General features: G+C 56.4%; 53 protein-coding genes, 1 other RNA gene and 4 pseudogenes (2 of these 58 only partly in view). 50 read left to right on the top strand and 8 right to left on the bottom strand.

What is annotated here, in order from left to right; genetic code table 11:
* On the bottom strand, positions 1-1,960 hold the 5' portion of the coding sequence (locus tag ACMZ6R_RS00970) for a YfjI family protein (RefSeq protein ID WP_416108814.1). Its footprint begins 602 nt before the window's first position; the window shows 1,960 of its 2,562 coding nt (coding positions 1-1,960); the start codon lies at positions 1,958-1,960; the stop codon falls past the left edge of the window.
* Positions 1,961-2,038: 78 nt separating this feature from the next.
* The gene (locus tag ACMZ6R_RS00975) at positions 2,039-2,761 is read right to left on the bottom strand and encodes a transcriptional regulator domain-containing protein (RefSeq protein ID WP_416108815.1); all 723 of its coding nucleotides are present in this window, start codon (positions 2,759-2,761) and stop codon (positions 2,039-2,041) included.
* Positions 2,762-3,832: 1,071 nt separating this feature from the next.
* Between ACMZ6R_RS00975 and ACMZ6R_RS00980 the strand changes: the two genes are divergently transcribed.
* Genes ACMZ6R_RS00980 through ACMZ6R_RS00995 form a run of 4 tightly spaced genes read left to right on the top strand, consistent with a single transcriptional unit; the run spans position 3,833 to position 7,769 of the window.
* Complete coding sequence (locus ACMZ6R_RS00980; RefSeq protein ID WP_416108816.1) at positions 3,833-4,027, top strand: hypothetical protein; 195 nt, start codon at positions 3,833-3,835, stop codon at positions 4,025-4,027.
* Between the two features lie 51 nt (positions 4,028-4,078).
* Complete coding sequence (locus tag ACMZ6R_RS00985) at positions 4,079-5,197, top strand: DNA cytosine methyltransferase (protein ID WP_416108818.1); 1,119 nt, start codon at positions 4,079-4,081, stop codon at positions 5,195-5,197.
* A 5-nt stretch (positions 5,198-5,202) separates the two neighbouring features.
* Positions 5,203-6,276, top strand: coding sequence for a DNA cytosine methyltransferase (locus ACMZ6R_RS00990; protein WP_416108820.1), 1,074 nt, complete (start codon positions 5,203-5,205; stop codon positions 6,274-6,276).
* Positions 6,273-7,769 (top strand): restriction endonuclease, encoded by a 1,497-nt coding sequence (locus ACMZ6R_RS00995; protein ID WP_416108821.1) that lies wholly within the window; start codon positions 6,273-6,275, stop codon positions 7,767-7,769. The genes ACMZ6R_RS00990 and ACMZ6R_RS00995 overlap by 4 nt, the downstream gene beginning before the upstream one ends.
* Positions 7,770-8,483: 714 nt before the next feature.
* On the opposite strand, the gene ACMZ6R_RS01000 is transcribed toward ACMZ6R_RS00995, so the two are convergent.
* The gene (locus tag ACMZ6R_RS01000) at positions 8,484-9,161 is read right to left on the bottom strand and encodes a recombinase family protein (protein WP_416108822.1); all 678 of its coding nucleotides are present in this window, start codon (positions 9,159-9,161) and stop codon (positions 8,484-8,486) included.
* Positions 9,162-10,017: 856 nt separating this feature from the next.
* Here ACMZ6R_RS01000 and ACMZ6R_RS01005 point away from each other — a divergent pair.
* The 7 genes from ACMZ6R_RS01005 to abc-f all read left to right on the top strand — a co-directional run bounded on the left by ACMZ6R_RS01005 (position 10,018) and on the right by abc-f (position 17,660).
* Positions 10,018-10,386, top strand: coding sequence for a hypothetical protein (locus ACMZ6R_RS01005; RefSeq protein ID WP_416108823.1), 369 nt, complete (start codon positions 10,018-10,020; stop codon positions 10,384-10,386).
* A 150-nt stretch (positions 10,387-10,536) separates the two neighbouring features.
* Entirely contained in the window at positions 10,537-12,675 is a 2,139-nt protein-coding gene (locus ACMZ6R_RS01010) for a tetratricopeptide repeat protein (RefSeq protein ID WP_416108825.1), read from the top strand.
* Between the two features lie 1,039 nt (positions 12,676-13,714).
* Positions 13,715-13,786, top strand: an RNA gene (locus tag ACMZ6R_RS01015) — hammerhead ribozyme type II.
* A gap of 157 nt (positions 13,787-13,943) precedes the next feature.
* Positions 13,944-14,486 carry a hemerythrin domain-containing protein gene (locus ACMZ6R_RS01020; protein WP_416108826.1) on the top strand — a complete coding sequence of 181 codons (543 nt, stop codon included), beginning with the start codon at positions 13,944-13,946 and terminating at the stop codon, positions 14,484-14,486.
* Between the two features lie 35 nt (positions 14,487-14,521).
* On the top strand, positions 14,522-15,715 hold the full coding sequence (locus tag ACMZ6R_RS01025) for an anaerobic nitric oxide reductase flavorubredoxin (protein ID WP_416108828.1): 1,194 nt from the start codon (positions 14,522-14,524) through the stop codon (positions 15,713-15,715).
* Entirely contained in the window at positions 15,705-15,935 is a 231-nt protein-coding gene (locus ACMZ6R_RS01030) for a hypothetical protein (protein ID WP_416108829.1), read from the top strand. Before ACMZ6R_RS01025 ends, ACMZ6R_RS01030 begins: the two co-directional genes overlap by 11 nt.
* Positions 15,936-16,157: 222 nt before the next feature.
* On the top strand, positions 16,158-17,660 hold the full coding sequence (abc-f, locus tag ACMZ6R_RS01035; RefSeq protein WP_416108830.1) for a ribosomal protection-like ABC-F family protein: 1,503 nt from the start codon (positions 16,158-16,160) through the stop codon (positions 17,658-17,660).
* Positions 17,661-17,826: 166 nt separating this feature from the next.
* Here the strand turns inward: abc-f and ACMZ6R_RS01040 are convergent, their stop codons facing one another.
* Positions 17,827-19,293, bottom strand: coding sequence for an ammonia-forming cytochrome c nitrite reductase subunit c552 (locus tag ACMZ6R_RS01040; protein WP_416108831.1), 1,467 nt, complete (start codon positions 19,291-19,293; stop codon positions 17,827-17,829).
* A 36-nt stretch (positions 19,294-19,329) separates the two neighbouring features.
* A complete protein-coding gene (nrfH, locus tag ACMZ6R_RS01045; RefSeq protein WP_416108832.1) occupies positions 19,330-19,776 on the bottom strand; it encodes a cytochrome c nitrite reductase small subunit in 447 nt (148 codons plus the stop codon).
* A 385-nt stretch (positions 19,777-20,161) separates the two neighbouring features.
* Between nrfH and ACMZ6R_RS01050 the strand changes: the two genes are divergently transcribed.
* From ACMZ6R_RS01050 to ACMZ6R_RS01095, 10 genes and pseudogenes are all read left to right on the top strand, one after another.
* Positions 20,162-20,725 carry a cytochrome c3 family protein gene (locus ACMZ6R_RS01050; RefSeq protein ID WP_416108834.1) on the top strand — a complete coding sequence of 188 codons (564 nt, stop codon included), beginning with the start codon at positions 20,162-20,164 and terminating at the stop codon, positions 20,723-20,725.
* Positions 20,726-20,754: 29 nt separating this feature from the next.
* Positions 20,755-21,204, top strand: coding sequence for a hypothetical protein (locus ACMZ6R_RS01055; RefSeq protein WP_416108835.1), 450 nt, complete (start codon positions 20,755-20,757; stop codon positions 21,202-21,204).
* A gap of 24 nt (positions 21,205-21,228) precedes the next feature.
* Complete coding sequence (locus ACMZ6R_RS01060) at positions 21,229-23,487, top strand: molybdopterin oxidoreductase family protein (protein WP_416108836.1); 2,259 nt, start codon at positions 21,229-21,231, stop codon at positions 23,485-23,487.
* Positions 23,488-23,551: 64 nt separating this feature from the next.
* A complete protein-coding gene (locus ACMZ6R_RS01065) occupies positions 23,552-23,833 on the top strand; it encodes a hypothetical protein (protein WP_416108838.1) in 282 nt (93 codons plus the stop codon).
* A 95-nt stretch (positions 23,834-23,928) separates the two neighbouring features.
* Positions 23,929-24,186: a chaperone NapD gene (locus ACMZ6R_RS01070; protein ID WP_416108840.1), complete on the top strand. Its 258-nt coding sequence runs from the start codon at positions 23,929-23,931 to the stop codon at positions 24,184-24,186.
* 9 nt (positions 24,187-24,195) lie between these two features.
* Positions 24,196-24,696, top strand: coding sequence for a 4Fe-4S dicluster domain-containing protein (locus ACMZ6R_RS01075; protein ID WP_416108842.1), 501 nt, complete (start codon positions 24,196-24,198; stop codon positions 24,694-24,696).
* Complete coding sequence (locus tag ACMZ6R_RS01080; protein WP_416108843.1) at positions 24,693-25,559, top strand: 4Fe-4S binding protein; 867 nt, start codon at positions 24,693-24,695, stop codon at positions 25,557-25,559. Before ACMZ6R_RS01075 ends, ACMZ6R_RS01080 begins: the two co-directional genes overlap by 4 nt.
* A 26-nt stretch (positions 25,560-25,585) precedes the next feature.
* The gene (locus tag ACMZ6R_RS01085; protein ID WP_416108844.1) at positions 25,586-27,844 is read left to right on the top strand and encodes an ATP-binding protein; all 2,259 of its coding nucleotides are present in this window, start codon (positions 25,586-25,588) and stop codon (positions 27,842-27,844) included.
* A 3-nt stretch (positions 27,845-27,847) separates the two neighbouring features.
* Complete coding sequence (locus ACMZ6R_RS01090; protein ID WP_416108846.1) at positions 27,848-29,239, top strand: sigma-54-dependent transcriptional regulator; 1,392 nt, start codon at positions 27,848-27,850, stop codon at positions 29,237-29,239.
* Positions 29,240-29,338: 99 nt separating this feature from the next.
* A pseudogene (locus ACMZ6R_RS01095) lies at positions 29,339-29,452 on the top strand (transposase); the annotation flags it as partial.
* Between the two features lies 1 nt (position 29,453).
* Here the strand turns inward: ACMZ6R_RS01095 and ACMZ6R_RS01100 are convergent.
* Positions 29,454-29,588, bottom strand: a pseudogene (locus ACMZ6R_RS01100) (IS3 family transposase); the annotation flags it as partial.
* A gap of 278 nt (positions 29,589-29,866) precedes the next feature.
* Here ACMZ6R_RS01100 and gvpA (ACMZ6R_RS01105) point away from each other — a divergent pair.
* From gvpA (ACMZ6R_RS01105) to ACMZ6R_RS01235, 27 genes and pseudogenes are all read left to right on the top strand, one after another.
* Positions 29,867-30,085: a gas vesicle structural protein GvpA gene (gene gvpA / locus ACMZ6R_RS01105; protein WP_416108847.1), complete on the top strand. Its 219-nt coding sequence runs from the start codon at positions 29,867-29,869 to the stop codon at positions 30,083-30,085.
* A gap of 148 nt (positions 30,086-30,233) precedes the next feature.
* Positions 30,234-30,497 (top strand): hypothetical protein, encoded by a 264-nt coding sequence (locus ACMZ6R_RS01110; RefSeq protein ID WP_416108849.1) that lies wholly within the window; start codon positions 30,234-30,236, stop codon positions 30,495-30,497.
* Between the two features lie 60 nt (positions 30,498-30,557).
* Complete coding sequence (gene gvpA, locus ACMZ6R_RS01115) at positions 30,558-30,776, top strand: gas vesicle structural protein GvpA (protein ID WP_416108851.1); 219 nt, start codon at positions 30,558-30,560, stop codon at positions 30,774-30,776.
* 203 nt (positions 30,777-30,979) lie between these two features.
* Positions 30,980-31,549, top strand: a complete 570-nt coding sequence (locus ACMZ6R_RS01120) for a hypothetical protein (protein WP_416108852.1) — start codon at positions 30,980-30,982, stop codon at positions 31,547-31,549.
* Between the two features lie 138 nt (positions 31,550-31,687).
* Complete coding sequence (gene gvpN, locus ACMZ6R_RS01125) at positions 31,688-32,695, top strand: gas vesicle protein GvpN (protein ID WP_416108854.1); 1,008 nt, start codon at positions 31,688-31,690, stop codon at positions 32,693-32,695.
* Positions 32,696-32,722: 27 nt separating this feature from the next.
* Positions 32,723-32,995 carry a hypothetical protein gene (locus tag ACMZ6R_RS01130; RefSeq protein ID WP_416108855.1) on the top strand — a complete coding sequence of 91 codons (273 nt, stop codon included), beginning with the start codon at positions 32,723-32,725 and terminating at the stop codon, positions 32,993-32,995.
* 76 nt (positions 32,996-33,071) lie between these two features.
* Positions 33,072-33,320 (top strand): hypothetical protein, encoded by a 249-nt coding sequence (locus ACMZ6R_RS01135; RefSeq protein WP_416108856.1) that lies wholly within the window; start codon positions 33,072-33,074, stop codon positions 33,318-33,320.
* Between the two features lie 41 nt (positions 33,321-33,361).
* Entirely contained in the window at positions 33,362-33,553 is a 192-nt protein-coding gene (locus tag ACMZ6R_RS01140; protein WP_416108857.1) for a hypothetical protein, read from the top strand.
* 81 nt (positions 33,554-33,634) lie between these two features.
* Positions 33,635-34,396, top strand: a complete 762-nt coding sequence (locus ACMZ6R_RS01145) for a GvpL/GvpF family gas vesicle protein (RefSeq protein ID WP_416108859.1) — start codon at positions 33,635-33,637, stop codon at positions 34,394-34,396.
* Positions 34,397-34,421: 25 nt separating this feature from the next.
* Positions 34,422-34,694, top strand: a complete 273-nt coding sequence (locus tag ACMZ6R_RS01150) for a gas vesicle protein GvpG (protein ID WP_416108860.1) — start codon at positions 34,422-34,424, stop codon at positions 34,692-34,694.
* A gap of 41 nt (positions 34,695-34,735) precedes the next feature.
* On the top strand, positions 34,736-36,712 hold the full coding sequence (locus tag ACMZ6R_RS01155) for an ArsA family ATPase (RefSeq protein WP_416108862.1): 1,977 nt from the start codon (positions 34,736-34,738) through the stop codon (positions 36,710-36,712).
* Positions 36,696-36,893 carry a gas vesicle protein gene (locus ACMZ6R_RS01160; protein ID WP_416108863.1) on the top strand — a complete coding sequence of 66 codons (198 nt, stop codon included), beginning with the start codon at positions 36,696-36,698 and terminating at the stop codon, positions 36,891-36,893. The genes ACMZ6R_RS01155 and ACMZ6R_RS01160 overlap by 17 nt, the downstream gene beginning before the upstream one ends.
* A gap of 72 nt (positions 36,894-36,965) precedes the next feature.
* A complete protein-coding gene (locus tag ACMZ6R_RS01165; RefSeq protein ID WP_416108864.1) occupies positions 36,966-37,289 on the top strand; it encodes a gas vesicle protein K in 324 nt (107 codons plus the stop codon).
* Between the two features lie 82 nt (positions 37,290-37,371).
* A complete protein-coding gene (locus ACMZ6R_RS01170; protein WP_416108865.1) occupies positions 37,372-37,710 on the top strand; it encodes a gas vesicle protein in 339 nt (112 codons plus the stop codon).
* 678 nt (positions 37,711-38,388) lie between these two features.
* Positions 38,389-39,030, top strand: coding sequence for a hypothetical protein (locus tag ACMZ6R_RS01175; protein ID WP_416108867.1), 642 nt, complete (start codon positions 38,389-38,391; stop codon positions 39,028-39,030).
* A gap of 1 nt (position 39,031) precedes the next feature.
* The gene (locus ACMZ6R_RS01180; protein ID WP_416108869.1) at positions 39,032-40,429 is read left to right on the top strand and encodes a sigma-54-dependent transcriptional regulator; all 1,398 of its coding nucleotides are present in this window, start codon (positions 39,032-39,034) and stop codon (positions 40,427-40,429) included.
* Positions 40,430-40,440: 11 nt separating this feature from the next.
* On the top strand, positions 40,441-40,962 hold the full coding sequence (locus ACMZ6R_RS01185) for an Hsp20/alpha crystallin family protein (RefSeq protein ID WP_416108870.1): 522 nt from the start codon (positions 40,441-40,443) through the stop codon (positions 40,960-40,962).
* 20 nt (positions 40,963-40,982) lie between these two features.
* Positions 40,983-43,121: a CDC48 family AAA ATPase gene (locus ACMZ6R_RS01190; protein WP_416108872.1), complete on the top strand. Its 2,139-nt coding sequence runs from the start codon at positions 40,983-40,985 to the stop codon at positions 43,119-43,121.
* Complete coding sequence (locus ACMZ6R_RS01195) at positions 43,114-43,914, top strand: GvpL/GvpF family gas vesicle protein (protein ID WP_416108874.1); 801 nt, start codon at positions 43,114-43,116, stop codon at positions 43,912-43,914. Before ACMZ6R_RS01190 ends, ACMZ6R_RS01195 begins: the two co-directional genes overlap by 8 nt.
* A complete protein-coding gene (locus tag ACMZ6R_RS01200; protein WP_416108876.1) occupies positions 43,911-44,669 on the top strand; it encodes a GvpL/GvpF family gas vesicle protein in 759 nt (252 codons plus the stop codon). The genes ACMZ6R_RS01195 and ACMZ6R_RS01200 overlap by 4 nt, the downstream gene beginning before the upstream one ends.
* Positions 44,659-46,161 (top strand): PAS domain S-box protein, encoded by a 1,503-nt coding sequence (locus ACMZ6R_RS01205; RefSeq protein WP_416108877.1) that lies wholly within the window; start codon positions 44,659-44,661, stop codon positions 46,159-46,161. Before ACMZ6R_RS01200 ends, ACMZ6R_RS01205 begins: the two co-directional genes overlap by 11 nt.
* Before the next feature lie 20 nt (positions 46,162-46,181).
* Entirely contained in the window at positions 46,182-46,574 is a 393-nt protein-coding gene (locus ACMZ6R_RS01210; RefSeq protein ID WP_416108879.1) for a response regulator, read from the top strand.
* A 70-nt stretch (positions 46,575-46,644) separates the two neighbouring features.
* Positions 46,645-47,571, top strand: a complete 927-nt coding sequence (locus ACMZ6R_RS01215; RefSeq protein ID WP_416108880.1) for a PAS domain S-box protein — start codon at positions 46,645-46,647, stop codon at positions 47,569-47,571.
* Positions 47,572-47,786: 215 nt separating this feature from the next.
* Entirely contained in the window at positions 47,787-48,218 is a 432-nt protein-coding gene (locus ACMZ6R_RS01220; protein WP_416108881.1) for a helix-turn-helix domain-containing protein, read from the top strand.
* A 24-nt stretch (positions 48,219-48,242) separates the two neighbouring features.
* A pseudogene (locus ACMZ6R_RS01225) lies at positions 48,243-48,830 on the top strand (IS630 family transposase); the annotation flags it as partial.
* Between the two features lie 90 nt (positions 48,831-48,920).
* Positions 48,921-49,217 carry a type II toxin-antitoxin system HigB family toxin gene (locus tag ACMZ6R_RS01230; protein ID WP_416108882.1) on the top strand — a complete coding sequence of 99 codons (297 nt, stop codon included), beginning with the start codon at positions 48,921-48,923 and terminating at the stop codon, positions 49,215-49,217.
* The gene (locus ACMZ6R_RS01235; protein WP_416108884.1) at positions 49,214-49,636 is read left to right on the top strand and encodes a helix-turn-helix domain-containing protein; all 423 of its coding nucleotides are present in this window, start codon (positions 49,214-49,216) and stop codon (positions 49,634-49,636) included. Before ACMZ6R_RS01230 ends, ACMZ6R_RS01235 begins: the two co-directional genes overlap by 4 nt.
* 55 nt (positions 49,637-49,691) lie before the next feature.
* Here ACMZ6R_RS01235 and ACMZ6R_RS01240 read toward each other — a convergent pair whose 3' ends face one another.
* Both ACMZ6R_RS01240 and ACMZ6R_RS01245 read right to left on the bottom strand, forming a co-directional pair.
* On the bottom strand, positions 49,692-52,481 hold the full coding sequence (locus ACMZ6R_RS01240; RefSeq protein WP_416108939.1) for a DEAD/DEAH box helicase: 2,790 nt from the start codon (positions 52,479-52,481) through the stop codon (positions 49,692-49,694).
* 156 nt (positions 52,482-52,637) lie between these two features.
* Positions 52,638-52,886 (bottom strand): annotated as a pseudogene (locus ACMZ6R_RS01245) (SWIM zinc finger family protein); the annotation flags it as partial.
* Positions 52,887-53,961: 1,075 nt separating this feature from the next.
* Here ACMZ6R_RS01245 and ACMZ6R_RS01250 point away from each other — a divergent pair.
* Positions 53,962-55,488 carry a B12-binding domain-containing radical SAM protein gene (locus ACMZ6R_RS01250; RefSeq protein WP_416108886.1) on the top strand — a complete coding sequence of 509 codons (1,527 nt, stop codon included), beginning with the start codon at positions 53,962-53,964 and terminating at the stop codon, positions 55,486-55,488.
* Between the two features lie 235 nt (positions 55,489-55,723).
* Positions 55,724-57,152, top strand: partial view of a GH36-type glycosyl hydrolase domain-containing protein gene (locus ACMZ6R_RS01255; RefSeq protein WP_416108887.1) — the start only. Its footprint extends 7,214 nt past the window's final position; 1,429 of the gene's 8,643 nt are visible here — the first part of the coding sequence; it begins with the start codon at positions 55,724-55,726; its stop codon lies beyond the right edge, outside the window.

A 57,152-nucleotide genomic window follows, 5' to 3' on the forward strand; every position in this document is an offset into this window, starting at 1 on the left:
GGCGGAGATTCCGCCGCTTATATTTCCGCGTCCCTATGGTCGATTCGGGGTAGACGATGAGCGCCCGAGACAGGATGCCCTGGTCGAGTAAGGCTCCGTTACCTACAAACCCACTCGCGACCTGCGGCTGGAGCATCAGGTGCATCGTGAGGCGACGGTCAGCAACTCGCACGGTACCGTCAACACCTCGGGCTTTAGTGATTGGCTTGCCGTCCCAAAATTTGCTCAAGTTGGCGGCGGTCTCGATTTGGTGTTCTTTTAACATTGCATAGCCGCCAACGAACTGACCTCCTTCATCCGAAAAAATTCCCAAGCTCGGACGGCTATTTTGGAAGTGCCGCATAAGTCCAGCAGGCGTCGGGTCGGTCACTATGACATTTGGTGCCAGCGGTTCCTTCGGTTCCTCGCCGATTAAATTTAGCGAGGCTTCAATATTCTCTCGCGTGGCCTCTCTTCCGCAATTCTTCAAGGCCAAGTTTTTAGCTTGGCCGTAAGCCGCTACTTGTAGTTGGTATGACGCTATGGCTTCGTTGTAGGCATCCGTCAGGGATTTCTCAAACGCATAGTGTTGGAACAAAGCTTCTGCATCTGTAGAAGACTTCCTCTCGCCTGATCTTGCCACAGTTATGAAGTAATTTGAAATCGGTGAACGTCGCCCATCAGTTTCGACATCGGCAACCCCCTGGACTGCCAACGTCGCGGCGGCAAGGAAGCTTTGTGCAGCGATGGCCAGAGGCACTCCATTTGCTTCACTGGTGGCTTTTGCAGCCGGACCAAGCACAGGCCCCAGGTAGTCCACCGGAAACGGACGGTGGCTCGCTACGGCTCTTTTCAGCGGCAATGGCTGGCGGACCCGCCCCAGGACGACCGGGCTTTTGACTTTGTCCCGGCTAGGGCAGGTCTCGCAGGCTTCCGGGTGGAACTTCTCAATGATGTCTTCGCAGGTTCGCGGACCGCCCTTCTCCAGGGCCTGCCGCAACTTCCGGTCGGTTTCCTCCGCTGAATAACCCGGATAATGGCGGCTCCACTCATGGGCGAAGCGAGCGCCGTCCTGGCAGCGGCCAAGTATCGACATCGCCGCGTACCACTCCGGCTCGGGCAAGGTGGTGGTGGCGTCGCGGCAGTGGCGCATGAAGCCACACCCCTCGGTGATTAGGCCGAGGTCCGCACCGTCGCCGGGAACGTGGGTTGGGTGGTCAGTGGGCATGGACAGGGCAGGTTCAGCTACCCCCTGAGATTTAAGTAAGCCCGCTTCAATCTGCTCAATGGTGTAGCGGCGGGCGTAATCGGTGTATTCTTCGAGGATTCGAACCGGGACGGGGTCGGCCTTGTTGTTCATCGTTCCGGGGAGGCGCAATACCCGTGCAAGATCAGCAGTGTTGTCCAGCTCCCACCCTTTTGCCCTAGCGACGCTCTGGATCGCTTCTTGGAACGCTTTGCTCAACGCTTGAGCCTTCTTGCGCTGCTCTTCGGAACCGAAGCGCCAGGGCTTGTCGAACAAAAACCAGACTTGCAATCCATGGCCGGAGTGAACGACTATCGTCGGCTTAAAAGGAAAATCCTTAAAGATGGACATTGCTTCTTCGACCGTCGCGGGCAGGGCTGTCTGTGCGTGGACCTCGTCAGCAATGTCAAGATCCATCCAAAAGCCGGGGATTGCGATGACATCGTCAGCCTTGCCTCGGCCTGTTGCGGCCGGCTGAGCGTACATGCCGACGCTGTCCCAGACGTCGTGGCTCTGGGAAATGGTGACAGCATCACGGGACATGGCCTCAAAGTCGGACGAAGGGTGCCACTTTGTGGCGTTCCCAGCTTTTGTGAAGAGGCTCAGGAACCCAGAGGGCGGGGTCTCGCCCCAAAGCTGAAACAGGAAGTCTTGGGCCGCTCTTTCTGCGTCATACTGGGCAGCAACAACGGAAGCCGGGATTCTTCGACGGGGGCGTTCGGGCAGCATGTTCATGCCAACCTCCTTCAAATGATTTCAGGAGGCAGCCTAGCGGATAGCCTGAGGCTTGAGATGGGAGAGATAACGGGCGTGCTATTTTTCGGTTTTCTGGGGAGTCCTTATTAGCATGATCACCCTATAGTCCTTTTCAGCAAGACTACGGGCGGTTTTGTGTGCTTTTTTTGCACGATCCCCAGGGTCATCGTTGCCAGGGTAGACAATCTCGCCAATTGCGCTGAAGGAACATCCACAATGGATGCCATCAAGGATGCGCAGGTAGTCTGGCCAATTCTGCTTGTGCTTCTTGATTGATATTGGTCTTGGTCCGAAGTGATGGATTGCTTTCTGCGCATCCTTCAGAATCCTCTTGGCATAGTCGATTTGATCGTTTATATTAAGGCAAAGATCAAATGCGAAGGCCAGTTGACCATCGCGCATCATTATTTTTCTCTCCTTAGGTTCGCTTGAATAGCGCTCAATATTTCCAACATTACCCGAAACTATTCCGGGGCTCAGGTCAAAGAATAGCTGATCCTTGTTCAATTCCATTACCTGAAATCCTGTTGCTGCCGGGCTAATGTAGCCAGATGATAGCCCCCATTTTTCAGCTTCACTATGCCCTTCATTCGGAATCCACCATCCGATCTTTCCTTCTTCGAGCTTGACCAAATTATCCCATTCGCTGCAATAAGCAGTATTTCGGCGCAGAAACTCCCAGGCCCACCCCGTGTTGTTCAGCTTCACAGTGTATAAATAGCAAGATTCATCTTGCCAATTCGGCCGAACAAAAGTTCTATAGTCTTTTTCTTTCTTCATACTCTTTACCATGCAATTGGCAGCGTTGTTGCTTACGCACGCGCGCGCGAGGCGATCAGCCAAGCGCGCATGTATTGTCCTGTCTACGGCATTGTCTGTGACCGTCGGGCCGGCTGCCATTGCCTTCCGTAGTTCAAGCTGGGGTTGTGATCAAAGCGGGCTGGTCCTCGGTCATGTCTGCTGACTGGCCTCAGCCGTTGGTGTCAGTCGTGTCCCCCTGTCGTTTTCCCCTTTCCCGGTCCCTGGTGGCCTGTTCGTCTCCATCAAGTTTGTTCCGGAATCTGGCGGATTGACATATTTTCCGGGAATGGTTTTTGGGTAAAGCATCTTTCCCTGTCGATGGTTTGGTTTTTATGTGATCCTTTTTTTTGTATGCCCGGTCGGTCCCCGTAAAACCGGCTGGCGCGCCGTGATCCTCGGCATAGTTTTGCCGGGCCATTGTTCCCACGAAAACGGCAGAAGAACAATATGTTACATGTGTAATGCTGCTTACCCGTGTGGCAGGGGTTGGCACCGTTAGCTTGCATGTGTCAGACCTTGGCACTGTTAGCTTGCAGCCCTGTCCGTCGCTATGGTCGGTGTCGGCAGGCAAGGCGTCCCGCTGGGGTGCCCGTGGCGCTTTCCGTTGATCGTACGCGATCCCTTGACGGCCGTTTTTGTCCATGCCTGACCTGCGGGCCATGTCCGCGCCCGTGGATAGCCTGGGCTCGTTTTGGCTCGTGGGCAGTTTTGCTCAAGGGCTGCCGGCAAGGGTGGACTTCTTGCCATCGCCTCCCCCGGCTGGTTCATCCCGGCTCGGTGTTGGTGCTTCTGTCGGTGAGCGGGGAAGCGTGCTGAGTGATCCGCCTTGCCCTGGCGGCCCCGGGCTGCGGCCTGCCGCCGTGTCTCAGGCGCGTTCATTTGATTATAGGCGAGCCGTTTCCGGGCGTTTTGGGCTGCAACCGACCTGTGGGTCATGTCCACGACTGCCGCCCCTGTGTGGGTTCGTTTTCACCACCTTCCCTGTGGAGAATTATGGACAAGTGCGCACTTTTAGCTATAATCTCTTCCCCCGTGAAGGAGGAGCCGCCCGTGGCGAAGAAACGTACGCACTCTGTATCGGTGTTGCTCACTGATGAGGAGTTTCGACGCCTGGAATCCTTCTGCGACGGGCGCGGCTACAAAAAGAGCACGCTCATCGCGTGGTTGATCCGCGCGCACCTTGATGTCCGGCAACACGAGATGCAGCCCCCCCTCCCCTTTCCGCAATTACGGACTGATGAGTAATGCTCGCTACGCAACTATTAAAGGAAGTCCTCTTTTTCCCTCGGAGTTCTCATGTATAACCCCCTCAACCTGCCTGTAGTTGACCTGTTTGCTGGAGCCGGAGGCTTCGCCGTCGCAAGTCGTATGGCTGGTTGTGACGTTCGTCTATCGGTAGAGTTCGATAGCAAAGCGTGCGCCACACTTCGGGCGAATAACCTCGGTAAAGATCATGTCATCGAGGAACGTGATGTACGCGACCTTGTCGGCGAAGACATTCGGGTGGCGGCTAAAGTTGGCCGCTCGGACCCGCTGATAGTGGTCGGCGGACCGCCGTGCCAGCCTTTTTCGAAGGCGAGTTACTGGACCGACCCCGGTTTTGACGCACACTACCGCCGCGCTAGGGCGCGAGGAGAAGAGGCTAAGCGGCCCGAGCCTATTTGGGAGGCCAAAGACGACGACAGACGTGACCTGCTCAAGGAGTTCTGGCGGCTGGTCGTGGAATCCCGCGCTGACGCCTTCGTCATGGAGAACGTGCGTAGTCTCATTCATCCCCGCAATCGTGGCGTGCTTCACTCACTTCTCTCCGCATTTCAGTATGCTGGATACAACTGTACGATGGTCGATGCCGACGCCACAGCCTATGGGATTCCGCAGAAGAGGCAGCGCATCTTCGTGATCGGTAGTCGCCGTACCATGCCGATCGCGCCCAAGCAGACGCACTCATCCGACCAGAGCACAGGGCTCCCCACGCTGGTGGGTGTCGGCGAAGTCATCGCGCCGTATGCAGGAAACCAGTTTTTTGAAAAAGGCGAAGTGGTCGAGGGAAAGTGGGCTGATCAACTTCGGGAGATCCCCCCAGGATGGAATTATAAGTATCTAACAGCGTGGGCTAACCACCCAGAACCAGTTTTCGAGGCCGAAACCCGGTTCTGGAACTTCCTACTGAAACTCGCCCCTGATGCGCCCTCCTGGACCATCAATGCCAACCCCGGCCCATGGGTGGGACCGTTCCATTGGACCAGCCGGCGACTTCGGACGCCCGAACTCGCCGCGATTCAGACATTCCCCAATGGTTATACATTCACCGGAAGTCGCCGTGACCGCGTACGACAGATTGGAAACGCGGTGCCGCCGCTACTTGCGTCGAAGATGGTATCAGCGGCAGTGTCCTCGCTCTTCGTTAATGCGTGATCACCATGCCGCGATGCGTAAGCCTTTTTACGGGTGCTGGCGGCCTTGATGTCGGCTTAACTGAGGCCGGCTTTAAAGTGGTGTTCTCCACAGACATTGAACCTCTTTGCAAAGAAACCTATCAACGCCCGCAGAACTTCGGAACAAACGCTGTATTCCATCTGGGTAACATTTCCGACGTCTCTCGTGAACTCATCGAGAGAACTACCAATGAGTCTATGGACGGCTTAGACTTACTGGCCGGAGGGCCTCCCTGTCCTCCTTACTCCAAGTCGAGATTCTATCGAAAGGACAAGCCACGGGGAATCAACGATCCCGTCGGAGACGAGACCCTGCGCGGATACCTACGCCTGCTTGAGGAGTTACAGCCGCGAGCATTTCTTTTTGAGAATGTGGCTGGCTTTGCGTATAAGGTCCATCCCGAGGGCTTCGAATGGCTGTACATGACTGCCGAGCGCCTGGGGTATGAAATCTCATTCAAGGTTCTTAACGCAGCCGACTATGGAGTTCCTCAAATCCGACAACGCTTCATAATGGTAGGCATCAAGGGCCGGAAGTTTGTATTCCCACCGCCTACACATATGGATCCCAGAAAGTTGGACGGCAATCTGTCCGAGGACAATCTGTCGGTGTGGCGAACGGCCGGCGACGTACTCTGTGACCTCGATACGGAGGACAACGCTAGTGACGACGGGCATTTTGCTGGGGGGAAGTATAATGATTTACTAAAGTCTATCCCCCCGGGAGACAACTACCTGTTCTTCACCGCAAAGCGAGGTCATCCGAACCCTGTGTTCAAATGGCGCTCGCGCTACTGGTCATTTCTGCTTAAGCTATCTCCAGAAATGCCGTCGTGGACGATCCAGGCTCGCCGTTCCAACAACATGGGGCCTTTCCACTGGCGAAGCCGCATCCTTCGAATAGAAGAGGTCAAGCGGCTTCAGACCTTTCCTGACGCTTGGTTTCTCGCCGGGACTGTCGAAGAGCAATGGCGACAAGTCGGCAACGCGGTCCCCCCTCGCTTGGCCAAACATCTCGGTCGAGCCATACTGCGGCAAATTGAGGCAGGTCCATCATGAGCGACACGACTCGGAATTTAAGGCTCCCGTCCTTCAATGACTTCTCGCCCGGGATTCTCGGCAAGGATATCAGGCGGCCACTCCGAATTGTGGCGGATGCTCAGGGCGATCGTGACGTGGCTGTTAAGCGTTTCGCATCAGAGTTCTTCAGCGGCAATGCCAACAAAAGGTCTATTACGAATGTCCCGGTGACGCTGATAAACACTGGCCTAGTTGACTCTGGGACCTTTCTGCTCACCGACTTCGGGCTCGATGTAGTGAATGCGTCGTCTCCGCTTCTCGCTGCGCGGGAGTTCGTGAAGCGCATGATCCTTGATCGCAACGGAATTTTGCTCATTGAGGCCATCCGAACGCTATACTACCGTCGCGAGGTGGGGAGCCGAAAGGCGCTATTGAAGCGTGAGTTGGAGAATCTTGGGGTAGAGGGCTTATCGAATGCGACCACCGACCATACGACCCTCGAAAACTGGATGATGGAAGCCGGGGTAGTCGTACAAGATGGCCAGTATCGCCGTCCCGACGACGACGTACTGCGCGACCTGATCGGCGCGGACTCTGACGACCTCTCAGCCATACTTGCAATGGAGCCAGGCCCCCGCCTTTTCCTCGAGATCCTTCGCCGCTGTGCGGAAACAGCAGGACATAGGGAGTATATCCCCCTCAAGCCTGTGTACAGCGAGTGCCTTCGTCGCGCCCGCGCATGGTTCGATGAGGACCAATTGCGGAAGAATGTCGTCGATCCTTTGCTGGCAGCTGGTTGGATTGAGGCTCCCGCTGCGAAAAGTGGCAAAGGAGGGAGTGCGCGCGCAAGTGACCGACTCTTGCGGATGCCACTCGACAAGATCCTCCCGCACATGTTTGGGGCAATTCCAGGGGATCTTCGCGGAAAACTCACGTTGCCTCTACCCGAAGTACGCAATCTACTTTACGACAAAGACAGCAAGAATAATCGTGGAATTGGATTGGAGTTGCTCGCACTGCGGATGCTGCTGGCGTTGGCTCTTGAGCCTCGTGGGTTCCGACAACGAGCCCGGGACACAAGCTTTGCCGAAGTGGATCTGTTGGCCGAGGGACGGGACCTTCTTTTTTCTCGTTGGGTTGTTCAGTGCAAGAACTTGAAAGAGTCCTCAAAGGTTCAACTCTCAGAGGTGGCTAAGGAAGTAGGCATCGCCATCCACCAGAAGGCCCACGTCGTCGTAGTAGTAACCACAACGGATTTCACATCGGAGGCCCGGAAGTACGCCGATGAAATTACGCGCGAGACGCACTTGCAGTTTCTGCTCGTGCCAGGTGACATTGTCAGGGGTTACCTCTCCGGTGGAGAGGCCCGTCTCCTCGAGTTCGTGATGAATAACGCCGCCCATGTTATGGCCATGAAGCGAGGCCAGTTGGATGGTGCCATTCATTGGTCACAGGTGGGCGGCAGTAACGTGGATGGTGAGAATGTCCCCGAGGGTGATGGAGAAGGTGCCGACGGCCCTGAAGATACCTGACCAACGTGGTCTTCGGAGGCTACTCACCGAATCAGCTACCACCGGCATAGCCGGTGGTATGATGATGCCCCCTCGAAGGGGGCTAACGACCTAAGAATAAGAAACTTACGGCATTCTGCCATTACGAGTCACGTGTTGCATTGACTACCAAAGGCCACATTCCCGGAACGGTCGAACCTTTTCGGGTCACACCGCCAGAGGCGGTGGTTTATCTGTTGGAATTATGCCAACGGTCAGAGATCCCTCCATGTCCTGCTCTTTCTAGCCTCGTCCTCGGCGAAGGTCGCACTGTCTGCCAGATAGTAACCAGCAAGGCGGCTTCAGTTTCACCCTGGTCAACCCTGCGCCCGCCCTGGCGAATGCCAGTCATTTGGCAGCCTCCTTTTTCAACGCCCTTGCCCAAACGGGACAAAGGGGGCAGCAGGGAAGCCCTTTTTACCTGCCATAACGAGCGATACAGGCGCTTTTTGGGCTAAGCCAGGGCAAGGGGGGTGGCGGGGCGGGGAAATGACCTGAAACGATCTCTTTTGGAATGTGGTCGTTTTGTTCAGAAAAAAAATGTGGCCGGGTGGCGGCGCGGGGTGTGACACCCCCTATGTGAAGATAAAAGCAGGGGGGGCGTCCTGGGCAAGACACTGTCAGCCTGCCTCATGCTGGCCTTGATCCCCCTGACAGTTGGGGCGGCCGGTTTGGGTGCCGGGCCTCGGCTGTGAACTATCGCTTCTGGTTGCGGCGCATGGCTGCCGCCACGTTCCCTCCTGTCCAGGGTTTGCCTGCCAAGGTCAACATGCCCTCCTTGTTCAAGACGTCCGCGATGTCGGGGAACGACAAGGGCTTCACGTCCCGGCGCTTGCGCCTCAGTTGCTTGATGCGGGCCAGGACCGCCTTGCCGTGGTCGGTCTCGTAGTAGCCCTTGCGTCCGTCGCATTTGCCAGTCTTCGCCTTCACCCGTTCACGGGCGGCCCGCAGCTTCGAGACCAACATGCTCTTGTCGTATTCAGCGAGAGCGCCGAACACCTGCCGGATCAACTTTCGGGTTGGGTCTTCGCTCAACAGGTCAGGGCCTTCGGTTGCGGAGATGAGGTCGAAGTGATGCTTCTGGAAGTCGCGGATTACGGCTTCCTGGACCATGAGGTCACGGGCCAGCCGGTCCAGCTTCTCAACGATGATCGTCTTGACGCCGTGGCCGTTCTCTTCCAGGTCCACCATGAGCCGGGCCAGGGCGGGGCGGTCGTCGCTTGTCCCACTGACGCCTTCCTCACGGTAGATGTCCACGACATCAAGACGATGGGAACGGGCATAGTCGGCAATCGCCTTTGCCTGCCGGGCCAGTCCGTCCCCCTGGACTTGGCCGGGGCTGCTGACGCGGACATAGCCAAAAACGCGTTCCATGTGGGCCTCCTTTTTCGTCCCGGATAGCCCACCAATAAAGAATAATCTATATTATGTCAAGACAAAACCCAGAGGTTTTGTCGCCCCTGTCCAACCACGGCTGGGTTGTCATCCCATTATTCCGAGTCATTCAGACTCATTGCCCGAGGGAGTCATTTCCTCCTTGTTAATATAGAGTATTCTATATTAAGCGAGCATCAATATCCCGCCCGGGATTATGATGACACGGAGGAGAGAGATGGCAACATGCCGTGATTGTGAGCTTTTCTTCATAGCCGAGGTCAGGATCGGCCCCACTAGCGAGCGCTTGAGATTCTGCCCGCTCAAGAAGATAAACGTCGAGGGTTCGGAAAAAATGTGCCCTGATTTCCGCAGTGCCTACGAAGGCGTGTTTAACGACTGGACTCCAAAGGACAAAGGGTAGTCGAGCAGCGGCTCTGTCGGGCGGCCGTTCGCATAGTCGGCCCATTTTAACGGTCTGCTGCGGCCATATGTGGGCCTTGTCGTTGTCGTCGTGCCCAGGGGTGCGACCATTGATCTCAAGGGATCCATTTGCGGCCGTTTTTGTCCCAGCCTGACCCACAGGCTATGCCCGCACCGGCGGTCCTGTATGGATCGCTTTTGGCTCTTGTCCTATTTAGCTCGGCCCGTCTGTAGGCCAAGCGCTGGCATGCCGGTCTTGCCATTCGGCTTCATTCACGCCTAAAAGATCGATCTGACCCGTTTGTTCAAAGGCGGGTCGGAACTTCGCCCGCCGCTTCACGCACGGCCGGCAGTTGGCTTGGATTTTGTCGCATGCGTGCGGACAAGTTTAAGGATCAAGCTAACTCATATACGGTTTACACATGGAGGAGCTATGCTGTTTAATATTGATAACGGACAGTTGAAGCAGATAACGCGAATACCCTTCAAAAAAGACTACGATCAAATCGTAGCTAAGCTTAAGCCAAGCGAGTTGACAGGAATCTTCGACTTTATAAGAGAGAAGGTGTCTGGTGAAGAAATAACCGTCAGTAGTTTTATTCCAGGGCACGATTGGGCTGGGACTCCTTTGGAGTGCTTGTACTACAAGGCTGCAAAGAAAAACTACGATCTTTCCGCACAGTTTTTTGGCCTTCTTGTTTACGTCTATTTCATGAACACAAATGACTCATGGTCATCGGGACATTATACGATCAAGGGGCGAGACGACCTCGGTCGCACATATTTCAAGCTCAAAGGGTAACGGAAATTTGTTTTAAGTTTTTTCTTGTATTCAATTATCCCGCAATCGTCGACCGTGACAACAAGCATACCGGCTAACTATTTCTGCTCTTTGAAACTCAATGAGCAAGAACTAATGCCGTAAATCCTTTCACTGGAGAGTTGCATTGTCATGAATTTAAATAATAATATTGACTGGCATAACAATGGACTGGAACTTTATCATCTAAATAAATTTGAAGAAGCCATTAAATCTTTCGACAAAGCCATTGTAATAGACAGCAACAATGCGCATGCCTGGAACGACAAAGGGAACGCCCTTGCAAATCTTTGTCAAAACGAATACGCTCTAGAGGCATATGAAGAAGCGATTGTCATTGACAATAGCTATGCTTACGCCTGGAACGGCAAAGGAACGGTGCTTGAAAAACTTGGTCGGAGTGAAGACGCTCTAGAGGCATATGAAGAAGCGATTGCTATAGATGTAAATTATGCTGCCCCATGGAACAATAAAGGGATATGTCTCTTTGGCTTGGGCCGGATTGACGAAGCCATGGCAGCCCTTGAACAAGCGATCGCCATAGATGCTAACTATGATTCTCCATGGAACGGTATAGGTAACATTTATTTAGAACAGGGTAGGGTTGAAGAGGCTTTAAATGCCTATGAACGTGCAATTTCCCTGAACAACAACAACGCTATTTTACGGAACAACAAAGGAATTGCCCTTGCCAGATTGGGTAAGTACAAAAGTGCGCTAGACGCTTTTGACCAAGCCATTGCCTTGAACAACAACTATCCTTCTGCATGGCGGCATAAAGGAATGTCATTAGATGACCTCAATATGCCAGAGAAGGCTCGCCAAGCAATTGTCAGATTTTGTACTTTAGCGAGTTCAAAGCAATTGCTACAAGGGTCCGATTATGTTCTTGATATTTTACATCAAAAACAACACTCTCCTTTCGCTATATTACGTCTAGCGAGCGAAATTCCGTTGTTGCTTGCCAAAGCCAATTGGTATGCTGCTGTACGCGATATTGAGCAAAGTTATTCTTCTTTCATATATTGCTTGGCATTCCTCGACATGAAAGGGAATATTTTACCTTTGCAGTCTCGTCTCCGGGCCGCTGGATGCCTAGCCTTCCACATGGGAGATCCAGTTGTAGCGGAACACAATTTCAAAACCTTACACGACAGTTTTCCCAAGGATCTTCTCGGACAATACTACATCATTTCTAGTCGACATAATTACTGTGCCGACATCTCGGCCTGCCTGACTGATGCCGTGGAGGCGGCTAAATCCTATCACGGCAACGATCCTGAACAGCACTACTATGCCGCCCGCATCCTGGCCTTCGCCGAAATGAAATCGGAAACGTCAACGGCGCTCCAAAATGCAGGTGACTACGCACCGACCCTACTCCTACACTTCGATATGGCTAGGGAGCAAGGTGACACTCCTGCCATGATAGGACTTGCCAAGCGCTTCCTTAAGGTTGAACGGACCACTCCACCCGAGCGGCGTTTGCTTCACCCAACACCACCCAGTGATTTTGATTTTTCTTCCCAAGACTGGTTGATGGCCGTGCTCCATTACGCCAAGCAACAAGAACTGATGGGTGAGATTCAGGCTTTTCTCGAAAATATGGACGAGCCACCTTTCTTTGAACAGCGCCATACTTATGCCAACGTTCTCCTGGTCACCCACATGGGGGCTTGGGACCTAAAGACGGCCTGGAACTTAGACACAACCTCCCAGGCGTTTATTGAAGGGCTTATGGCCGAGCGAGATGAAGCCGGACTTACTGAACTGCGCGCCGAACTGGAGGAAGAGGACGTAAACCTCGACAAGATCGAGGCCACCCCAAACGATAAACTGGAGGGTCGGCTTGCTAAGCGTTTAGAAGACGACAAGGCTTCATTACACAAGGAACGCAAGCTAAACACCTACCTGTATAAGGCGCAACATATAGATTTTGCTTGCTCGTTCACTCTGATGCTTTTTAGCTTAGCAAAGGAAGGACGAAAAAGCCCAGAAGACATCAAAAGCGCCTTATTCGATGCTTATGTAGCCATGGCCTCAGGAGGCGCAGTGTATTTTCTTACCCCTGTAATACCTGCTGCGTTGGGAACCGTCTTGGGTGCTGGAGCAGCAGGTATCGCCAGTTTCATCTGGCACTATAGAGATTCACGCAAAAAGGCCGCCCATGAAGCCGCCGTCCATGACCTAGATTACCGGACCTTCAAGTTAGATTTGAAGACATTCCTGAAGGAAAAGCAGCTTGATCTCCCTGAGGCGTTTTGGAAGTAGCCCAAATTATGGCCTCGGCTCAGGTAGACATGAAGCAATATGCAAACCTGAAATGCTGCAATGCCGCAAGGCGCTGATTAGCACTTGCTTAGCATGGCCTTAGCCATGTCTTTGGGCTGATATTGTTGGACATTAGCAAAAATAGCAGGTTTAGCAGGGTGGAACATGGTGACCAGACACGGTCGAGGCAGGAAGGGATGAAAATGGCTGAAGGCCCGGAAACGGTTTGGAAACGGTTCTGGTGGAGCAGGTTGCGTTTAACGCAGCGCTTTGCTTATATTTCCGGCATGTTAAGCTGATACCTCGGGGCCTTTCACGCCGGTAACAGGGGTTCAAATCCCCTTGGGGACGCCAACGAATTCAAAGGCGTCAAGTTCCCGCGATAGCGGGGTCTTGACGCCTTCCTCTTTTTCTTCCGCAGTTTTTCCGCCCCTCCTGAAGCCCGTGGACGTGCTGTCACAGCACCCCACGGGCTTTTTTGTTGCCAGAACCAACCCCTCTCGCCAACCGCAATGGCCGTCCCGCATGGGCGGGACGGCCGGGGGGAGGTCCCTATGTGTTTTTCGGCCGAACTCCCCGAAGGCCACGCCGGGCGTGCCTTGGCTAAAAACCGCCGGCACCCCCCTCCCGGGCATCAGCCACGACGACCCAGTCCTTTCATCCATAAAACCCATGCAAAGACCGCTCCGGGACCATGGGGCCTCGGAGCGGCCTTCAGGAGGTCGCATGTTGGCCAGCTTGGCACATGTCAGTCGCGATGAGTCGCGAAACGGTATCGAGGAGCACAACGCTTGGATTCTTGCCAACGCCAAGCCCTACACTTGCACCCTGGAAGGACTCGCCCGCGACTCCGGACAGCCCTCAAGCGGTTGAAGGCTCACCTCCAGGAACTGGAAGACAAGAAGCTGATCTCGGTGACACGGCATTTTGATGGCCGGATCACCTTTATTGATCTGGACTCTTCTCGTCCCAACAACGTCCAAATCCGGCGGAAAACCAAGCGTCTTCGCCTCAATTGGAAAGATGGCGCGCTGTGAGCATGCGAAACCGCCCCATACAGCCAGGGCGGTCGGCCGGGCGTGGTGGACCGGCCCTGACAAGCCAGCCGCTCCTCAACCTTGTCCACGGAGAATTGCCGTTGGCGTAAACCAGTAGGCCAAAAAAGGCGAAACCCGTTGGCTGCAGTATGCGGGAAAAAAGCTTGAGCGACTTGCAACAGAACCGTTGGCCGCGTATAAAAAAACAAAAAAGTCCTTCACGAGGAGCGTATGACAGCGACAGACGACCTACGAGCGGAGCATAAAGGCATTCTTCGCATGCTGGATGTAATGCGGGCACTCACCACGCGCATTGAAGCGGGAGGGACCATTCCTACCTCCGAGCTTACGGGCATCCTCGATTTCCTCAAAATTTTTACCGACAAATGCCACCATGGCAAGGGGGAGGACATCCTCTTCCCCGCCTTGGAGGGCGCGGGCATGCCGCGTGAAGGCGGTCCCATCGGGGTCATGCTTCACGAACATGCCCTCGGGCGGGAGCTTATCCGCGACATGGACGCCGCCCTGGCAGGCAACGCCGGCCCCCGATCCTTCGTCGCCCCGGTCCTTGACTATATCGAATTGCTGACCCAGCACATCGCCAAAGAAAATAATGTGTTGTTCCCCATGGCCGAACGCCTGCTCGGCACGCCCGCCCTGACGGCGATGCACGAGGCTTTCGAGCGCCTGGAAGAGGAGCGCATCGGACCAGGCAGACATGAGGCCTTTCACCGGCTCCTGGATGACTTGGCCGCCGCATATCTGCCAGAATGAACCATGCGGGCAGACCCCGAAAAGGAGAGACAGGCATGAGCTTCAAGATCACCGACGCCGTTACCTGGGTGGGCAAACGCGACTGGGAATTGCGACGCTTCCATGGCGAGGAATATTCCACCCATCGCGGCTCCACCTACAATGCCTACCTTGCGCAGGACGAGAAGACGGCCTTGGTGGAAACGGTCTGGGCACCCTTCGCAGGCGAGTTCATCGAACAACTCAAAACCGTCGTGGACCTCGGCCGCATCGACTACGTTATCGCCAACCATGCCGAAAGCGACCACAGCGGAGGATTGCCGGAGCTCATGCGGCTCATTCCGAATGTGCCCGTTTTCTGCACAGCCAATGGTGTCAAGTCCCTGAAAGGCCACTACCACCAGGATTGGAATTTCCAGGTGGTCAAGACCGGCCAACGCCTAAGCTTGGGAAGTCGGGAACTGCTCTTCATCGAAGCTCCTATGCTCCACTGGCCGGACACCATGTTCTGCTATTTGACAGGTGACGAGATCCTCTTCAGCAACGACGCTTTTGGTCACCATCTCGCTTCCGAAGGCATGTACAACGATCTCGTCGATCCGTGCCTGCTCATGGAAGAGTGTATCAAATACTACGCCAACATCCTCACTCCCTTCAGCACACTGGTCAAACGCAAGATCGAGGAGTTCGCCGGACTTGGCCTTCCACTCAAGATGATCTGCCCAAGTCATGGCTCCATCTGGCGTGACAATCCCATGCAGATCGTTACCAAGTATTTAGAGTGTTCCGGGGATTACCAGGAACATCAAGCCGTTATCGTTTATGACACCATGTGGAACGGGACACGGCGCATGGCGGAAGCCATTGCCGCAGGCGTGCATGAAGCCGACCCGACCCTGGTGGTAAAACTTTTCAATGCCGCCAAGGCCGATAAAAACGATATCGTAACGGAGGTGTTCCGTTCCCAAGCCTTGCTCGTGGGCTCCCCGACCATCAATCGGGGGTATCTGTCGTCCCTGGGCGGTTTCCTGGAGATGGTGCGCGGCTTGGGCTTCAAGAGGAAAAAAGCGGCGGCTTTCGGAGCCTACGGCTGGAGCGGAGAGTCCGTCAAGCTTCTCACGGCGCAACTGAAGGAATGCGGATTCGAAGTTGTCTCCGATGGCATTCGCGTCCTTTGGAATCCGGACGACGACGCGCTCGGGCAGTGCCGGGATTTTGGTCGCGTATTCGGCCAGAGCCTTGCTGGCTGACGGCGGCATCCAAACCAGCGATCTTGTAAAACTGCCCATCATCCAGCTGGATAAGCTTGGCAAAATGAGTTTTCATCTGCTTTTTTTGGTGTCAAAAACATCCAATAAATCATGGATGTTTTTGTCTTCTTTTATGCGTGTGCGCCTTGACAACCATGATTTTCATTTTTATCGGTACCAGGACTTCTTTTTAGTGACCTCAACAGGATCGGACAGATGAAGAATTTCCGCTAGACCTTTTTGCCCAAGGTTGCAGCCGATTCAGCCCAGGCAGCTGTTTTGCTCTGGCCTGAATGCGGTTTTGCGGGAATTCTGTCTTTACTCAGTCTGAACTGGCTGCCGCCGTTTCTAACGGCGACATTGCTGTCTGTAAAAGACTGCGTGGAGTGAATTCCCCGCAGTCTTTTTTTATTGACGCAAATCGCTCCTGACCGGAGGTCACATGTCACGTATAAATATATCGAAACTCTGTTTTGGCCACGATGGCTCAAAATATCTTTTTGATAATGTTTCGTTACAACTCGATTCTAATTGGAAGCTTGGCTTGATTGGTCGCAATGGGCGGGGAAAAACGACGTTTCTCAAATTGCTGCAGGGAGAATATCCCTATGAAGGGAAAATACAAAGTGCTGTATCTTTCGATTACTTTCCATTTTCCGTGAGAGATGTGCACTGGTCGGCGTTGGACTTGGCCAGACATCTCAGGCCCGGCACGCAACCCTGGGAAGTGGAACGGGAGGCGTCCCTCATCGCGCTGTCGCCGGAAGTCCTTGACCGTCCCCTTGCGACGTCAAGCGCTGGCGAGGAGATCAAGCTTCTTTTGGTGTTACTTTTTTTGCGGGAAAATAACTTCCTGCTCATCGACGAGCCGACCAACCACCTCGACCTGCAAGCCAGGCAGGCGGTGGGCCGTTATCTCGAACGCAAAAGCGGGTTCATCCTGGTCTCACATGACCGTAGCCTGCTCGACAACTGCGTCGACCACATCCTTTCCATAAACAAGTCGACCATCGAGTTGCAACAAGGCAACTTTACATCATGGAACTGCAATCGTCAGAGGCAGGAGCAATACGAGCTGGCGGAACACCAGAAGTTGCGCGGTGAGGTCGCGCGTCTGGCTAAAAGCGCCCGGCAAGGCAGTGCCTGGGCGACGCGTGGCGAGAAAGAGAAATATGGCAACGGGCCGGTGGATCGTGGGTATATCGGCCATAAGGCCGCCAAGATGATGCGAAGGGCCAAGGCCGTGGAGGCCAGACGACAAAAGGCCCTGGAGGAGAGCAGCAAACTGCTGCAGGACGTCGAATTCATAGCCCCGCTGTCCATGCGGTCGCTTGACTATCATGGCAAATGGCTTGTGGAGGCAGTCGGGCTTGGCATCGAATACGAGGGGAAGCGCATTATTAACGACCTGTCGTTTCGAGTCGCGAAAGGCGACCGCCTTGTCCTGCGAGGCAGGAACGGTAGCGGAAAATCGAGCATCATTAGTGCGATCGTCGGGGTTCGGGAGCATAGCCGCGGAACGTTGACCATTCCTCCTGGCGTGCGCATATCCTACGTTCCGCAAAATACGGCATTTCTTGGAGGCGGCATTAGGGACTTTGCCAGGGAACATGGAGTCGACGACGGTGCTTACAGGACCGTACTGGACAGGCTGGGTTTCGAGCGACGCTTGTTTGACCTGGACATGGGGCTGCTCAGTTCAGGGCAAAAGAAAAAGGCCCTGTTGGCGGCAAGCCTTTGTCAGGAAGCCCACCTCTATATCTGGGATGAGCCGCTCAACTTTATTGATCTGCCTTCCCGTCTACAGATCGAGAACCTGATCCTGGAGAGCTGTCCCAGCATGATCGTGATCGAGCACGATCTACGTTTTGCCGAGCGCGTGGGGACCGTTTTCCTGGACCTGGACCAGACAAGGGCAACGGATCCGGACCAGCTTAGACCCTAACCTACGCAAAACGGTCGCGGGCTTTCGCTCACGGCCAGTCCTGGGCCTGTGAAACAGGCTTCGTCGGAGCCATGTCGCCTCCAGGGAAACATGTGTGTGGTGGGGATACGGGACATAATGGCCCGCCCGTTTCCCGGGCGGGCCATTACGGAGGGAAGGGGGCAGGTTAGAACTGCTGCTGCACCCCCATGGGATCCTTGAACTCCTGCTGCGGCTGGTTCGCAAGCTTCTTGGCGCCCCGACCTTCCAGGTACTTGGCCAGTTCCAGGTCGACCTTGACCGGCACGTCCACCCCGGCCTTGGTCAGGATCTGACGCAGGTAGCCCTCGGCCTTGGCCGCGAAGGCGATGGAATCACCGAGTACGCGCATGGCCTCGGTGGGGTTGTGGAAGCCCATGGAGTTCTCCGCGCCGACGAAAAGCGACCGGTAGAAGGCTTCCTCGTAATAGTCCTTGGCCTTGTCATAGAGGGCTTGGTCGATGGGTTTGCCGGCGTCCCTGGCCTTGTGCACGGCCTCGAACAGTTTGGCCGCCGTGGCCGTGGCGTTGCCGGCCCGGATCTCAAGCGACGCCGTGCGGTCCTGGATGGCAATCACCTGCTGCTTAAGCCAGTCGGCGGTCTGGGTGTGACACTGCATGCAGGCCTTCATGTCGTTTTTGAGCGGGCTCATGACCCGATGGTCCGAGACCTTGTGCACGCCGATCTTGGTGTAGGGCATATGGCAGTCGGCGCAGGCGGCCCCGGCCTTCCAGTGCACGCTGGCGTTGGAAAAAAGCTCGAATTCGGGGTGCCGGATGTAGGCCAGCTTGAACCCGGTCACGTTCTGCTTCCATTCCTTGACCGTGGGATCGGAACGGATCTTCCTTATGATCTCCTCGATGGTTATGGCACCCCACTTGCTTCCCTGCCACGGGAAGTAGATGCCAACCGACTCCATCTTTTCGTTCTTGTTGATATTGTAGGTCACGTGGCACTGGGCGCACACCACGCTGCGCATTTCTTGGCGGGAGAGTTTTTTCCAGTCCACGCCCATGCTGGCCAGGGCCGGCGTCAGGCTGAAGTCGCGGGAAACCTTAAGCGACATATCCTTGTTGTCATGGCAATCGACGCAGGCCACGCCCAGAGTGCAGAACTGCTCAGGAATGTGGGTAAGGATCTCCTTGTAGGGCATCTTGTAGTAGTCCGCCCCGAGATCCTTGTGCAGCTTCGAGGCATAGGGCGTCTTGCAGGTGATGCAGGTGCCGCCGGATTTGAGGCGCGAAGGGTCGATCTCCATCTGGTCGCGCACCATGTGGGCGTGCCCCCGGGGCTCGTTGTACTCAATGCCGAAGCCCCAGCCTTTAAAGAGCAGAGCCATGAAGGGGAATTCGGCCAGCTTGTCGTAGGTGATGCCATCGGCGTCGAAGCCGCGTTTGTACTTGCTCTTGCCGGCCGGTTCCGGTTCTTCGGTCTTTTTCCACAGTTCGTATTCCTCGGGATAGACCTTGCCCCAGACCGCCGGATCAATGGTGCCGTCGGGAATGGTCACGGTCTTGACTGGTTCGGGCTTGGGCGGCGAACAGGCGTAGGGCACGAACAGGAAAGTGGCGATCCCCAGGGCCACCAGGGTGGTGATGACGATTTTCCCTCGCATTGGTCTTCCTCTCTCTTGGGTGGTTGTCGGTCGGTCTCAGCGCGTCTGCAGGGACCCGGTCCCGGCGTGGGTGATGCGGCGATGGCAGTCCGTGCAGGTCCGGCCATTGTCGATCATCTCCACGGCCGTGGCATGGCAGCGAACGCAGTTGGCCCGGACCACGGCCTTGCCATGCTGGGAAATGCGGATGTCGTCCGGCACACGGCCGGCATTGAACACCACCACGTCCTTCATGCCGTCGATGGCCTTCCAGACGTAGTGTCCCGCCGCGTTGTCGTTGGGGAGGTGGCATTCCACACAGGCCGTGCGCCGGTGGGCACCCTGGTGGAACCAGGCCTCGTACTGGGCCTCCATGACGTGGCAGGAGGTGCAAAAGTCCGGACTCTCGGAGCGGGCCAGCAGCTGCGGCGGTCCCAAGGCCAGAAACAGCCCCGTGCCGGCCACAAGCAGGCCCGCCAGCACCAGGTGGAGCTTTTTGGGCATGACATCCCTTCCTTTCGCCAAAAGCTCGAAACGCCGCCCATCGGCGTCCCGTCTGATCGCCTTGTGCAAAAGCCAAACCAGCCCCCGTCCCCGCTTCCGGCGTCAGGAAGCGGAAAGGAAGGAATCGGCCTTGGGACTGAATTTTCGGTGAAAGACGCGCCTGGGGAAGGTGGAGCCTATGCAACCCGGGACCTGTCCGCTTTTCCTGACGTTGTCAGATTTTTATGACAGGTGTCAGCAAAAGCGGACACTCCGTACGGTCCTTCTTTCTCTGAACTTCGTGATTTCCGCGCGTTTTCCGGGGACTGCCCGCTGGCATGCCTCTTGCTGCTTTCTCTTGCAACGAGCGATGAGACCGTATGTCAGAAGCAATGCAGGATGTTCCATGAAGAAAACAGAAATAGCCGGACTCTTTCTTTTGGCAGTGATCGGGGTACTGGCCGGAACATATACCATACACCGCACTTCCACTACGGAGTTCTGTCTCTCCTGCCACGAGATGGAGGCCCACGGATTCGAGTTGAAACGTTCGGCTCATGCCGTCGATAAAGACAAGAATCCCATATCCTGTGTCCAGTGCCATATGCCGCCGGGCTACGGCCTCGATTACTTCATGGTGAAGTCCTATCTCGGCGTACGGGATGCCGTGGCCCATTTCGCCAGCGATACCGACAACCTGGACCGCCGAGCCATGCAGCTCGTGGCCAGGCGCTTCGTGGCCGATGCCAATTGCCTGGCCTGCCACACCGACCTCACGCGGAACGTCAAGGGCAAACCCATCAGCCCCGAAGGGAAAAAGGCCCACGACGCCTGGCTCGGCAAGGATGGCAACGCCCGACGCACCTGCGCCGGCTGTCACGCCAACATGGCCCATCTGCCCATCTTCGACCGGCGCTACGCGGTCAACGCCGGATTTGCCGCCAAACTGCCTCGGACCGCCGAGCAATGAACGGCCTTCGGGCGCACGAGGGAACTGTCATGAAAAAACGTCGATGGCTGCTTGGGCTCCTCGGACTGGCGGTCCTGGTCACGGCCTACTTCTCCTACTTGGCCCTGGGCTTTACCGGCACCCGGTGCGAAGGGGCCAAGGTCAAACACGGCGAAGTCACCGACGACCAGGGCGATTGCTATGCTTGCCACAAGAAGGTCACACCCAAGGTGGCCCAGGACTGGTTCGAGAGCAAACACGGCATGTTGCTCGTCAAATGCTACGTCTGTCACGGCCTGCCCGACGGCAAGGGGTCCATCCCCTTTTCCGCCAACCCCAGTGCCGCCGTGGCCTGCCAGCGCTGCCACGCGCCGGCCATGGAACGCATGGCCGAAAAATACGGCGTGCGCGACAGTTGTGACGGCTGCCATGGCTTTCACACCAATTCCCTACACCACGGCACCTACGCCAAGTCCGTTTCCAAGGAAAAAGCTGATTAGCCCGTCCGGGCCAAGGAGGGCGCCATGGCGCTGAGCAGAAGAGAGTTCATAAAATATTCCGCCTCGATGGCCGCGTTCCTGCTCCTTGATCCCGGGCAGGCCACGGCCGCCCCGGACCAGGGCCCCCAGACCTGGGTCAAGGGCGTGTGCCGCTACTGCGGCACGGGATGCGGGGTCATGGTCGGGGTGCGCGACGGCAAGGTGGTCATGGTCAAGGGCGATCCCAACAACCACAACAAGGGCCTACTGTGCCTCAAGGGCGCGCTGTTGCCGAGCGTGATCAACGCCCCGGACCGGCTGACAAAGCCGCTTATCCGCAAGGGCGGCCAGTTCGTGCCGGCCTCCTGGGACGAGGCGCTTAACCTCACCGCCGCCCGGTTCAAGGCGGTCCTGGACAAGGACGGCCCCCAGGCCGTGGCTTATTACGGCTCGGGCCAAGCCTTGACCGAGGAGTCGTACCTGGCCAACAAGATCTTCAAGGCCGGCCTCAAGTCCAACAACGTGGACGGCAACCCGCGCCTGTGCATGGCCTCGGCCGTGGGCGGCTACGTCACCACCTTCGGCAAGGACGAGCCCATGGGCTGCTACGACGACATGGACGCCGCCGCCTGCTTTTTCATCATCGGCTCCAACACCTCCGAGTGCCACCCAGTGCTTTTTCGCCGGCTGGCCGCCCGCAAGCAAGCCGACCCCAACGTCAAGGTCATCGTGGTGGACCCCCGGCTCACCAATACCGCCCGCCTGGCCGACCTCTTCCTGCCCATCATCCCGGGCACGGACCTGGCCCTTTTAAACGCCATGGCCCACGTCATCATAAACGAAGAACTGGACGATCCCCGCTTCCACGGCAAGTACACCGTGTTTCGTCAGATGGTGGACGGCAAGCCCGAGGATCGGACCTTCGAGGAATACCGGGCCTTCGTGGCGGAGTACACCCCGGAAAAGGCCGCGGCCATCACCGGGGTGCCGGCGGAGTCCATCGTGAAGGCGGCCAAACTTTTCGCCTCGTCCACCGCCACCATGTCCTTGTGGTGCATGGGGCTCAACCAGCGCATCCAGGGTGTGTGGGCCAACAATCTCGTGCACAACCTGCACCTGCTTACGGGCAAGATCTGCAAGCGCGGCTCCACGAGCTTTTCGCTCACCGGCCAGCCCAATGCCTGCGGCGGGGTGCGCGACACCGGCTCCCTGGCGCATCTGCTTCCCGGCGGCCGGCTCATCGCCAAGAAGGAACACCGCAACGAGATGGAAAGGATCTGGGGCCTGCCCCAGGACTCCCTGGCCCCCAAGCCCGGGCTTTTCACCACGGCCATGTTCGGGGCCCTGGGCGATTCCATCAAGGCTTTGCTCGTTCTTTGCACCAATCCGGCCCAGACCCTGCCCAACGTGAAAAAGTACACGGCCAATCTGAAGAAGGACACCAAGTTCCTGGCCGTCATCGAGGCCTTTGGCGACGCCGAGACCCTCAAATACGCCGACGTGGTCTTTCCGGCCGCCTTCTGGTGCGAGCGGGAAGGCGTCTACGGCTGCGGCGAGCGCCGCTACGCGCTCATCGAAAAGGCCGTCGATCCCCCCGGTGAGGCCCGCCCCGGCGTCAACATCCTGGTCGATCTGGCCCTGCGTATGGGCGTCGATCCCAAGCTCGTGCCGTTTAAGAATTCCGCCGAAGTCTGGGATGAATGGCGCGAGGTCTCCAGCCATTCGGCCTACAACTTCAAGGGTATGACCCGGGAACGCCTGCGCAAGACCTCGGGCCTGCTCTGGCCCTGCCCCACCGAGGACCACCCGGGCACCAATATCCGCTATGCCCGGGGCGAGGACCCCAACATCCCGCCCGACCATCCGGACAAGTTCTTCTTTTACGGCAACCCGGGCGGCAAGGCCATCATCTGGCTGCGGCCGCACAAGGGGGCCGCCGAGCCGGTCGATGCCGACTATCCCTTCGTACTCACTACCGGCCGGGTCATCGACCAGTGGCACTCCGGCACCATGACCGGCAAGGTCCCAGAGATCCACAAGGCCTTCCCTTCGGCTTTCGTGGAAATCAACCAGGATGACGCCAAGCGCCTGGGCATCGCCAACGGCGATGCCGTGCGGGTGGAGACCCGGCGCGGAACCATGGACCTGCCGGCCCGGGTGGGCGAAGTCTGCCGGCCGGGACTGATCTTCTTGCCGTTTTACGATGCGAAAAAGCTCGTCAACGAGCTGACCATCGACGCCATCGACGACATCTCCAAACAGCCGGAATTCAAGATCTGCGCTGCCCGGGTGACCAAGGTCTAGCGGTCGGCTGAGGCGCCTTCCACCGCCGGACGGCGTTTAACTAGGTGACGGTAAAGGAAAGAGCATGCTTACCAATCTGCGGATGATCGTCTCCCTCGCCGAGGGGACGACGGATCAAGTGCGCTCCATCGCAACTGCTTCGGAACAACAGTCGGCCACCAGCGAACAGATCAGCCACAGCCTTGATGATATAAACAGGGTTTCTCTGGAAACATCCGAAGCCATGCGGCACTCGACCCAGGCCATCGAGTCCCTGGCGCACCAGGCCAACATCCTGGAAAGACTCCTTACGGACTTGAAGGCTGACGACAGCGCTTCTCACGTCGGGGCTGCCGCACAGCAGTAGAATGACCAACCTCCCGGGCGCAGACGATCCCGGGCCAGGCCCGTACGCCCGAGGCGGGACATGCCTGCAAATGGCAAGGAATTTAAGGAGGGCCCATGGCCATCGCCAGTTTTCTCGTCCAGCCCCGGGAAGGGGCGCAGTCCGACGTCAAGCAGGCCTTGTCCCGGCTCCCTGGGGCCACGGTGCTGCCCTGGGACCGGCCAACCTGCCTCGTGGTGATCCTCGAATGCCCGGCGGCGGAATTGGAATTGATCGAAAGAGCGTTCAAACGGACACCGGGCGTGGTCTCGGTGGCCACCGCCTACTGCAATATCGAAGACGAGATGGCTGTGGATGCGGCCGCGGGAACTTAAGGAGGGAGCATGCCTGCCGGACATCTGTTGCGGCCGCCCGGGGCCCGCGAAGAAAAGGAGTTTCTCCGGCGCTGCGTCCAGTGCGGCCGCTGCGCCCAGCTGTGCCCCTACGGCAGCATCTTCCTTGAAGCCGGCCTCGACCCGGCCACCTTGGGCACGCCGCGCATCGATCCCCGCCGCGTACCCTGCTATCTGTGCATGCGCTGCCCGCCGGCCTGCCCAACCGGGGCGTTGCGGCCGATCACGGCCATGGTCGAGGCGGACATGGGGTTGGCCTGGCTCGACAAGTCGCGATGCTACACCTACGAGGGTTCGGTCCTGTGCAAGACCTGCCACGAGAAATGTCCCCTGCGCAACGTGGCGCTTATCATGGACATGGGAATGTTCCCGGTTATCACCAAGGCCTGCGTGGGCTGCGGCGTGTGCGAGAAGGTTTGTCCCCGCCAGGCCATCGTCACCGTGCCCAAGGCCGGGCTGACCGGACGCAACCGTCCGGGAGGCCCGGCATGATCCGGTTGCTCCTGCCAGTCTGGCGGCGCGGCCTGCAAATCGGGCTGGCCCTGCTCATGGCCGTGGTGCCCCTGGCCAATGCCCGGGGGATCAATATCATAAGCGGCAACTACCTGGCCGTGGAGATTTTGGGAGTACCCTTGGGCGATCCCCTGGCCGCCTTCCAGGTCCTGGTTTCGGCCCGGGGCATCGCCTGGACAGGGGCCGTGGGCGCCGGCCTGGCCCTGATTTTGGCCCTGGTCCTCGGTCCGGTCTTTTGCGCCTATGCCTGTCCCTACGGACTTTTTTCCGAATGGGCGCACCGTCTCGCCCGCCGCCTGGGCCGGGTGCGGCCCGGCCGTTTCCCCGGGCAAGGCTTTGCCGTCAAGGCCGGACTCGCCGCCATCGGCTCGGCCGTCATCGGGCTTTTCGGGCTGCCGCCCCTGCTCAACCTCCTGTCCATGCCCGCGTCCTACTCCCGGGTCTGGCAGTACGCGGTCCTCGGCGGATTCTGGTTCCCCGTCGCGGCCATGCCGATCATGCTCGTGATCGAAGCCTGGACCGGCATCCGGCTGTGGTGCCGTTTCGTCTGTCCCCAATCCGCGCTCCTGGCCCTGGTCCACCGGCTGGCGCCGTGGGGACTTCGGGTCGGCTTCGATCCAAAACGGTGTACCTGCAGCGGCACGGACCAACGCTGTGTGGCGTCCTGTCATCTCGGCCTCGATCCCAGGCGGGGCAAGACCTTGCCCCTGGTCTGCACCAACTGCGGCGACTGCGTGGCCGCCTGCCGCCGGGCCGGGCAGGCCCTGGGCTTTCAGCTGGGCGCTACGCCGGAGAAGGGGACGCGGAAAACGGACTCGACAACGGTTGAAAGCCGGTTATAGCATCGGGAAGGCGGGCAGGCACAGCCATGAAACGGATGATCGTCATACCGGTGCTCCTCGGGCTTTTCTGGACGATGCTGCTGGTGGCGCTGTTCGTCTGGAACGTGGCCGGCGAGCGCCGCCATATCCTGGAGCTGGCCGAATACCAGGCCAGGGCCTTTTTCCAGCAGATCCTGGCCACCCGGGCCTGGAACGCCGTGCACGGCGGGGTGTTCGTGCCCGTCGGCCCGGGGGTGGTGCCCAATCCGCACCTGCCCGCCAGCGACCGGGTCCTGACCACGGCCGGCGGCGAGACGCTCGTGCGCATCAACCCAGCCTACATGACCCGCCAGATCGCTGAGATCGCCGCCCAGAACGTCGGCATCCATTTCCACATCACGAGCCTCGCTCCCGTCCGCCCGGAAAACGCCCCCGATCCCTGGGAACGCGAAACCCTGGCCGCGCTGCTCCCGGACCGGGAATATTTCGAACTCGTCCCGGGCCATGCGACCAGCGGCCAATTCCGCTTCATGGCCCCGCTGGTCACCGAGGAAAGCTGCCAGAGCTGCCATCCGAGCGCCACCGTGGGATCGATTCGGGGCGGCATCAGCGTCTCGGCCCCGGCCGCCCCCCTGCTCGCCTCCCGCGAACGCAGCCAGCGCACCCTGGCCACCACCTACGGCATCATCTGGTTCGTGGGCCTGCTCGGCATAGGCGGCTCCACCTTCGAAATCAGCTGGCGCCGGGAGCAGGCCGAGGCTTTAAGCCGCATGAAGAGCCGTTTTCTGGCCAACATGAGCCACGACATGCGCACCCCGCTGACCGGCATCATCGGTCTGTCCGAGCGCATGCTGCGCGAAGACTTAAGCCCCCGGGCTGCCCGCTACGCCAGGCTCGTCATCCATTCCGCCGGTTCCCTCCTGGAGATCGTCGGCGACATCCTGGACGTCTCCCGCCTGGATTCGGGACGGCTGGAGCTCGAATGCCGGCCTTTCGACCCGCGCCGGGCCGTGAAACAGACCAGTGACATCTTCGCCTTCGCCGCCGAGGACAAGGGCCTGAAATTTTCCGTGCATGTCACGCCCGAAGTCCCGGACTGTCTGGTCGGTGATGCCTTCCGCTACCGCCAGGTCCTGGCCAATCTCCTGGGCAACGCCGTGAAGTTCACCGATCACGGTTCAGTGCGCCTCGACGTGGACGCCGCCCCCGGCCCCGGGCCGGATAACGTGTGTCTGCGCACCACGGTCACCGACACCGGGGTCGGTATCGCCGCCGTGGACCAGCCCCGCGTCTTCGAATGCTTCAGCCAAGTGGACGATTCCCTGGCCCGACGCCATGCCGGCTCCGGGCTCGGTCTGTCCATCGCCCGCCAACTGGCCCGGATGATGGGCGGCGACATCGCCGTGTCGAGCGTTTCCGGCCAGGGGAGTGTTTTTATCTTCACCGCCAGCCTGACCGTGGCGCCAGTTGGGGCGCAGGCCAAGGAGTTGTCCCCCCGGCTCCGGGAGGACGACCAAGGACCGGAAGCGGCCCTGGCCGGCTGCCGTGTGCTGGTGGTCGACGACCACAATACGAATCGCATCCTTTTAAACGACATCCTGCGGGAGGACGGGGCCGTGGTCCATCTGGCCGCCGGCGGCCGGGAGGCCCTGGAAATCCTGCGCCGTGCCTCCGTCGACCTGCTCCTGCTCGACCTGCAAATGCCGGGCATGGATGGCATTGAGGTGCTGCGCCGGCTGCGCGGCCTGGAGACGGAGCTTGGCCGCAGACGGACCCCGGTACTCATTCTGACGGCCTTTGTCCTGCCCGAGGAACAGGCCCTGCTCCCCTCCGACGAAATCGAAGGCGTCGTCACCAAACCCATCGACGTAGCCGCGCTCCACCGGGCCATGCGTGCCGCCTTGTCGCTGCCTTCCCCCTCGGCCGACGTCGCCGCAACGGACAAACGGACCCGGGCCGAAACGGGTGAGGCCTCCATTGAGACGGATGCGGCCCTGCGGCTACTGGGCGGGCGCGAGGACCTCTATCGGCTGCTCGTAAAGGAATTTTTGGAGAGCGCCCCGGAATTGACCGCAGCCTTTGAGGTGGCTGCCCGGTGCGGCAACTGCCAGGAGGCGGGCCGTCTCATGCACACCCTGAAGTCCGGCGCGGCCTCCCTGGGGGCGGTGACGCTGCGTGATGCGGCCCTGCGCCTGGAAACACAGGTGAAAAGTCATACGGCCGTAGGACCCGAGGAGTATCGCCTGCTGCGGGCCATGGTCGAACGGACCAACCAGGCTCTGCGCCGTGTCGCTGCGCCGGAGTAAGCCATGGCCAGCATCCTGGTGCTCGACGACGATCCGCTGATCCAGCGGCTGATCCTGTCCACGGCCGCCGAATTCGGCCACGAGGCCCTGGCCGCCTCCACCCTGGCCGAAGGAGTGGCCCAGTGCCGCGATAAGGCCTGCGACATCGTGTTTCTCGATGTACTGTTGCCCGACGGCAATGGCCTGGACAGCATCCCGGCCTTGCGCGGTCTGCCGCAGCCGCCAGAGATCGTCATCATCACCGGCCACGGCGATCCGGCTGGGGCAAATCTGGCCATCCGCCACGGGGCCTGGGATTTTCTCACCAAGCCGCTCTCCCTGAACAAATTGCAGCTCACCCTCAACCGGGTGGTGGCCTTTCGCCAACAGCGCCAAGCGGCCGGTCAGACGGACAAGGAACTGCGCAACATCGTCGGGGTAAGCCAAGCCCTGCGCGCCTGCCTCGATCTGGCCAGCCAGGCGGCGGCCAGCGACATCAACGTGCTGCTCCTCGGCGAAACCGGCACCGGCAAAGAGGTCTTCGCCCGGGCCATCCACGAGGGCAGCGCCCGGGCCGTCATGCCCTTTGTCACTATGGACTGCGCCTCGGCCACGGAATCGCTCCTGGAAAGCCAACTCTTCGGCCACACCCGGGGATCGTTCACCGGCGCCGACCAGGACAGGGACGGTGTGGTGCGCCTGGCCCATCGGGGGACGCTTTTCCTCGACGAGGTGGGGGAACTCCCCGTGAGTCTGCAGCGCTCTTTTTTGCGGGTGCTCGAAACGCGGCGTTTTCGGCCCATCGGCGCCAGAACCGAGGTCCCCAGCGACTTCCGGCTTATTGCCGCTACCAACCGCAACCTCATAGAAATGGCTTCGATGGACCTGTTCCGGACCGATCTCCTCTATCGTCTAAACGGCATTGCCATCACCCTGCCGCCGCTTCGGGAACGCAAGGAGGATATTCCGCTGTTATGCCGCCACTTCGTCACGGCGCTTTGCGCCCGCTACGACGCCTGCGGCAAGACCGTCTCGGACGACCTCATGGAGGCCCTGTCGCAATACGATTGGCCGGGCAATGTGCGCGAGCTGGGCCATGCCCTGGAATGGGCCTTTGCCGCTTCGCGCGGGGAGCCGGCCATCTTTGCCGGCCATCTTCCCCTCGACATCCGCATGGCCGTGGCCCGAAGCCGCCTGCATCAGAACGCAGGCCGCGCGCCTGACAGGCTGGGTGCGGTGGCGGCCTCCGGGGCCCAGGCCTACCAATCCTATCGGGACTTCAAGGACACTTCGGAGAAAGCCTATCTCAAAGGACTTCTCAAAGTGGCCGCGAGCGTCAGCGAGGCTGCGCGCCTGTCCGGCCTGTCCCGGGGTCATCTCTATCAGTTGCTCAAAAAGCATGGCCTTGAAATCTGAACATGAGGCGCTTGGCTTCATTGGCGCCAGTGACCTGCCCGGGACTTTTCGGACCATCCGAAACTCGAGAAGGTGACTCCCGACGAGACAGAGGGAGCCATGAGAAAGGGAAGATTTTCCGAAGAGCAGATGGTCGGCATCCTGCGCGAGGCTGACAAGGATCCGGTAGCCCAGGTCGCCAAGCGCCACGGCGTCAGTGAGCAGACGATCTATGGCTGACATACTTAAGGCCATTGACGCTACTACGTATGGCTTTCGGCTTGCCGCGCCATTCCATGATCTGCTCCAAAACCCGGATGACACGCTCTGATGGAAGCGAAAAAATCGCTTCGATAGCCAGCCCAGATTTTCCGGTATCCTCCAGACGCCCCTCCCTCGATTTTCCTACGACATCTCCTGGACGGCAGTTCCATACCGCCAATTTGGTGCCCAAGAAAACGCCAGGCCGATCCATCCGCATGGAATTCGGTCCATAGCGTGGTCTCCCTACGTGCTGTGATACCATTATTGTCTTTATACAACATAGTGAAAGTATTAAATATTTATTGAAAATATGTTGGCATGGACCTTGCTGAATAGCTATCGGCTAGCCACTGACAATAACGCAAAAAAACTTTGGAGTATCCCATGGCAAAGGTTCAGAAGTCCACAGATTCGTCCAGTTTGGCCGAAGTTGTCGACCGCATCCTCGACAAGGGCATCGTCATTGATGCTTGGGTCAAGGTTTCGCTGGTCGGTATCGAACTGCTTTCCGTCGAAGCCCGGGTCGTGATCGCCTCGGTGGAAACCTATCTGAAGTATGCCGAGGCCATCGGCCTGACCGCCAGCGCGGCTGCTCCGGCGTAAATTCCGAACGGGGCAAGGGGCTCTTATTGCGCAGTGGGCCGAACGCCCGGCGACAATGAGAGCCCACGCCTCTCCGCGCTGTTTTTCCACCGCGCACGTGGAATCGCTTACCCGGCAAACCGGGCAAGGGTGAAAAAGGAGAATCGTGATGGGTCCCTTAACCGATGGAATGACCCAGCTATGCGGGGAGATTGTGGCCTTGCGCGGGGCGCGGAAAAGCTTCGTGAAAGACATCTGCCACAACGGAGCCGCCATGCGGCGAAGCTTTTCCCAAGCCCACGCCGAAATGGCCGCGAAGACGAAAAAAGAACGGCGGGACTTCGTCGTCTCCCTGAAGGAAAAAGTGGCAGACTTGCGACAAGGGTTTGCCGCCGATCTCGACGGTGCTCGCCGGGCCTGGGTGGGGAAATAGTTCTCTGCCTCTTCGGTTCGCAACCGTACCACACAACATTGACCATAAAGGAGTCATCTCATGGCAAAGATCCAAAAATCCACGGACTCGTCCAGCTTGGCCGAAGTCGTCGACCGCATCCTCGACAAGGGCATCGTCATTGATGCCTGGGTCAAGGTTTCCCTGGTCGGCATCGAACTGCTTTCCGTCGAAGCCCGCGTCGTGATCGCCTCGGTGGAAACCTATTTGAAGTATGCCGAGGCCATCGGCCTGACCGCCAGCGCGGCGACTCCGGCGTAACCCCCCGGGGTATGGCCAGATGGAGTGGATATTCCATCCGGAGGGATCGTATTCCCCGGTCCCTCCGGATTTCGCCTGCAAGAGAAAGGAGAACCCACATGGGTCGCTTAACCGATGAAATGGCCCGATTATGTGGTGAGATTGTGACCCTGCGGGGGAGGCGGGAAAGCTTCGTGAAGGAGTTGTACCAGGACGTCGCTTCAATGAGGACCCGTTTCCGTAGGGACCATGCCGAGATGGCCCGGGTGTCCCGGCAAAAACGACTGGCGGACTCGTCCCGGCTGCGACAGTCGGTGGCCTCCCTGTTGTCGGGATTCCGATGGTCCCATGAGACCATGAGCCGGGAACTCCATCAGGAGTGTCTGGCCTTCGTGGGCAACCTGAAAAAGACCACGACGGACATGCTCCATGGCTACGCCCTCGACAGGAACGGCGCCCATCGGGCTTGGTTCGGTCCCGCCGTGGTCGAAATCCAGACGAGGAAAACGGCGGAGGTACGCGCCACCGAGGCGCAGCACCAAGCCGAAGAGGGAGACAAGGGCCAGCCGCAGGCCGAGTCGTTCGAGGCTTCGGTTGTCCCGCCGATTGGGGAGGAAGCGCCGGAGACGCCGCCTGCGTCTTCCCAAAGCGCGCCCACGGAGCCGGAATCAGCGGAAGCCGCCTCCCACCAGGAGGCCACGGAGCCGGAAACCGCGGAAGCCGATCCCCGGGCCGAGTTCGCACCCGAACCGCCAGAACACGGGCATCGCTCGTCCAAACGCAAAAAGCGCTGAGATCCCTGGTGTGACAATGGCGCCCGATGCCTGGAACCATGAAACCAGCGTCGGATGTGGGGGGAGTCTGTTCATCCCGCATCCGGCGTTGGCAAAGCCGCCGCAGCGCATGGTCAATTGACTGAAGGAGACCCCGCGATGACCATCCCGTACGGGAAACAAGCCGTGCTTACCACCAGCATCGCGCCGACACGCGATGACAAGGTCGCTCCCCAACCGAGTTCCACCTTCGTGGAGACCCCCTATGTGACAGAACTGACGGAACGTGCCCTGTCCTATCTGGAAGTGGGGTACCCGATCCATTTCTCCGGCCCGGCCGGAACGGGGAAAACCACCCTGGCCTTTCACGTGGCCGCGAAATTGGGCCAGCCCATCTCCCTCATCCATGGGGACGACGAATTCAACAGCGCCGATCTCATCGGCCGGGAGTCCGGCTATCACAAGCAAAAACTCGTCGACAACTATATCCACTCCGTCCTCAAGACGGAGGAATCCATGGAACTCAAGTGGATGGACAACCGCCTCACCATGGCCTGCCGGAAAGGATACGCCCTTATCTACGACGAATTCAACCGTTCCCGGCCCGAAGCGAACAATGTCTTCCTGAGCGTCCTGGAAGAAAAAATCCTCAATCTCGCGAAAACAAACCGTTTCGGCGAGGGCTACTTGGAAGTCCACCCGCAATTCCGGGCCATCTTCACTTCCAATCCCGAGGAATACGCAGGGGTGCACAAGACCCAGGACGCGCTCCTCGATCGTCTCATCACTATCCAGTTGAACCATTTTGACCGCGAGACCGAGATCCGGGTCGCCATGGCCAAATCCGGCGTCGTCCGCGAGGATGCGGAAAATATCGTCGATGTGGTGCGGGAATTGCGCGGCGTCGGGGGAAATGCCCACCACCCCACCATTCGGGCCTGCATCGCCATCGCCAAGATCCTGGCGCACCGCCATGCCCGGGCGCGCCGGGATGATCCGGTCTTCCTCTGGTCCTGCCAGGACATTCTGCAGATGGACACCGCCAAGGTCATCCGCTCCGGGAAATCGGTCATGGGGCAAAAAATCCTGGAGACGATCCAGGCCGTCTGCCCCCCTTCGGAGGAGAAAACGCCCGGGGCCGCGCAATGTCCGACACTGGTGGGGTAAGACGCCATGAACGGAATACGAAGAGGCTTGCGTGATATCCGGACGTTTTCCGGCCGGGTTGGCAAGGTCAAGGCGCCCCATAACGGCTTCCTGCGCATCAGCCACATCGAGCTCGAAAAGGCGCGGCGCAAAGTGGAGCGAGACGCCGCCTCCCGGCTGATCGCCGACATTGACGAGCGCCTTGCGGAAATCGAGGCGGAAAAGGACTCCATTCTCCGGTGGCTGGAGAGCGAGCCGTCCGAAACCGGGGATGCGCCAGGGGAAAACCGGCAATCCGCGGGATTTGTCATCAAATATTGACGGCGACCGATCGCGCTTGCTCGCGGCGCGGGGCTGTGCCGGGAGGTTGCCGGCCGCCGTTCGCAAGGAGACCCCCATGCTCACGATCAAGACTTCCCGCAACATCCGCAGCATGCGCAACCGCAACAGTTTCCGCGCCTGCCCCATGTCCACAGGAATTCCCCCGCAGTGTACGGAAACGTACCGCCAATACCTTGAGGACAATATTCTCAAGGACAGGGCCGCGCGTTGCCAGCTTTTGACGCGGCAGTGGAGAGGGCATCGCCGTCGTTGCGAGGCCTGCGCAAACCAACGTCGCGCGAACGTTGGGCAGGCTATGCCATAACGACGAGGCCGGGTAACGCGAAAAACGGTAAAGGAGCTGTTATGCGCATAATTTGTCTTTCCTGTGGCCATAAAATGGAAGTGGATACGGCTTACGACGATTTTGAAGGGCCGATCAAATGTCTGTGCGGCGCCATGCTGCACATAAAAACCGAAGAAGGTAAACTCAAGGAGATTCATCTGGAGACACACGAGAGAGAAACCTGCGCCACCACGGAGCATACCGGCCAATAAACTGGAATTCACCAAACGGTCCTGACGTGGTGCACGTCGCTGAACTCTGTTGATGCAACCTCTTTACAGTATGGGAATGTCATGTCCGAAAAATCGCACGCTGCAAAGACCGGAAAATATGTTTATGCCATAGTCCCCGCCCGGACGGATTCCGTCTACGACTTCCCCGGCATCTTCGGAGAGAAGGTGTACGCCATTGTTGACGGGGAAGTGGCGGCCGTGGTCAGCGACGTCAAAAACGAGCGCATTCGCCCGGAACGCCGCAATCTGGCGGCGCAACAGGCTGTGCTCAGAGCCCTGATGGCCGGGCCGGCGCTTTTGCCGATGACCTTCGGCGTCATCGCCAACGACCGCAAAGGGGTACAACGGATTCTTGCACGCTACCAGGACAGCTTGGTCAAGCAACTGCAACGCGTGACGGACATGGTGGAAATGGGCCTGCGGGTATCCTGGGACGTGCCCAATATCTTCGATTTCTTTGTCACTACGCACCAAGAATTGCGCCAGACCAGGGATCGCCTCCTCCTCCCCGGTCGCCGGCCTTCCCGGGAAGATAAGATCGAACTTGGTCGTTTGTTTGACCGGTTTCTCACGGCGGACAGAAAACGTTATACGCAGCAGGTCAAAAAAATGCTGTCCTCCTCTTGCAATGATATTAAAAGCAACAAATGCCTTCAAGAAAACAGGATTATGAATTTGGCCTGTCTCATCGCCCGCAAGGATCAGGAGGCGTTTGAATCGGCTGTTGTCAAGGTTGCCGACCAGTTCGATAACAATTTTTGCTTTGACTATAATGGTCCTTGGGCGCCACACAATTTCGTTGAGTTGGAATTTAATCAATAACTCATTCCACGGGCGGTTTGACACAATGTTGCTTATCGACGACATCCTGGCATTTCCTGTGAAAAGTATACTATGGATATTTCGCGAAATAAATGACGCTGCCCAGGAAGAGCTCGACAACGAAGCACAGTCTATAACTACACGCCTTAGTGAATTGTATATGATGCTGGAAACAGGAAAAATTACTGAGGAGTATTTTGATAAAGAAGAAAAACTACTCCTTGATCGTTTGGATAGAATTCATGATGCCAAACAGCAAGAGGCAGATGTCCAGGCCATGGATGATGCGGAAATATAATTCCGTTATTGGATATAATACGGATAAGGAGAACTCTCTCCATGATTCCTCATGCAGATGGACCGGCTCATTGCGGGGAGGAACCTTCTTTTTTCCGCCCGCCCGTACCGCAACTCCTGTTTTTCGGGGGGAAAGGCGGCGTAGGAAAAACCACCTGCGCGACCGCCGCTGCGTTGCATTTGGCCCGCGCCTCACGGCAGTCTGAATTTCTGCTGGTCTCCACGGATCCGGCCCATTCCCTGGCCGACAGCCTCGCCGACCTCACGCTCCCGGAGAATCTCCGGGTCATAGAAATCAATGCGCAGCGATGTCTGGAGGCGTTCAAGGCCAAGCACCGGCAAAAGCTCTTGGAAATCGTGGCGAAGGGTACTTTTTTTGACAGCCAAGATATCGACAAAATTTTGGATCTTTCACTGCCGGGACTCGATGAGGCCATGGCCTTGTTCGAAATCGGGTCCTGGATTGATTCAGGACAGTATTCGACTGTACTCGTTGACACGGCACCAACGGGGCACACGCTCAATCTTCTCAGTATGCCGGAAGTGATCAAGACATGGCTCCGTGCTTTGGATGCACTGCTCGAAAAAAATAGGTTCATGCGGTATCGTTTTCAAAAGCATGCTTTCCGCGACGAGCTTGACATCTTCATTCTAGATATGGATGGCGCTTTAAAGCGCACGGAAACGCTTTTACATGATCACAGCCGTTGTTGTTTCGTTGTGGTTATGTTGGCTGAAGAATTGAGTATTCTGGAGACAGCCCGTCTGCTCATAGAACTTCATCGGGAAAAAATACGCAGTATAGACATCGTGGTCAACCGGCTCTTTTCCAAAAGCGAATGTCCGGTGTGCGCTGCCAAGTATCGTCGCCAGCAGCAGGCCCTCGCGGTTTGCTATTCAAGGCTGAAGAAATCTGGGCATTGTCTGTTTGGAATTCCGTTGCAATCCGAAGAGGTACGGGGCGCCAGCCTTGAAACATTTTGGGAAAAGGCCACGACGCTCAGTGCGCCGCAACTCTTTCTGCCAGCCGAAGACGAGCATCATAGCCCTCGGATCGACTCCCCGTTGCCGCTCCCGACCGAGGCGAATCGATTACTCATTTTTGCAGGGAAAGGTGGCGTGGGAAAGACGACCGTGGCCTGCGCAACTGCTACACGCCTGGTCAATGCGTATCCAGGCAAGGAAGTTTTTTTGTTTTCGATGGATCCGGCTCATTCGATCGCCGACTGCCTCAAACGTCCGGTCGGGCCGGAGGTGGTGCGACTGGAGCAAGGCTTCTCGGCCATAGAAATCGATGCTGCAGCCTCCTACGCATCTTTCAAGGCGATGTATGAATCTGAAATACGGGATGTCTTCTCCAATGTTCTGCAGCACTTTGATATGCCGTTTGATCGCACAGTCATGGAGCGGTTGCTTGATGTTACACCGACAGGACTTAATGAAATCATGGCTTTAGCCACAGCCATGGATTATTTCGACGCCAATCAGCGCATACTTATTCTCGATGCATCTCCAACCGGCCATCTCATTCGATTGTTGGAAATGCCACATATGATCGAAGATTGGTTGCAAACCATTTTCGATATTATGCTAAAATACAACCTTGTCATGCATCTCCCCAAATTTTCCAACAGATTGGTTCAATTATCCAAGAAACTTAAGCTTTTTATCAATATTATGCGCAACCCGATAACCACGGCTGTTTACGTTGTCACTATCCCCACACAGATGGCCTTTCTCGAAACTGATGATCTCCTGGCATCTTGTGCCAAAGCCAAAGTACATACGCCAGCGCTTATTATTAATATGACCACTAGACCAAGTAACTGTAAATTATGCTCAAACATACACCAAAGAGAATCAGTCATTATTGACCAATATCGGAAATATTTTCCGTATTTACATCAGACATTGGTATATTGTCAGGACGAGCCAATTGGTTTGCATTGCCTCGGCGAATTGGGACATGCTTTATACTACTCAGCGGGAGCACCAAGTAACCATGCCTACAACATATGATATCCCGGCAGAAGAGTACGAAGAGGTAAGCTTGTGTGAAGCTCTTGACAGGGTTTTGAACAAAGGCGCTGTCATCTTCGGCGAATTGACCATTTCCATAGCTAATATTGATCTGTTGTACCTGAATGTCCAGATATTGCTCTCGTCCGTCGAAACAGCTCGAAAGAAAACAATTGAATAGTCAACATTTAAAATATGCAAATCGATACCAGGTCAGTATCCGGTATGCGACACGACACAGGGGAGATTGCTCATGATGCTCAAGCAGGATGATACACCTTCCAATTCAGGGATTTCCTGCGATTCTGGTCACAGGAGGAAGCTCAATATCAATGAGGAGAATCTTAAAAACGGCTTGGCACAACTTGTTCTGTGCATCATAAAATTGTTGCATGAACTTTTGGAACGTCAAGCCATCCGCCGGATAGAGGGAGGGGCTCTATCCGCTGCCGAAATTGAAAAATTGGGGCTTACCCTGATGCAGCAAGGCGAGGAACTCAATCGTCTTCGCCAGGCGTTCAACCTGGAAGAGGAAGATCTGAATTTGGATCTTGGCCCCCTTGGTCGCTTGTTTTAGTGGCTGACGCGAGACGCGGCGGCCGTATATATAAACAGATAGTCAGAAACTTTTCTGTTGCTTTGTTATTGAAGGAGAGATTATGGCGACCCATCACAATACAGCCGATGGCATTCCGAATTCCTTGCACAGCACAAACTTGGCCGACCTTCTTGAACGCTTGCTGGACAAGGGCATTGTTATAGCCGGCGATATAAAAATCAATTTGGTTGAAGTGGAATTACTGACCATTCAAATCAGATTAATCATCTGCTCTGTCGACAAGGCTCGCGAAATGGGTCTGGAGTGGTGGACAAACAACCCGGCCTTCATGACGGCCCCACAACCGGCGGAGATTTCAGATTCCATCGGAAATATAGAAAGGCGATTGAATAAAATTGAATCTGCGATTGAGGGCGCAAGACAATCTGATGCAGACTAGTATATCCGAATAAAGTGTTGTCTTACTGTTCTTCTGTGGCAATAATTTTTTCACAGACGTTGTATATTTTTATTGCATCAAAACAAAATTACAACAAGATATTTTATGTATGCCGGTTAAATGAATCATAATACCATGCACCAATATCTCATATATGGGCGCTGGCCTTAAATTGTTTTGCAAAGATGGCGCCTTAAAGGAATGATTATCAAAAATATATTTTACAACCTCCTGCTTTATCAATATATTTTATTTTTACTAAACCGCACTGCTCCGATGTACTTTTAAAATTGCCACTCAATACCCGTTTTTTTCTATTTCTGCTTGCCAAAGAACGGACAGGTGATTTATCCTGTACGTAACTAGGAGCGATGCTTGAAAAGGTACCGGCTTTAATTATATGATATTTATATAAATTTTGTGTTATACGCAAAATAATCAATCCTACACGAGCATGTTTTGGCTTGTAACCATTGAAGAGGACGCGCGACATTACTTTACATGCGCTGCACACTTTGATCCCAATGGCAGGGAGACCACTTTGCGCATCTTATAAGACTGACAAAACTGTTCGACAGGCACTTCGCACAAGTGCGTTTAAGCGGTCACTCCCCACAATGAATCCGTGACGGTTCATCCTGGACGAGGGGAATTGGCAAAAGAGGGAATACCTGCACCATGCCAGATAGCGAAAGCCTGAATCATATCCCTCGGAGGCTTATTTATTTTCCGATCGTGCATACTCTGGCCGACATGGGCGGGCTTGGAAAAACAGTTTTACAGAAAAACCTTCAAAAATTCGGTTTGAAGGTCCTGATTGATAAATATAAGTCTATAGAATCCATCTGGAGTTATACAGAGCAGGTCGCGGAAGTTTTGCCTCTGGAGTGGGGCAAGGTCCGATTGTACCAAGACGGATTGCCGGTCTGCGGACGCGAAAGGGAAATCGTGACGGATCTGGCACAAGCGGGAAGCAGAAACCACCAACTCCTGTTGCGCCTGATACACAAGGGCGCGACGCTGATGGGGACCGAGTCAGCTGAGCTTCTCCTTTTGGAGTACCAGATTGCCAGGCAAGCCCTGGCGCCTGAGGGAACCGTTCCCCTATCCCAAAAATCGCCGGCGACGCAATCCCGCGGCGCCGATCCGCTGCTCGAACACCGCGATCAGTTCATCGCCAAGCGGATCAACGAAACGCTTCTTCCAGGTGAAGTCGGCATTCTTTTTCTGGGAATGCTGCATTCACTGGAAGGCTTGCTTGATCAGGATATAGGAGTGGAATTCCCTCTGTATCAGCCTCTTAGCAGTTCCAGGGGGTAAAATGTCGTTGCACAACAGTCGTGTTTTGATCGTCGATGACGAGGCGGATATCTGTCTTATGCTTTCGCACCTCATGGAGCGCGAAGGCTTGCTCGGCCTGACCGCCCAGGACGGCGAAACCGCCATCAAACTGATCGCGCTCAAAAAGCCCGATCTGATTCTGGTCGACATCAAAATGCCCGGCATGGGAGGGATGGAGCTCCTCAAATGGGTCAAGGAGTTCGACCCGGACCTGCCCGTCATCATGATCACCGCCTTTCCGCATGTCACCGGAGCGGTGGATGCGATGAAAGCCGGAGCCCACGATTACCTCCCCAAACCGTTCGAACACACCAAGGTCGTCCACACCGTCCGCCGCGCCTTGAAGGAAAGAGCGCATCGGAAACGGCTGCTGGACCTGGCCGACCGGGCGGCCGGCGATGCGTCGTTGCGTGAACTCATGGGCGGCAGCGAATCCGTCATGCGCATCATCGAAAAGGTCCACCAGGTGGCCAAATCCGAGTTCAGCGTCCTGATCCAGGGCGAAACCGGCGCCGGTAAGGACCTCGTGGCCCGCGCCATCCACCAGCTTAGTCCACGGGCCAAAGGTCCTTTCATCCCGGTCGATTGCGGGGCCATCCCCGACACCCTCATCGAAAGCGAGCTTTTCGGCTATCAGAAGGGGGCGTTCACCGGCGCTGTCGGCAACAAGCCGGGGAAATTCGAGGTCGCCAAAGGAGGGACGCTGTTTCTGGACGAGATATCCAACCTGCCGCTGTGCTCGCAAGCCAAGCTGCTGCGCGCGCTCCAGGAGAAAGAGGTCTGCCGCCTGGGGGCCACCACCCCGCTCATGACGGACGTGCGGCTCCTGGCGGCGACCAATCAGGATCTGACGCACCTGGATACGGCGTCCATGCGCAGCGATCTGTTTTTCCGCCTGAACGAATTCACGCTGGTTGTCCCTCCCTTGCGTGAGCGCAAAGAAGATATTCCCTATTTGTGCCAGCGGTTCTTGAGCCTCACCAATGCCGAGCTGCATAAAACAGTGAACGGGATATCCGATTCCTGCATGGAGCTTCTCGTAGACTACAACTGGCCTGGAAATGTCCGCCAGTTGCGGTCAGTTATGCGGCGTGCGGTTCTTGTGGCCGAGGATACCATTACAGAAAGGCACATCGATATAAAAAAAGTTTCTGTCTCAGTCGTCCATGTCGCAAGGTCGATACATAATAATCCATGGAATGGCCATTCGCTCAAGGAAATTGTGCGCGATGAAGTAAATTCCATCGAAAAACAGATCCTCATCCGGACCATGGAATACACTGGCGGGAACAAAGCCGAGGCAGCAAGGCTTCTACATATCGATTACAAAACGATCCATACGAAACTCAAACAATTTGGCTTCAAAAAACAAGGGTAAGGGGTAGCGGCATGCCTAAAAAGAAGAAGACCTCCGGGGAAGACAATCTGGGTTCCGGTGTCCGCAGTCTGTTCACAGGGTTGGTGGAACTCATCGAAAAAGTCGGCTACCTGGCCGAGAAAGGCGAGGAACTGAAGCGAAGCGGGACATTTTCCGGCCAGGGCCAAGGGAAGGGGCTCAAAGGGGTGTACGGCTTTTCCGTCAAGATGGGCCTGGGGGATCAGGACATCAAGGTGGAACCCTTCGGCAACGTGCACCCGGCCGAAGAGGCCGAAGAGGCGGAGGTTCAGGAAATCCGGGAGCCGGTCGTCGATATCTTCGAAGAGGCTGACCACCTCCTCGTTGTGGCCGAGATGCCCGGGATCAGCAGCGAGGACGTCAGCCTCAAGGTCACGGACGACCTGCTCACCATCGAAGCGGTCACGGATGACAAGAAATACCGCAAGGAACTCCTTCTTCCCGGCAGTTATCCCCGGGAGAAGATGGAGGTATCCTGCAACAACGGTATTCTCAGGATCAAGTGCGTCCAATGAAAAAGAAAGCGGGGAACGACATGCAAGGCTCCGAGAACGTGGCCACGCTGAAGCTCAGGGTGACGGAAGCGCTCAGCAAGGATGTCGGTCGGGCGTACGCCCGTATGGGGCCTGAAGACATGGAACGCCTGGGCCTCAGCATCGGCGATGCCGTGGAGATCGTCGGCAAGCGCACGACCGTTTGCCGGGTCATGCCGGCCTACATGGACTTGCGCGGCCAATCGCGGGTGCAGCTCGACGGCCTGACCCGGGACAACACGGGGGCAGGTCTGGACGAATTCGTCCAGGTCCGCAAAACGACCTGCCGCGCGGCCGAACGGGTGCAGCTCGCTCCGGTCAGCCTCGTCCCGGCCGAACGCGACCTCAAGTACATCGGCAGCCTTCTGGACGGATTGCCCGTTTTGGAGGGCGACCGAATCCGCGCCACGCTTTTCGGCAGCCGCTCCGCCGATTTCAAGGTGGAAGGCCTGACGCCCAAGGGACCGGTCTTCATCAACCCCACCACGGTGCTGACGATCAATCAGAAACCCGCCGAGGAGGCCCCGCGGTCAATGTCCTACGAGGACATCGGGGGGCTCAGGGGACAGCTCCACCGCATCCGGGAAATGATCGAACTGCCGTTGCGGTATCCGGAACTTTTCGAGCGCCTCGGAATCGACGCCCCCAAGGGCGTTTTGCTCTACGGCCCCCCGGGATGCGGCAAGACCTTGATCGCCCGGACCATCGCCCATGAGACGGACGCCCATTTCTTCTCCGTGAGCGGACCGGAAATCGTGCACAAGTTCTACGGCGAATCCGAGGCGCATCTGCGCAAGATCTTCGAGGAGGCCAGCCGCAAGGGGCCGAGCATCGTCTTTTTGGACGAAATCGATTCCATAGCCCCCCGCCGGGAGGTGGCCGTCGGCGACGTGGAAAAACGGATCGTGGCCCAGTTGCTCGCCCTCATGGACGGCCTGTCCAAACGGCAAAACGTCATCGTCATTGCGGCCACCAATCTGCCCAATGCGCTCGATCCGGCCCTGCGTCGCCCCGGCCGTTTCGACAGGGAAATCGCCATTCCCATTCCGGACCGCATCGGGCGCAGGGAGATCCTGGAAATCCACAGCCGGGGCATGCCTCTGTCCGAGGATGTGGATATGGGACACGTGGCCGACATCACACACGGTTTTGTCGGGGCCGACCTGGAAGCCCTGTGCCGGGAAGCGGCCATGCGTTGCTTGCGCCGTCTCATGCCGGACATGGATCTGGCCTTGGCGCATATTCCCTATGAGCTGCTGAAGCGTCTCGAAGTGCACATGGACGACTTCCTGGCCGCCTTGCGTGAAGTCGAGGCCTCGGCGATCCGGGAGGTGTTCGTGGAGGTGCCGGATGTGCGCTGGGAGGATGTCGGCGGCCTGGGCCTGATCAAAGACCGGCTCCGGGAGGCGGTGGAATGGCCGCTCAAATACGCGGCGCTTTTTGCCCAGGCGGGGATACGGCCGCCCAAGGGCGTTCTCCTGGCCGGTCCGCCCGGCTGCGGCAAAACCATGCTGGCCAAGGCCCTGGCCACGGAAAGCCAGGTCAACTTCATTTCCGTGAAGGGGGCCGCGCTGTTATCCAAATACGTGGGCGAATCCGAGCGGGGCGTCAGGGATATCTTCCGCAAAGCCAAGCAGGCCGCTCCGTGCATCATTTTCCTCGATGAAATCGATGCCCTGTTGCCCACAAGGGACGCCGGGGGCTCGGACTCCCATGTATCCCAACGGGTGCTGAGCCAGTTTCTGGCGGAACTGGACGGCATTGAAGAACTCAGGGGCGTTTTCGTACTCGGGGCCACCAACCGGCCGGACATGCTGGACAAGGCTGTCATCCGCCCTGGCCGGTTCGATGCGACCGTTACGATCCCCCTTCCGGACAAACCGGACCGGCTGGAGATCTTCAAGATACATCTGCGGCATAAGCCGTTGGCCGCGGACATCCCGGTGGAAGCGTTGGCCGATGCCACCGAAGGGCAAAGCGGGGCCGTCATCGCTTCCATCTGCACGAACGCCGCCATGCGCGCCGTTCGCCGGGCTGTTGCGGAGGTGTCCATAGCTCCGGACAAACCGCCCCGGTTGCAGGTCGAGCCGGCCGATCTGGAGGCAGCCCTGAAGGAGGCGCGGGAGCAGTCGCATGGCTAACGTAGTATACCTGTTCTGTCTGACCCGCTTGGGAGGGCTGGGTTCCTTCGCGGGCACGATGGCGGAGGGGCTGGGACCTGTGGCCATATGCCCCTATCGGGATATCGCCGCCGTGGTTAGCGAGGTCTCGCTGGCCACACTGGGCGGCGAGAACGATGGTACGGCCGAGGCCTCAGCCCGGACGCTGCGGCAAGCTATGGGCCATGAAGCGGTGGTGGAAGGGGTCATGCGTACGGCCGGCGTGCTCCCGACGCGGCTGGGTACGGTCTTTTCCAGCTGGGACGCCCTGGAACAGGTCTTGCGAACCGCGTATGCGACGATTTTGTCCTTCTTGGAAAAGGCCGGTGCCGCCGAGGAATGGGCGGTCAAGGTCTATTGGGACCGAACCAAGGGCACCGAGGCGCTTTGGGCCGAAACCTCTGCGCGGCAGGAAGCGTATCTGACCGCTTTGCCGCCGGGCAAACGCTACCTGGAGGAGCAGCGACTCCGCAAGGGACTGGGACGCGAGGCTTCCCGGAAAATGCAGCAGTATGGTCGAGAGATCGAGGAATGCCTGGAAGGGGTGACCGCTGACTGTCGCCGGCGGGAATTACAGTCCTCCCCGGCCGGTGAGGGGCGGGCAATGCTTTTAAACCTGGCTTGCTGGGTGCCCAAGGAAAACGGTCAACGCTTCCGGGACTGTTTGGAAACCGTCAAAGGAGCGTGGGGCAAAGGGGCTCTCATCGTGGAGGACAGCGGTCCCTGGCCACCCTACAGTTTCGCGCCATGCCTGGAAACGGAAGGCCCCGCATGAGCTGGCTCATCTACTGTATTCTCGCTTGCCAACAGCCGAAAAAGCTCCTTGCCCCGGCAGGTGTCGACGGCAAGCCTGTGCGGTTTGTCGGAGATAATGGTCTTTACGCCGTCATCTCTCAGTTCGTTCCGCCAGCCTTGCAGCCGCCTATCGAACAACTGCATGCCTATGCCCATGTCGTTGCCGCCCTGCATGCTCAGTGTCCCGTCATTCCGCTGCGTTATGGCTGTGTAGCGCAAGAGATGCCGCAGGTCATGCAAAAGATTGCAGAGCGTCACGAGGAATACGGGATTCTCCTCGGCGAACTCGCCGATTGCGTGGAACTTGGCATACGCATGCAACCACCAAGCGGGGAGGCCTCCGCGGCTGCCATCGCTGCGCCGGCCTGCCCCGGGACAACCGGAACGGACTTTTTGCGACATCGAGCCGAGCATTATGCGCGCGAAGCCCAGTGGCGCCATGCCTGTGAGCAGATGATCACGCGCTGCGGCCAGGCGCTGGACGGGTGGTGGGTCAAGTCTGCAAACGATCCGCCCAATCCGCTTTCGCCATGGGTATCTGTGTATTTTCTTGTACGCCGTAACGGCGTCGCTGCATTTCAACAAGCCTTCGAGGTTTATCGTTCGAAGGAATCTGCCAAGATGTTGCTAACAGGTCCATGGCCACCATATAACTTTGTGACATCTGCCTGCCATTCGACTACGCCTGGGAGTAGACTGATTAAGCAAGGCTGGAGAATAGGACATGGAGTTTGAGCAGCAATTAGCAGGATCGGCGCATCTTGAGGCAATGTATCGCTATAAGAAGCTCTATGAGATGTTGTTGGAAGCAATTCCATCTTCCGTATTACTTATTGATCGTGATCTTCGCATTGTGTCGGCCAATCGGAATTTTTTTCAAAAAATGCGCTGTTCACTGGAGAATACAATCGGGTTCAACCTCTCGAAGGTGTTACCCGCCATCATCCTCGACCAAGTGGACATCATCGGACAGATCCGGCGTGTCTTTGATGACAACAAGGATATTCAGGGAGAGCGACTCACGTACCGCGCACCCGGTATCCCCTTGCGCATCTACTATTACAGCATTCTTCCTTTTTCCTGGCAGGGTACCGTAGAAACTGCCATGCTCCTTATGGACGATGTTACGGAAAAGGTCCGCCTGAACGAAGAAGTCCGCAGGGTGGAACGGCACTTGGCCAGTATCGTGGAAAGTGCCAGCGACATTATCGTATCCACGGACTTGGACGGAAGTATTTTGACCTGGAACCCCTCCGCCGAAGAACATTCCGGTTTTAAGTTCTATCAGGTACGGGGGCGCACATTTTTTGATTTGTGCATGTCCGACCATCATGAAGATATCCTGGCGGTTTTTTCAAATCTGCGCGCGGGCCGGGATACACAGATGGGCGAGTGGAGTCTTATGACCAGCGATGGCAGCTGGATTCAGGTCTCCTGGGTCTGTTCGCCCATGCGTGACCACCAAGGCCAGACCACCGGCATGGTAGCGGTAGGCAGGGATTTGAGCGAACGTCGCAAGCAGGAAGCGCAATTGCTCCAATTACAAAAACTGGCCGCATTGGGCGTCATGGCGGGCGGTATTGCGCACGAGCTCCGCAATCCGCTGGCTATCTGTGTTTCCGCGGCCCAATTCATCCAGGAAGACAATACCACAGATGAATTTAGACAGTTGTGCGCCCAAAAAATTCTTACCGGCATCAAGCGCGCTTCCGTCATTATCGAAAACCTGTTGCGCTTTGCCCGACCGGCGGCCCTGATGGAACTTCGCGAAATCAACCTGCTGGTTTTGTTGGAGTCAACCTTGGATCTAATCAGCAACCAAGCGAAAATACAGAAGGTGGATATCATTCGTCATCTGCCGGGACATCCTCTCTTCGTGAGTGGCATCGAGGGGCTTTTGCAGCAGGCTTTTTTGAATATATACTTGAATGCGATTCATGCCATGATGCCCGAGGGGGGAGCGATTACGACTGAAATGGAGATTAACAATGATGAGATCCATGTGCGTATCGCCGATACAGGCCACGGCATCTCACCTGAATATTTGGATAAAATTTTTGATCCATTCTATACGACTTGGCCTGTCGGCCAGGGAATGGGTCTTGGCCTGTCCATTTGCTATTCAATCATTAAGCAGCATGGCGGCAGTATAGAAGTCTCAAGTAACTGTGAAAGAGGTACGATGTTTACGGTGACTCTATCTTTAGTAAACACGTCATGCCAATAGATTATAATGGTTAATGCGATATGATTTTAATTGTAGATGATGAAGTGGATATTTGCTGGTCTCTTCAGCATATTTTTAATAACGCTGGGTTTCCTACGACCACTTCTACTAATGCCCGTGACGCGCTCGAATTGCTAAACAACCAGATGTTTAGTTTCGTTTTTATTGACGCCATGTTACCAGATATAGATGGCTTGGATTTGGCCAATTCTATTCGCCAAGCGGATTGCAATGTAAACATTGTGATGATTTCTGGATATTATTACGAAGCTGATATTTCTGTACAACAAGCAATAAATCGTGGAATTGTGAATGCATTTATAAGCAAACCATTTCTTCAAGAAGAAATAATATGTATTCTCAAAAAGCTAAATCCAGAAGCTTTCGATGCGGCTATTGCCAAGCTTGAATAGACTGTTTTTATATTTATTTCAGGCACCACTATGTTAAATTGACATGGTTAGAGGGCGGCGGTATATTTTAATGCAGGATAATCCATCCATTGCGATCATTGCCGACATGCTCCTCGCAAACTCGCCAGCAGGTCTCCTTATCTACGATGGGGAGACTGGTGAATGCGTATTCTCTAATCAAATTTTGACAGAAATTTTTGGGAAGGAAGATGCTTCTTCACATCTCCCAACTTGTCAAACTATCGAGTCCTGGGGCAAAGCCGGTTTGATTCAATCGTTTGAATCAACTCTTGCGGATGGCCGGCCACGGAGTCAAAGGATAAGCCTGCAAATTGATATCAACAACACCATTAATCTTGAAGTTTTTTTATTGAGATTTTATTATAAAGCAAAATGTTATATCACGATAATCATTTTTGACACTACAGGCCATCTTAATTCGCGCAAAATAACACGCCGAGCAAACCCACAATACCATGAATTTGCAGAAAAAAGTTCTTTTATTGTCATTCATTATGATCGTCACTTGTGCCCGACTTACGCGAATCATGCCTGGGAAAAAACCAGTGGTTATCTTGCAAAAGACATACTTGGGCTGCCACCTATCTATATACATAGGACACCTGCCAGAGACTACGCATATTATGTAAATAAACTCACAAAAGTTTTAACTGGAGGGATTCCTGACTGCATCAAGCTTCACTATATAAATGCCCATGGAGATTTAATCTTTCTAGAGTATGTCATAACTCCTGAATACGATCGGCTTGGGACCATTATAGGTGCTCTGGCTATTGGTCGCAATTTAACCTTGGATGGGAACAAAAATGCAACGAAATACAAGGAGGTGGTAAAACTGGCCAATCAGGCAAAGAAAGAATTTCTTACATGGTTAGCGCGTCCAAACTCCAAACAAAACCGTCAGGAAAAAGAAAAAAACTCTTCCCAGTTGGCGGAGAGGCCAAAGCCAAACCGATCTGTTGATCAAAAAAAATAACAGCCCACAGCAATCGTAAGCGCAAGCTCTGGCCCTTCTCCCGCATCGCCTTTGAATCTGGCCTCGTTGCTCCAATCAAGGAGGAGCTTCGTGTCGGTTACGCCACCAGGACGATACCGCCCCCGGTAGGAGTCGCCTTCGATGACCACCAGGTGCGCATTCTAGTGTTGCGTTCGTGAAATAATATTGATATATTTCATCCCGGGAGGATCGGGATGGGAGCACCTATTAAGCGCCTTGAATTGTCTGAGGAAGAGACGACCGCCTTGAGACTTTTGGCGGCATCTGGCACCACGCAGCAGCGCATGGGCGTTCGGGCGCGGGTCGTCCTTTCCGCTGCTGAAGGGTTGTCGTTGCAGGAAATTTCCAAGCGCACCGGCCTGAGTGTCAACGCTTGCCTGAAGTGGCGTAAGCGGTTTGCCGCTGATCGATTCGAGGGCCTTGCCGATGAGCCTGGACGAGGCCGTCCCCAAACCATCACACAAGAACAACGCCTTGAGGTCATGGCCCTTGCCTGCACGAAGCCACTCGACGGGAGCACCCGTTGGAGCATGCGAAAACTGGCTGATGCTGTCGGCTATTCCGTTTCGACAATCCATGAAATTCTCAATGCTGGAGACCTCAAACCCCACAAAGTGAAGCACTGATGCGGGAAAAGTCCTGACCCAGAATTTGCTTCCAAGCAAACAACTATTATTGGCCTCTATATGGAACCGCCAGTCAACGACATTGTCTTGTGCGTCGATGAGAAATCGCAAATTCAAGCGCTCGACAGGACGCAGCCACTTTTGCCAATGCGCCCAGGCCAACCGAAACGATTGACAGCAACTTATAAGCGCAACGGGACAACCTGTCTTCTCGCTGCTTTCTCGGTACATGAAGGAACAATCGAAGGCCGTTGTGTTGATAGTACGAACCATACTAATTTTCTTAACTTTCTCAAGCACCTTTATCGTTCAAATCCAGGCAAGGAACTCCATATTATCGCGGACAATTTAAGCGCTCACAAACACAAGGACGTCCTTGCATGGGTTGAAAAACGTCGCCGCCTGAGCCTGCACTTCACGCCTACGTACGCCTCTTGGCTGAACCAAGTCGAGATATGGTTCAACATCTTCACAAAAGACGTTCTCAAGGGAGGCTTTTGGAGATCGAGGCAAGCCCTCGTCTCCCAGATCATGACCTCTATTCGGCGCTACAACGAGCAACGGGCGCATCCCTTCAAATGGACCTACGAGGGGAAACCGCTCTCCTCATAGATCACTGGAATTTAGCGAACGTGACACTAGGCACCTTGTTTGCCAAGATTCCATCTTGACGCATACCAAAAAAGTATATATCAAATTGATATGCACGTGATCGCAAAACCCGCACTTGTCGATTTTTGGACCATGCACCCAGCCGCAAAAGAACCGCTCGACACGTGGTATCGCATCATGCGGCGGGAAAGTTTTCAGAATTTCAGCGAGATACGGCAGACTTTTGCGAGTGCGGATTACGTTGACGGCTTCACGGTCTTTGATATTGGCGGGAACAAGTTCCGCCTGATTGCCGTGATCCGATACGAATGGCAAAAAGTATATATCCGGGCAGTCTTGACGCACAAGGAATACGATAAGGGCGCCTGGAAGAGGGGAGAGAAATGAACTGCACCACACCGACTGTTGATCCCGCCGCCATCCTTCAGGCTTGGATGCCGTTCAAGGAATTGGTTGGCGTGACCTCGATCAAGACCGAAGAGGACTACGCGCGCGTCGCGGATCTGGTGAACGTGCTGCTAGATGCAATCCGTGACGACGAGACGCACCCCCTTTCCGACGTGCTCCATTACCTGACCGTCCAGATGGAAGCCTATGAGGCCGAGCACGTGGATATACCCGAGGTGGAACCCAAGGCCGTTTTGCGCTTCCTCATGGAGCAGCACGGCTTGAAGCAAACCGACCTGACCGATTGTGCGCCGCAAAGCCATATCTCGGCTATCCTGGCCGGCAAGCGGGGGATAAGCAAAGAGGCTGCGAAAAAATTTGCCAAACGGTTCAACGTCAATCCTGATTTGTTTTTTTAATGCCGGCAAACAAGCCCTGGGCCCGGTTTCCTGTCCACATTGCGTACCCACCGCATCAAGAGAGTAGCATTCCGAGGTTTTCTCGGGTCAATGAGCTTATCATCGATGTCGCTCCCGCCTCCAGCATTTCTGCCAGTTCACGTTTGTCCTGCTGTAGGTTGAGAACTTTTTCATCGATGGTACTCCCAGAAATGAGCCGGTAAGCAAACACCTTTTTGTCTTGGCCGATACGATGTGTACGATCCACGGCTTGGTTCTCAACAGCGGGATTCCACCAAGGGTCCATGATAAACACGTAGTCGGCTGCCGTCAGATTGAGGCCAACGCCCCCTGCCTTAAGGCTAATACAGAAGACCGGCGGGCCTGATGGATCTTGGAAAGTAACCACCCGTGATTCTCTCGCTTTGGGTGGGGTCCGGCCATCAAGGTACTCGTAAGCTATCCCCTCGCTTTCTAACCGCTTGCGGATAATCGCCAAGAACTTTGTAAACTGGGAGAATACAAGGGCCTTGTGCCCTTCATCCATTACTTCGTGAAGCAAGCGGATGAGCTCCTCCAGCTTCCCCGAACCAGCGGCTTCCTCGCCGACGAGACCAGGATGACAGGCAACCTGACGCAACCTGAGAAGGCCCTCCAGCACTTTCATTTTCGAACGATTCAGCCCTGCCGCATCCACGGCACTGAGGATTTCCGCTCGATAGTGATCACGCAGTCGAGCATAGACAGCAGCTTGAGGCGTGGTCATTTCGCAGTGGATTATGGACTCTTGTTTCTCCGGCAGGTCCGCCGCCACCATTTCTTTAGTCCGCCGAAGTACAAAAGGCTTGATGACGCGAAGAAGTAAGTTCTTTGCAGTCTCGTCACCCTGGCCGATGGGTTTAGAAAATCGGGTGTCGAAACCAGTTCGCGACCCCAGCATATTGGGATTCAAGAAATGGAGTTGTGACCAGAGCTCATCGAGCTTGTTCTCCAGGGGAGTGCCGGTCATGCAAAGCCGGTGCTCCGCAGTAACCACTTGCGCGGCCTTGGCAGTCTGGGAATCAGGATTTTTTATAGCTTGGCTCTCATCGAGGATTAGCCACCGCCAGGGCACCTTGCGCAGGATCGCCACGTCGCGCCGCAAGAGACCATACGTAGTCAAAATCAGGTCGTGCTTTTCGATGGAATCAACGTGGATGGATCGGTCCACGCCGGCGTAGATGAGGACACGGATGTCAGGCGTGAATCGTGCTGCCTCGTCCCGCCAGTTAAAAAGCAGCGAAGTGGGTGCAACGACCAAGCTCGGGCCCGATTCCCCACGTTCCTTTTCCAGGGTAATCCATGAGAGAACCTGGACGGTCTTGCCGAGACCCATATCGTCAGCCAAGATGCCACCGAAGCCGAAGGTCTTCAGGAAATCAAGCCAGCCCAGGGATTCGAGTTGATAGGGACGCAATACCCCCTGGAATTTTGATGGTGGTGCGAAGCGCGTGACGCTGGCGAAGTCCTTCATGCGCCGTATTTTTTCGGCAAACCCGTTGTCCATGGACAACGCCTCGGTCTCGGCCAACAAGCCATCCAAGAGCAACGCATGGGCTGAATGGAAGCGGAGGGTGAGATCCTTGGCACGGGTTGTGTCAGCCATAGACAAGGCGGGAGCATTGGCGGCGAGCCATTCTTGCGGCAGAACACCCGTTTCGCCATTGGGGAGGGGCAGCGTTTGTTCGCCGCGCAGAAATGCGCGCATCACCGTTGGCAGTGGCACAATTACGTCACCAAAAGCAACGCTTCCTTCCAGGTCAAACCAGTCTAGGCCGCTGGTGACGCGCATTCCAGAAATTTTACCGGCGTGAAGTTTGCGCTTGTCCCGACTACGGATGGTCCAACCATCCTCCACAAGGGGTGCCAAGCTCTTCAGAACCTGCCATGACGACGCCTGGGGCAGCGTGAACCCGGCGCCTTGGGAATCGAATCCCAACTGGGTTATGCGATTGAAGAAGGCCTTTTCGGTTTCGAAGTGGCGTTCGGTGCGCGTCCATGTTTCAATATCCAAAATCGCGGGCCTGGCATCGTCAAAAAGAATCTCGGAACCATCATAGTCCAGCCAAAGTCGCGCGACATGTTCATCATTGGTAAACTCGATTTCCAAGCATGGTTGCGGTTCAATGCCGAGCACTGCCTTTGGTTCAAATTCTTTAGGGATCACCAAGTCAGTAGGAGTGTCGGTCGCGTCAACAGCTTGGAAGAGTTCTTTGACTTCGGCTTTGGGCACTTTAACTTTATGTTTATGGCTGCGTATCTGTCTCACCCATTCAATGGTTGGGCCATGGAGAGAGTATAGTTGCTCTTTGAAGATGAAAAACAGAGGATCGGCATTCAAGAAAATAGGAATTTGCGCACACGGAATAATTGAATCTCCAATGCGAACTTGTGGTTCATAGACGAGATTTTTTTTGCGATTACCCTGAGAATCTGGGTCAAGCGCAAACTCTAGTTTCCCTTCGAATGGGTCGCCAAGATGTAAAGGGTCAGCTATTTTTTGGCCGTCGAGCAAGACAACACAACGACCTGTTGCAGCTATCTCAGGGAGCAACATTTTTATTGAGACTGGCTCTAAGTTGTAACTGTCGAATCTACGCGTGGAATAGCTTCTCGACCAGTGATTTCCGTCAAACATGCTACGGTAATAGAGGGAGAGAAGCATTTCAAGCACAGACCGGTCTGTTCGCGGCAGATCTTGCTCGTTCAGAATGTCATGGGAAGCCGGTTGGATTTGTCTGCCTAATCCACCATCCTTCAGAACCTTATGCTTAAGAGCGGAGAATGTTATTTTAGTGCGAGTGATAGCAAGCTCGTAGCGAAGCATGTACTCGCCCGGTACTCCTTCCCACCTGTTTCGGCGATTTGATTTATCCAGTTGGCCTGGAAATAGGAGTGAGCGCCAAGGAGTACTGGACTCGCTCAGAACAGCATTGTCCCTGGCGGTCTTTTTGTTTGCAAGAAATGCGTCGGCTGCAAGGATAGTCGCCCAAAGATGTTTGCAAAGATAGCCACGCTTAAAATGAGGACATTCACACAGCGCTTGTGCAAAGGCACCAGTCATTTCCTCGTCAATTAGTTCGACAAAATAATCGTTTGATCCTGATACAACAGATGATATCTTCGAGTCAGTGACCTTATCAAGGCTAACTACATTCCGTCGAAAGTAGCTCTCTCCTCGCCGTTGCATATCGGGGGGGAATAATTTCTGAAATCGGCTTTTCCAGGTCATTACGACTCACAGCTTATTCGAAAAAAATTTAACATCCCTGGCCTGTGATGCGTCGAGGCGTGCCCCCCCTCTAACCAACACAATGATTTTCTTGTATAAACTTGTCAAGGAAGAGGGGGCGACTTTACAACCCAGGGCTGCTGCATAGAATGGATTACAGGCAGGGTCAATCTTCGGTACGAGGCGCACGACGTCGCAGCCACTGACGCGCCAACAGGACCGTTGGCAGGCGAGCCACAGATGCTTTGGTACCCGTCGGCAGTCTGTTGGCTGTCCGTTGGCTGATGCGCCACAGGGCTACTGGTGACTGTTGGCAGGAGCCAACAACGGCTCTATGGCCATTTTTTAGATTAATAATTTCAATGGATTGCTGACGTGGCATTCAAGAAGTCGTGGGTTCGGTTCCCTCCAGCTCCACCAAGTTAAATGCCACGGGGTCACCGAGAAATCAGTGACCCCTTTTTCTTTTGAAAAAAGGACTGGACAGTGATCTGCCTCGGACCTATATCTTAGGCGTGTCCCAAGTGAAGGTTGTTAGCAACCCTAACGGAGGAAATGCCATTGGGTGAATCAATTGTCGGAGAGTTTTCCTCGCAGTAGAGCGCTTGAAGGCCAGTAAAAAAGAAAATCTGGCAAACTCCATGTGTGGTAAACACCAGCGCTACATTTCTCGGCGAGGCGCAATCGTTAACCCATAAGTCTTTTTTAACAGCGTAAATTTACTGGCCCCGGCTTATGCAGTCGGGGCCTTTCTTTTTCGCATTGGGATGTCTGAGGAGATTCCCATGGGGGGCTCAGGCCCCGGTTTGGACTTTTGGACATTTCAGACGCAACGCCAGAAAAATCGGCACCGTTACAGGGCAACGCGTTGGTCGCCGCCCACGGCAACGAAGACGGACCCTGGCCTGGACGACCCCAGAATTTACACCACTTCCGTGGACTCTACCCTGGGAAACGCTTCACACGGAGGAGGTATCATAAGGATTATTGAAGGACTTCCTTGCTTTTTGTGCTAAAAAGGGAGGGAATGTCGGATACAGATTTGAGATACACCAACGGAGGGAGGTCTTGTATCATGAGAATTCTTCTGGTTTATCCAATCTATCCGGATACCTTCTGGAGCTTCAAACATATTTTGCCGTTTATTTCCCGAAAAGCGGCCTTTCCGCCGCTGGGCCTGCTGACGGTTGCCGCCATGCTGCCGGCGCGGTGGGAAAAACGACTTGTCGATGCCAACGTCGCGCCCCTTCGCGACGAGGACCTGGCCTGGGCGGACATGGTCTTCATAAGCGCCATGGTCGTACAAGAAGCCGGCGCCAAGGACGTCATCTCCCGGGCACGGGCCATGGGCAAATGCATCGTGGCCGGCGGACCGGCCTTTACCGCCCAGCCCGAGCGTTTCCAGGGCGTGGACCATTTCGTCCTCAACGAAGCCGAGACCACCCTGCCGCTCTTTCTCGAGGACTTGCGCCGGGGAGCGCCCAAGCCTCTTTACACCTCCTCCGAGCGGCCGGATATCGCCTGCACGCCCATCCCGCAATGGGATCTGATCAACTTCCGGGACTATGTCACCATGTCCGTGCAATACTCACGCGGTTGCCCGTTCGATTGCGAGTTTTGCGACATCGTGGTCCTCAACGGCCGACGTCCCAGGGTCAAATCCCCCGACCAGATGCTGCATGAAATAGAAAGCCTTCACGACGCCGGCTGGCGCGGCCCGGTCTTTATCGTGGACGACAATTTCATCGGCAATATCGCCTCGGTGAAGCAGTTCCTGCCCCGGCTCATCGACTGGCAGACGCGGCATGGCTATCCCTTCAAATTCATGACCGAGGCAAGCATCAACCTGGCCCGGGATGGCGAACTGGTGGGTATGATGAGCAAGGCCAATTTCCATAAGGTCTTCATCGGCATCGAGACGCCTTCCACGGACAGCCTCAAGGAGTGCGGCAAAAAGCAGAACGTGGCCATGGATTTCTCCCAAGCCATCAAGATCCTGCATCAAAACGGCTTACAGGTCATGGGCGGGTTCATCGTCGGGTTCGACAGCGACACGGAAGGCATCTTCGAACAGCAAATCCGCTTCATCCAGAAAATCGGGGTGGTCACGGCCATGGTCGGTATTCTTACCGCCATGCCCAAGACACGGTTATGGCGCCGACTCAAGGCCGAAAACCGGCTCCTTGGCAATGCCACGGGCGAGAACACGGACGCCAGCCTGAACTTCATTCCGACCATGCGCCGCGAAGCCCTGATCAATGGCTACAAAAACCTTCTGTCCACGCTTTACGCACCCGAGTATTACTATGACCGCATCAATACCTTTCTGAAAAATTACAATCCGACCGCCCGGGGAAAACTTGCCTGGAGCGATTTTCAGGCCTTTATCAAGAGCTTGTGGCGCATCGGCATCCTGTCCCGGGCCAGGTTCGACTATTGGAAGCTTCTTTTCAAAACAGCCCTGACCAAGCGCAAGGCGCTGCCCGTGGCCGTGGAACTGGCCATCCTCGGCCGGCACTTTCAGTTGGTGGCCAAGCGGGCCCTTCTGGCCACGGATGCCTGGGCCGATTCCACCGCGAACGAGTCCTCCCGGACCGTATGAGGCACGGGCGGCGAGAGGACGCCTCGGTCGGCAGGCGCGGGAAAACCGGCAGATGACGCGTTGCGGCAGATTCGTCGCAACGCGCCCCGGCCGTGGGGGAAAACAACCGCTAAAATCGCCCCCGAGGTCGCAACCGGGGGGAACGCATCAACAACCTGGCTTCAGATTGCAGCAGACCGTATGACATAAAGCCAAGACTGCGCGCAAAATCTCGGGCTCGAGCAAGGAATGCAGCATGAGCATCAAAGAGTTCGGATTGAAAACCCGGGCGCGCCACACCCTGCGAAATGACCACAATACCGAACTGTTGCGTTCGGAACTCTACAGCCTCAACCAGCTCACGCTGCACGCCGTCAAACTGGCCGGCCTGCACGCCCTTGATCCCCACCCTGGGCCGGATATGTTGCTGCCGCGACTGGCGGACAATGCCCGGGCGTTGCGGGCGGCCTACGACATCGTGACGGTCACGGCCACGCCGGGGGGACGGGTCGTGCCGGCCGAGGCCTGGCTGCTCGATAATTTCTATCTCATCGAGCAGCAGATCAGTCTGGCCCGCCGGCATCTGCCCCGAGGCTACAGCCGGCAGTTGCCGCGACTGGCCAATGGACCGTCGGCTGGATTCCCCCGCAGCTATGACCTGGCGCTGGAACTGATCTCGCACATGGACGGCCGCATCGACAATGACAACGCCACCCAGTTCATTGCCGCCTACCAGACCGCCACACCCTTGATGCTGGGCGAATTGTGGGCCTTCCCGATCATGCTCCAGCTCGCGCTGCTGGAAAACATCCGCCGCATCGCGATCCGCATCGCGCGTCGGCGCGAGGAACGCGACGCGGCCATCTTCTGGGCGCAACGCATGCAGGCCACGGCGGAAAAGGAACCGAAAAAGCTTATCCTGCTGCTGGCCGAATTCGCCAACGCCGATGTGCCGCTGACCGCGGCCTTTGTGGAGGAATTCCATGCCCGGCTCCATACCCAGGGAGCCTCCATGGCCTTCATTCAGACCTGGATCGGCCAAAAACTCCTCGAACAGGGGGTGACCGCCACCCAGCTTTCCGAGGCGGCCGGCCGAACCGCCGCGACCAACCAGCTCTCCATCGCCAACAGCATCGGCAGCCTGCGTTTCATCGGGGCCATGGACTGGAAGAAATACGTCGAGTCCCTAAGCCTCGTCGAACAGGCCTTGCGCGAAGATCCGGCCGGGATGCACGCCCTCCAGGATTTCGCCACCCGCGACCGCTACCGGCATGTCGTCGAGGAGGTGGCCAGGGGCAGCGCGCAAAGCGAACTGGCGGTGACTCGGCAAGTCCTTTTGCTGGCGCGCGCGGCGGCGCAGCGCCGCGGCGCCGACGACCGCACCGCCCATGTCGGCTACTACCTGCTCGATCGGGGCCGGCCCCTGCTGGAACGGGCGGTCGATTGCCGTCTGTCGCTGGCGGCCTGGGCCGGCCGGACGAACCGGACGGTCCGCCTGGTCCTGTACCTCGGCCCCATCCTGCTTCTGACCCTCCTTATGGCCTGGCTCGCGTTGGCCGCTTTCGGCGGGTTTTCACCGGGAGACTGGCGGTATTGGCTTGTCGCGATCACCGGCGCGCTCGGCGGTTCGGCCCTGGCCGTCCCGCTGGTCAACCTGACAGCCACCTGGCTCCTGCCGCCGCGCT

Source organism: Solidesulfovibrio sp. C21 (assembly GCF_047785625.1).
Lineage (GTDB): Bacteria > Desulfobacterota > Desulfovibrionia > Desulfovibrionales > Desulfovibrionaceae > Solidesulfovibrio.

Bases quoted from the DNA above. Each gene is read 5' to 3' on its own strand.
- ACMZ6R_RS00975 (WP_416108815.1), bottom strand. From the start codon at position 2,761: ATGAAGAAAGAAAAAGACTATAGAACTTTTGTTCGGCCGAATTGGCAA.
- ACMZ6R_RS00985 (WP_416108818.1), top strand. From the start codon at position 4,079: ATGTATAACCCCCTCAACCTGCCTGTAGTTGACCTGTTTGCTGGAGCC.
- ACMZ6R_RS00990 (WP_416108820.1), top strand. From the start codon at position 5,203: ATGCCGCGATGCGTAAGCCTTTTTACGGGTGCTGGCGGCCTTGATGTC.
- ACMZ6R_RS00995 (WP_416108821.1), top strand. From the start codon at position 6,273: ATGAGCGACACGACTCGGAATTTAAGGCTCCCGTCCTTCAATGACTTC.
- ACMZ6R_RS01000 (WP_416108822.1), bottom strand. From the start codon at position 9,161: ATGGAACGCGTTTTTGGCTATGTCCGCGTCAGCAGCCCCGGCCAAGTC.
- ACMZ6R_RS01005 (WP_416108823.1), top strand. From the start codon at position 10,018: ATGCTGTTTAATATTGATAACGGACAGTTGAAGCAGATAACGCGAATA.
- ACMZ6R_RS01010 (WP_416108825.1), top strand. From the start codon at position 10,537: ATGAATTTAAATAATAATATTGACTGGCATAACAATGGACTGGAACTT.
- ACMZ6R_RS01020 (WP_416108826.1), top strand. From the start codon at position 13,944: ATGACAGCGACAGACGACCTACGAGCGGAGCATAAAGGCATTCTTCGC.
- ACMZ6R_RS01025 (WP_416108828.1), top strand. From the start codon at position 14,522: ATGAGCTTCAAGATCACCGACGCCGTTACCTGGGTGGGCAAACGCGAC.
- abc-f (WP_416108830.1), top strand. From the start codon at position 16,158: ATGTCACGTATAAATATATCGAAACTCTGTTTTGGCCACGATGGCTCA.
- ACMZ6R_RS01040 (WP_416108831.1), bottom strand. From the start codon at position 19,293: ATGCGAGGGAAAATCGTCATCACCACCCTGGTGGCCCTGGGGATCGCC.
- nrfH (WP_416108832.1), bottom strand. From the start codon at position 19,776: ATGCCCAAAAAGCTCCACCTGGTGCTGGCGGGCCTGCTTGTGGCCGGC.
- ACMZ6R_RS01050 (WP_416108834.1), top strand. From the start codon at position 20,162: ATGAAGAAAACAGAAATAGCCGGACTCTTTCTTTTGGCAGTGATCGGG.
- ACMZ6R_RS01055 (WP_416108835.1), top strand. From the start codon at position 20,755: ATGAAAAAACGTCGATGGCTGCTTGGGCTCCTCGGACTGGCGGTCCTG.
- ACMZ6R_RS01060 (WP_416108836.1), top strand. From the start codon at position 21,229: ATGGCGCTGAGCAGAAGAGAGTTCATAAAATATTCCGCCTCGATGGCC.
- ACMZ6R_RS01065 (WP_416108838.1), top strand. From the start codon at position 23,552: ATGCTTACCAATCTGCGGATGATCGTCTCCCTCGCCGAGGGGACGACG.
- ACMZ6R_RS01070 (WP_416108840.1), top strand. From the start codon at position 23,929: ATGGCCATCGCCAGTTTTCTCGTCCAGCCCCGGGAAGGGGCGCAGTCC.
- ACMZ6R_RS01075 (WP_416108842.1), top strand. From the start codon at position 24,196: ATGCCTGCCGGACATCTGTTGCGGCCGCCCGGGGCCCGCGAAGAAAAG.
- ACMZ6R_RS01080 (WP_416108843.1), top strand. From the start codon at position 24,693: ATGATCCGGTTGCTCCTGCCAGTCTGGCGGCGCGGCCTGCAAATCGGG.
- ACMZ6R_RS01085 (WP_416108844.1), top strand. From the start codon at position 25,586: ATGAAACGGATGATCGTCATACCGGTGCTCCTCGGGCTTTTCTGGACG.
- ACMZ6R_RS01090 (WP_416108846.1), top strand. From the start codon at position 27,848: ATGGCCAGCATCCTGGTGCTCGACGACGATCCGCTGATCCAGCGGCTG.
- gvpA (WP_416108847.1), top strand. From the start codon at position 29,867: ATGGCAAAGGTTCAGAAGTCCACAGATTCGTCCAGTTTGGCCGAAGTT.
- ACMZ6R_RS01110 (WP_416108849.1), top strand. From the start codon at position 30,234: ATGGGTCCCTTAACCGATGGAATGACCCAGCTATGCGGGGAGATTGTG.
- gvpA (WP_416108851.1), top strand. From the start codon at position 30,558: ATGGCAAAGATCCAAAAATCCACGGACTCGTCCAGCTTGGCCGAAGTC.
- ACMZ6R_RS01120 (WP_416108852.1), top strand. From the start codon at position 30,980: ATGAGGACCCGTTTCCGTAGGGACCATGCCGAGATGGCCCGGGTGTCC.
- gvpN (WP_416108854.1), top strand. From the start codon at position 31,688: ATGACCATCCCGTACGGGAAACAAGCCGTGCTTACCACCAGCATCGCG.
- ACMZ6R_RS01135 (WP_416108856.1), top strand. From the start codon at position 33,072: ATGCTCACGATCAAGACTTCCCGCAACATCCGCAGCATGCGCAACCGC.
- ACMZ6R_RS01140 (WP_416108857.1), top strand. From the start codon at position 33,362: ATGCGCATAATTTGTCTTTCCTGTGGCCATAAAATGGAAGTGGATACG.
- ACMZ6R_RS01145 (WP_416108859.1), top strand. From the start codon at position 33,635: ATGTCCGAAAAATCGCACGCTGCAAAGACCGGAAAATATGTTTATGCC.
- ACMZ6R_RS01150 (WP_416108860.1), top strand. From the start codon at position 34,422: ATGTTGCTTATCGACGACATCCTGGCATTTCCTGTGAAAAGTATACTA.
- ACMZ6R_RS01155 (WP_416108862.1), top strand. From the start codon at position 34,736: ATGATTCCTCATGCAGATGGACCGGCTCATTGCGGGGAGGAACCTTCT.
- ACMZ6R_RS01160 (WP_416108863.1), top strand. From the start codon at position 36,696: ATGCCTACAACATATGATATCCCGGCAGAAGAGTACGAAGAGGTAAGC.
- ACMZ6R_RS01165 (WP_416108864.1), top strand. From the start codon at position 36,966: ATGATGCTCAAGCAGGATGATACACCTTCCAATTCAGGGATTTCCTGC.
- ACMZ6R_RS01170 (WP_416108865.1), top strand. From the start codon at position 37,372: ATGGCGACCCATCACAATACAGCCGATGGCATTCCGAATTCCTTGCAC.
- ACMZ6R_RS01175 (WP_416108867.1), top strand. From the start codon at position 38,389: ATGCCAGATAGCGAAAGCCTGAATCATATCCCTCGGAGGCTTATTTAT.
- ACMZ6R_RS01180 (WP_416108869.1), top strand. From the start codon at position 39,032: ATGTCGTTGCACAACAGTCGTGTTTTGATCGTCGATGACGAGGCGGAT.
- ACMZ6R_RS01185 (WP_416108870.1), top strand. From the start codon at position 40,441: ATGCCTAAAAAGAAGAAGACCTCCGGGGAAGACAATCTGGGTTCCGGT.
- ACMZ6R_RS01190 (WP_416108872.1), top strand. From the start codon at position 40,983: ATGCAAGGCTCCGAGAACGTGGCCACGCTGAAGCTCAGGGTGACGGAA.
- ACMZ6R_RS01195 (WP_416108874.1), top strand. From the start codon at position 43,114: ATGGCTAACGTAGTATACCTGTTCTGTCTGACCCGCTTGGGAGGGCTG.
- ACMZ6R_RS01200 (WP_416108876.1), top strand. From the start codon at position 43,911: ATGAGCTGGCTCATCTACTGTATTCTCGCTTGCCAACAGCCGAAAAAG.
- ACMZ6R_RS01205 (WP_416108877.1), top strand. From the start codon at position 44,659: ATGGAGTTTGAGCAGCAATTAGCAGGATCGGCGCATCTTGAGGCAATG.
- ACMZ6R_RS01210 (WP_416108879.1), top strand. From the start codon at position 46,182: ATGATTTTAATTGTAGATGATGAAGTGGATATTTGCTGGTCTCTTCAG.
- ACMZ6R_RS01215 (WP_416108880.1), top strand. From the start codon at position 46,645: ATGCAGGATAATCCATCCATTGCGATCATTGCCGACATGCTCCTCGCA.
- ACMZ6R_RS01220 (WP_416108881.1), top strand. From the start codon at position 47,787: ATGGGAGCACCTATTAAGCGCCTTGAATTGTCTGAGGAAGAGACGACC.
- ACMZ6R_RS01230 (WP_416108882.1), top strand. From the start codon at position 48,921: ATGCACGTGATCGCAAAACCCGCACTTGTCGATTTTTGGACCATGCAC.
- ACMZ6R_RS01235 (WP_416108884.1), top strand. From the start codon at position 49,214: ATGAACTGCACCACACCGACTGTTGATCCCGCCGCCATCCTTCAGGCT.
- ACMZ6R_RS01240 (WP_416108939.1), bottom strand. From the start codon at position 52,481: ATGCTTCGCTACGAGCTTGCTATCACTCGCACTAAAATAACATTCTCC.
- ACMZ6R_RS01250 (WP_416108886.1), top strand. From the start codon at position 53,962: ATGAGAATTCTTCTGGTTTATCCAATCTATCCGGATACCTTCTGGAGC.